At 35.6% G+C, this 57,671-nt stretch carries 55 protein-coding genes, 5 tRNA genes and 1 pseudogene (2 of these 61 running past the window's edge); 27 read left to right on the plus strand and 34 right to left on the minus strand.

Features of this window, described 5'->3' with window-relative positions; translation table 11 throughout:
* The 6 genes from AC5P2S_RS12180 to rny form a co-directional block, all read left to right on the plus strand.
* Window positions 1–23: the 3' portion of a hypothetical protein gene (locus AC5P2S_RS12180; protein ID WP_494555042.1), read on the plus strand. Its footprint begins 550 nt before the window's first position; 23 of the gene's 573 nt are visible here — the last part of the coding sequence; the start codon falls outside the window, past its left edge; it ends in the stop codon at window positions 21–23.
* A gap of 47 nt (window positions 24–70) precedes the next feature.
* A complete protein-coding gene (ubiE, locus tag AC5P2S_RS12185) occupies window positions 71–796 on the plus strand; it encodes a bifunctional demethylmenaquinone methyltransferase/2-methoxy-6-polyprenyl-1,4-benzoquinol methylase UbiE (RefSeq protein WP_494555043.1) in 726 nt (241 codons plus the stop codon).
* A gap of 1 nt (window position 797) precedes the next feature.
* On the plus strand, window positions 798–1,607 hold the full coding sequence (gene porT / locus AC5P2S_RS12190) for a type IX secretion/gliding motility protein PorT/SprT (protein WP_494555044.1): 810 nt from the start codon (window positions 798–800) through the stop codon (window positions 1,605–1,607).
* A gap of 269 nt (window positions 1,608–1,876) precedes the next feature.
* On the plus strand, window positions 1,877–2,179 hold the full coding sequence (locus tag AC5P2S_RS12195) for a hypothetical protein (RefSeq protein ID WP_494555045.1): 303 nt from the start codon (window positions 1,877–1,879) through the stop codon (window positions 2,177–2,179).
* 2 nt (window positions 2,180–2,181) lie between these two features.
* Window positions 2,182–2,469: a cell division protein ZapA gene (locus tag AC5P2S_RS12200; RefSeq protein ID WP_283416796.1), complete on the plus strand. Its 288-nt coding sequence runs from the start codon at window positions 2,182–2,184 to the stop codon at window positions 2,467–2,469.
* Between the two features lie 304 nt (window positions 2,470–2,773).
* The gene (gene rny / locus AC5P2S_RS12205) at window positions 2,774–4,345 is read left to right on the plus strand and encodes a ribonuclease Y (protein WP_283416795.1); all 1,572 of its coding nucleotides are present in this window, start codon (window positions 2,774–2,776) and stop codon (window positions 4,343–4,345) included.
* 72 nt (window positions 4,346–4,417) lie between these two features.
* Here rny and ggt read toward each other — a convergent pair whose 3' ends face one another.
* The 3 genes from ggt to AC5P2S_RS12220 all read right to left on the minus strand — a co-directional run bounded on the left by ggt (window position 4,418) and on the right by AC5P2S_RS12220 (window position 7,316).
* Window positions 4,418–6,103, minus strand: coding sequence for a gamma-glutamyltransferase (gene ggt / locus AC5P2S_RS12210; RefSeq protein ID WP_494555046.1), 1,686 nt, complete (start codon window positions 6,101–6,103; stop codon window positions 4,418–4,420).
* Window positions 6,103–6,669 (minus strand): pentapeptide repeat-containing protein, encoded by a 567-nt coding sequence (locus AC5P2S_RS12215; RefSeq protein ID WP_494555047.1) that lies wholly within the window; start codon window positions 6,667–6,669, stop codon window positions 6,103–6,105. Before AC5P2S_RS12215 ends, ggt begins: the two co-directional genes overlap by 1 nt.
* A 128-nt stretch (window positions 6,670–6,797) precedes the next feature.
* Entirely contained in the window at window positions 6,798–7,316 is a 519-nt protein-coding gene (locus AC5P2S_RS12220) for a hypothetical protein (protein ID WP_283416792.1), read from the minus strand.
* 144 nt (window positions 7,317–7,460) lie between these two features.
* On the opposite strand from AC5P2S_RS12220, the gene AC5P2S_RS12225 reads away from it, so the two are divergent.
* Window positions 7,461–8,843, plus strand: a complete 1,383-nt coding sequence (locus AC5P2S_RS12225; protein ID WP_494555048.1) for a glycosyltransferase family protein — start codon at window positions 7,461–7,463, stop codon at window positions 8,841–8,843.
* Between the two features lie 281 nt (window positions 8,844–9,124).
* Window positions 9,125–9,361 (plus strand): YtxH domain-containing protein, encoded by a 237-nt coding sequence (locus AC5P2S_RS12230; RefSeq protein ID WP_494555049.1) that lies wholly within the window; start codon window positions 9,125–9,127, stop codon window positions 9,359–9,361.
* Between the two features lie 54 nt (window positions 9,362–9,415).
* Here AC5P2S_RS12230 and AC5P2S_RS12235 read toward each other — a convergent pair whose 3' ends face one another.
* The 7 genes and pseudogenes from AC5P2S_RS12235 to mscL form a co-directional block, all read right to left on the minus strand.
* Window positions 9,416–11,260, minus strand: coding sequence for a M36 family metallopeptidase (locus tag AC5P2S_RS12235; protein WP_494557031.1), 1,845 nt, complete (start codon window positions 11,258–11,260; stop codon window positions 9,416–9,418).
* Window positions 11,217–11,753: a hypothetical protein gene (locus tag AC5P2S_RS12240; RefSeq protein ID WP_494555050.1), complete on the minus strand. Its 537-nt coding sequence runs from the start codon at window positions 11,751–11,753 to the stop codon at window positions 11,217–11,219. Before AC5P2S_RS12240 ends, AC5P2S_RS12235 begins: the two co-directional genes overlap by 44 nt.
* Window positions 11,754–11,780: 27 nt before the next feature.
* Window positions 11,781–11,825, minus strand: a pseudogene (locus tag AC5P2S_RS12245) (hypothetical protein); the annotation flags it as partial.
* 36 nt (window positions 11,826–11,861) lie between these two features.
* Entirely contained in the window at window positions 11,862–12,017 is a 156-nt protein-coding gene (locus tag AC5P2S_RS12250; RefSeq protein ID WP_494555051.1) for a hypothetical protein, read from the minus strand.
* A gap of 122 nt (window positions 12,018–12,139) precedes the next feature.
* Window positions 12,140–12,898: a T9SS type A sorting domain-containing protein gene (locus AC5P2S_RS12255; protein ID WP_494555052.1), complete on the minus strand. Its 759-nt coding sequence runs from the start codon at window positions 12,896–12,898 to the stop codon at window positions 12,140–12,142.
* A gap of 86 nt (window positions 12,899–12,984) precedes the next feature.
* Entirely contained in the window at window positions 12,985–14,775 is a 1,791-nt protein-coding gene (rpsA, locus tag AC5P2S_RS12260; protein ID WP_494555053.1) for a 30S ribosomal protein S1, read from the minus strand.
* Window positions 14,776–15,118: 343 nt separating this feature from the next.
* Entirely contained in the window at window positions 15,119–15,493 is a 375-nt protein-coding gene (mscL, locus tag AC5P2S_RS12265; RefSeq protein WP_494555054.1) for a large conductance mechanosensitive channel protein MscL, read from the minus strand.
* Between the two features lie 120 nt (window positions 15,494–15,613).
* Between mscL and AC5P2S_RS12270 the strand changes: the two genes are divergently transcribed.
* Window positions 15,614–17,101, plus strand: coding sequence for an NAD(P)H-hydrate dehydratase (locus AC5P2S_RS12270; RefSeq protein ID WP_494555055.1), 1,488 nt, complete (start codon window positions 15,614–15,616; stop codon window positions 17,099–17,101).
* On the opposite strand, the gene AC5P2S_RS12275 is transcribed toward AC5P2S_RS12270, so the two are convergent.
* Window positions 17,098–18,084 carry a DNA topoisomerase IB gene (locus AC5P2S_RS12275; RefSeq protein WP_283416784.1) on the minus strand — a complete coding sequence of 329 codons (987 nt, stop codon included), beginning with the start codon at window positions 18,082–18,084 and terminating at the stop codon, window positions 17,098–17,100. The genes AC5P2S_RS12270 and AC5P2S_RS12275 overlap by 4 nt on opposite strands.
* A 168-nt stretch (window positions 18,085–18,252) precedes the next feature.
* Between AC5P2S_RS12275 and AC5P2S_RS12280 the strand changes: the two genes are divergently transcribed.
* The 7 genes from AC5P2S_RS12280 (at window position 18,253) to AC5P2S_RS12310 (ending at window position 23,768) form a co-directional block, all read left to right on the plus strand.
* On the plus strand, window positions 18,253–19,152 hold the full coding sequence (locus AC5P2S_RS12280) for a cell division protein FtsX (RefSeq protein ID WP_283416783.1): 900 nt from the start codon (window positions 18,253–18,255) through the stop codon (window positions 19,150–19,152).
* Window positions 19,153–19,154: 2 nt separating this feature from the next.
* Complete coding sequence (locus AC5P2S_RS12285) at window positions 19,155–19,463, plus strand: DUF3098 domain-containing protein (protein ID WP_494555056.1); 309 nt, start codon at window positions 19,155–19,157, stop codon at window positions 19,461–19,463.
* 77 nt (window positions 19,464–19,540) lie between these two features.
* A complete protein-coding gene (locus tag AC5P2S_RS12290; RefSeq protein ID WP_283416781.1) occupies window positions 19,541–20,359 on the plus strand; it encodes an undecaprenyl-diphosphate phosphatase in 819 nt (272 codons plus the stop codon).
* Between the two features lie 66 nt (window positions 20,360–20,425).
* Window positions 20,426–21,124, plus strand: coding sequence for a tRNA pseudouridine(55) synthase TruB (gene truB / locus AC5P2S_RS12295; RefSeq protein ID WP_283416780.1), 699 nt, complete (start codon window positions 20,426–20,428; stop codon window positions 21,122–21,124).
* A 202-nt stretch (window positions 21,125–21,326) separates the two neighbouring features.
* Complete coding sequence (locus tag AC5P2S_RS12300; protein WP_283416772.1) at window positions 21,327–22,193, plus strand: T9SS type A sorting domain-containing protein; 867 nt, start codon at window positions 21,327–21,329, stop codon at window positions 22,191–22,193.
* A gap of 99 nt (window positions 22,194–22,292) precedes the next feature.
* Window positions 22,293–23,015, plus strand: coding sequence for a 23S rRNA pseudouridine(2604) synthase RluF (gene rluF, locus AC5P2S_RS12305; protein ID WP_494555057.1), 723 nt, complete (start codon window positions 22,293–22,295; stop codon window positions 23,013–23,015).
* A gap of 117 nt (window positions 23,016–23,132) precedes the next feature.
* The gene (locus AC5P2S_RS12310; protein ID WP_283416770.1) at window positions 23,133–23,768 is read left to right on the plus strand and encodes an outer membrane beta-barrel protein; all 636 of its coding nucleotides are present in this window, start codon (window positions 23,133–23,135) and stop codon (window positions 23,766–23,768) included.
* Window positions 23,769–23,813: 45 nt separating this feature from the next.
* On the opposite strand, the gene AC5P2S_RS12315 is transcribed toward AC5P2S_RS12310, so the two are convergent.
* Both AC5P2S_RS12315 and AC5P2S_RS12320 read right to left on the minus strand, forming a co-directional pair.
* A complete protein-coding gene (locus AC5P2S_RS12315) occupies window positions 23,814–25,133 on the minus strand; it encodes a ComEA family DNA-binding protein (RefSeq protein ID WP_494555058.1) in 1,320 nt (439 codons plus the stop codon).
* 61 nt (window positions 25,134–25,194) lie between these two features.
* Entirely contained in the window at window positions 25,195–25,527 is a 333-nt protein-coding gene (locus tag AC5P2S_RS12320; protein WP_283416768.1) for a MerR family transcriptional regulator, read from the minus strand.
* Between the two features lie 82 nt (window positions 25,528–25,609).
* Here AC5P2S_RS12320 and AC5P2S_RS12325 point away from each other — a divergent pair, with 82 nt between their 5' ends.
* Window positions 25,610–26,497, plus strand: a complete 888-nt coding sequence (locus AC5P2S_RS12325) for an SMP-30/gluconolactonase/LRE family protein (RefSeq protein ID WP_494555059.1) — start codon at window positions 25,610–25,612, stop codon at window positions 26,495–26,497.
* A gap of 11 nt (window positions 26,498–26,508) precedes the next feature.
* Here the strand turns inward: AC5P2S_RS12325 and AC5P2S_RS12330 are convergent, their stop codons facing one another.
* The 4 genes from AC5P2S_RS12330 to AC5P2S_RS12345 form a co-directional block, all read right to left on the minus strand.
* A complete protein-coding gene (locus AC5P2S_RS12330) occupies window positions 26,509–27,816 on the minus strand; it encodes a DEAD/DEAH box helicase (protein ID WP_494555060.1) in 1,308 nt (435 codons plus the stop codon).
* A gap of 98 nt (window positions 27,817–27,914) precedes the next feature.
* Complete coding sequence (locus AC5P2S_RS12335) at window positions 27,915–28,754, minus strand: GLPGLI family protein (protein ID WP_494555061.1); 840 nt, start codon at window positions 28,752–28,754, stop codon at window positions 27,915–27,917.
* A gap of 56 nt (window positions 28,755–28,810) precedes the next feature.
* On the minus strand, window positions 28,811–30,886 hold the full coding sequence (locus tag AC5P2S_RS12340; protein WP_494555062.1) for a M56 family metallopeptidase: 2,076 nt from the start codon (window positions 30,884–30,886) through the stop codon (window positions 28,811–28,813).
* Window positions 30,886–31,251, minus strand: a complete 366-nt coding sequence (locus tag AC5P2S_RS12345) for a BlaI/MecI/CopY family transcriptional regulator (protein ID WP_120212899.1) — start codon at window positions 31,249–31,251, stop codon at window positions 30,886–30,888. Before AC5P2S_RS12345 ends, AC5P2S_RS12340 begins: the two co-directional genes overlap by 1 nt.
* Window positions 31,252–31,467: 216 nt before the next feature.
* Here AC5P2S_RS12345 and AC5P2S_RS12350 point away from each other — a divergent pair.
* From AC5P2S_RS12350 to AC5P2S_RS12380, 7 genes are all read left to right on the plus strand, one after another.
* A tRNA-Met gene (locus AC5P2S_RS12350) sits at window positions 31,468–31,543 on the plus strand.
* A gap of 39 nt (window positions 31,544–31,582) precedes the next feature.
* Complete coding sequence (locus AC5P2S_RS12355) at window positions 31,583–31,831, plus strand: GIY-YIG nuclease family protein (RefSeq protein ID WP_494555063.1); 249 nt, start codon at window positions 31,583–31,585, stop codon at window positions 31,829–31,831.
* A gap of 169 nt (window positions 31,832–32,000) precedes the next feature.
* Window positions 32,001–32,076: transfer RNA gene (locus tag AC5P2S_RS12360), tRNA-Met, on the plus strand.
* Between the two features lie 62 nt (window positions 32,077–32,138).
* Complete coding sequence (locus AC5P2S_RS12365) at window positions 32,139–32,750, plus strand: L-threonylcarbamoyladenylate synthase (protein ID WP_494555064.1); 612 nt, start codon at window positions 32,139–32,141, stop codon at window positions 32,748–32,750.
* An 81-nt stretch (window positions 32,751–32,831) separates the two neighbouring features.
* The gene (gene yaaA, locus AC5P2S_RS12370; protein ID WP_283416761.1) at window positions 32,832–33,593 is read left to right on the plus strand and encodes a peroxide stress protein YaaA; all 762 of its coding nucleotides are present in this window, start codon (window positions 32,832–32,834) and stop codon (window positions 33,591–33,593) included.
* A 51-nt stretch (window positions 33,594–33,644) separates the two neighbouring features.
* Window positions 33,645–34,493 carry a peptide chain release factor N(5)-glutamine methyltransferase gene (prmC, locus tag AC5P2S_RS12375; RefSeq protein ID WP_494555065.1) on the plus strand — a complete coding sequence of 283 codons (849 nt, stop codon included), beginning with the start codon at window positions 33,645–33,647 and terminating at the stop codon, window positions 34,491–34,493.
* 2 nt (window positions 34,494–34,495) lie between these two features.
* Window positions 34,496–34,855 (plus strand): DUF4180 domain-containing protein, encoded by a 360-nt coding sequence (locus AC5P2S_RS12380; RefSeq protein WP_494555066.1) that lies wholly within the window; start codon window positions 34,496–34,498, stop codon window positions 34,853–34,855.
* A gap of 183 nt (window positions 34,856–35,038) precedes the next feature.
* Here AC5P2S_RS12380 and AC5P2S_RS12385 read toward each other — a convergent pair whose 3' ends face one another.
* The 8 genes from AC5P2S_RS12385 to ychF form a co-directional block, all read right to left on the minus strand.
* Complete coding sequence (locus tag AC5P2S_RS12385; RefSeq protein ID WP_283416758.1) at window positions 35,039–35,680, minus strand: rhomboid family intramembrane serine protease; 642 nt, start codon at window positions 35,678–35,680, stop codon at window positions 35,039–35,041.
* 26 nt (window positions 35,681–35,706) lie between these two features.
* Window positions 35,707–38,280 (minus strand): DNA gyrase/topoisomerase IV subunit A, encoded by a 2,574-nt coding sequence (locus AC5P2S_RS12390; protein WP_494555067.1) that lies wholly within the window; start codon window positions 38,278–38,280, stop codon window positions 35,707–35,709.
* On the minus strand, window positions 38,280–38,786 hold the full coding sequence (locus AC5P2S_RS12395) for a hypothetical protein (protein WP_283416756.1): 507 nt from the start codon (window positions 38,784–38,786) through the stop codon (window positions 38,280–38,282). Before AC5P2S_RS12395 ends, AC5P2S_RS12390 begins: the two co-directional genes overlap by 1 nt.
* A 30-nt stretch (window positions 38,787–38,816) precedes the next feature.
* On the minus strand, window positions 38,817–40,697 hold the full coding sequence (locus tag AC5P2S_RS12400; protein WP_283416755.1) for a DNA topoisomerase IV subunit B: 1,881 nt from the start codon (window positions 40,695–40,697) through the stop codon (window positions 38,817–38,819).
* A gap of 176 nt (window positions 40,698–40,873) precedes the next feature.
* On the minus strand, window positions 40,874–41,650 hold the full coding sequence (locus tag AC5P2S_RS12405; protein ID WP_283416754.1) for a TIGR00266 family protein: 777 nt from the start codon (window positions 41,648–41,650) through the stop codon (window positions 40,874–40,876).
* A 77-nt stretch (window positions 41,651–41,727) separates the two neighbouring features.
* Complete coding sequence (locus AC5P2S_RS12410) at window positions 41,728–42,528, minus strand: choice-of-anchor J domain-containing protein (RefSeq protein ID WP_494555068.1); 801 nt, start codon at window positions 42,526–42,528, stop codon at window positions 41,728–41,730.
* Window positions 42,529–42,613: 85 nt separating this feature from the next.
* Window positions 42,614–43,513 carry a hypothetical protein gene (locus tag AC5P2S_RS12415; RefSeq protein WP_494555069.1) on the minus strand — a complete coding sequence of 300 codons (900 nt, stop codon included), beginning with the start codon at window positions 43,511–43,513 and terminating at the stop codon, window positions 42,614–42,616.
* 135 nt (window positions 43,514–43,648) lie between these two features.
* On the minus strand, window positions 43,649–44,740 hold the full coding sequence (ychF, locus tag AC5P2S_RS12420; RefSeq protein ID WP_283416751.1) for a redox-regulated ATPase YchF: 1,092 nt from the start codon (window positions 44,738–44,740) through the stop codon (window positions 43,649–43,651).
* A gap of 131 nt (window positions 44,741–44,871) precedes the next feature.
* On the opposite strand from ychF, the gene AC5P2S_RS12425 reads away from it, so the two are divergent.
* Window positions 44,872–45,168, plus strand: coding sequence for a hypothetical protein (locus AC5P2S_RS12425; RefSeq protein WP_494555070.1), 297 nt, complete (start codon window positions 44,872–44,874; stop codon window positions 45,166–45,168).
* Here AC5P2S_RS12425 and AC5P2S_RS12430 read toward each other — a convergent pair.
* The 5 genes from AC5P2S_RS12430 to AC5P2S_RS12450 form a co-directional block, all read right to left on the minus strand.
* Window positions 45,146–47,173 carry a transporter-like protein gene (locus AC5P2S_RS12430; protein WP_494555071.1) on the minus strand — a complete coding sequence of 676 codons (2,028 nt, stop codon included), beginning with the start codon at window positions 47,171–47,173 and terminating at the stop codon, window positions 45,146–45,148. The genes AC5P2S_RS12425 and AC5P2S_RS12430 overlap by 23 nt on opposite strands.
* Before the next feature lie 16 nt (window positions 47,174–47,189).
* Window positions 47,190–47,837 carry a monofunctional biosynthetic peptidoglycan transglycosylase gene (gene mtgA / locus AC5P2S_RS12435; protein ID WP_494555072.1) on the minus strand — a complete coding sequence of 216 codons (648 nt, stop codon included), beginning with the start codon at window positions 47,835–47,837 and terminating at the stop codon, window positions 47,190–47,192.
* A 635-nt stretch (window positions 47,838–48,472) separates the two neighbouring features.
* A tRNA-Arg gene (locus tag AC5P2S_RS12440) sits at window positions 48,473–48,546 on the minus strand.
* Window positions 48,547–48,594: 48 nt separating this feature from the next.
* Window positions 48,595–48,669, minus strand: a tRNA-Pro gene (locus AC5P2S_RS12445).
* Between the two features lie 14 nt (window positions 48,670–48,683).
* Window positions 48,684–48,768, minus strand: a tRNA-Ser gene (locus AC5P2S_RS12450).
* 136 nt (window positions 48,769–48,904) lie between these two features.
* On the opposite strand from AC5P2S_RS12450, the gene AC5P2S_RS12455 reads away from it, so the two are divergent.
* The gene (locus AC5P2S_RS12455) at window positions 48,905–49,912 is read left to right on the plus strand and encodes an N-acetylmuramoyl-L-alanine amidase (protein ID WP_494555073.1); all 1,008 of its coding nucleotides are present in this window, start codon (window positions 48,905–48,907) and stop codon (window positions 49,910–49,912) included.
* Window positions 49,913–49,967: 55 nt separating this feature from the next.
* Here the strand turns inward: AC5P2S_RS12455 and prmA are convergent, their stop codons facing one another.
* Both prmA and AC5P2S_RS12465 read right to left on the minus strand, forming a co-directional pair.
* A complete protein-coding gene (gene prmA / locus AC5P2S_RS12460) occupies window positions 49,968–50,795 on the minus strand; it encodes a 50S ribosomal protein L11 methyltransferase (RefSeq protein ID WP_494555074.1) in 828 nt (275 codons plus the stop codon).
* 112 nt (window positions 50,796–50,907) lie between these two features.
* Window positions 50,908–52,707: a TonB-dependent receptor plug domain-containing protein gene (locus tag AC5P2S_RS12465; protein ID WP_494555075.1), complete on the minus strand. Its 1,800-nt coding sequence runs from the start codon at window positions 52,705–52,707 to the stop codon at window positions 50,908–50,910.
* 770 nt (window positions 52,708–53,477) lie between these two features.
* On the opposite strand from AC5P2S_RS12465, the gene uvrA reads away from it, so the two are divergent.
* Window positions 53,478–56,267, plus strand: a complete 2,790-nt coding sequence (gene uvrA, locus AC5P2S_RS12470; RefSeq protein WP_494555076.1) for an excinuclease ABC subunit UvrA — start codon at window positions 53,478–53,480, stop codon at window positions 56,265–56,267.
* Between the two features lie 416 nt (window positions 56,268–56,683).
* Here uvrA and AC5P2S_RS12475 read toward each other — a convergent pair whose 3' ends face one another.
* Window positions 56,684–57,352, minus strand: coding sequence for a YceI family protein (locus tag AC5P2S_RS12475; protein WP_494555077.1), 669 nt, complete (start codon window positions 57,350–57,352; stop codon window positions 56,684–56,686).
* 185 nt (window positions 57,353–57,537) lie between these two features.
* A protein-coding gene (locus tag AC5P2S_RS12480; protein ID WP_494557032.1) for a TIGR02757 family protein crosses the window boundary here: on the minus strand, window positions 57,538–57,671 show its final stretch. The gene runs 631 nt beyond the window's last position; 134 of the gene's 765 nt are visible here — the last part of the coding sequence; its start codon lies beyond the right edge, outside the window — the gene reads right to left on this strand; its stop codon occupies window positions 57,538–57,540.

A 57,671-nucleotide genomic window follows, 5' to 3' on the forward strand; every position in this document is an offset into this window, starting at 1 on the left:
ATAACAATTATTATAAATTCTAACTTCCCTGAATTTATATTCTCATATTAACTTACCATAATTTATAACATTGGAACACAACAAAGTAACACCATATAATTCTGACAACAGCAAGAAAAGCCAGGTTGAAGATATGTTTGACAATATTGCGCCAAAATATGATCTCTTGAATCATGTTTTATCTATGAAGATTGATGTGATCTGGAGAAATAAACTGGTGGAAATGTTGAAACAAGATAAGCCGGAGTTGGTTTTAGATGTTGCGACAGGAACAGGAGATTTGGCGATCACTGTACAAAAAGGAACCGGTGCAAATGTTGTCGGGCTTGACCTTTCACAACAAATGCTGAACGTTGGGATCGAGAAAATCAAGAAACAGAATCTTGACAATAAAATTACGATGCAGAAAGGTGATGCGGAACAACTTCCGTTTGAGGACAATAAATTTGATGGAGTTACCGTTGCATTTGGAGTAAGAAATTTTGAAAACCTGGAAAAAGGATTAGCAGAACTGAGAAGAGTAGTGAAAGAGAACAAAAGTATTTATATATTAGAGTTTTCAAAAGTTGAAGGATTTTTAGGACCTTTCTACATGTTCTATTTCAAGAACATTTTGCCAGCAATCGGGCGTTTGGTTTCTAAAGATAACAGAGCCTACTCTTATCTTCCGGATTCTGTAAACGCTTTTCCTTTTGGAGAAAAAATGAAAACCATTCTTCTGAATACGGGTTTCAAAAAAGTAGAATACAAAAAACTAAGTTTAGGGATAGCCACCATTTATAAAGCTACGAAATAGAATGAAGCAGCGTTTTATCAAAATTTTATCATTTGCAGTACTTTTGAGCAGTAATTTTAATGCTCAGACTTTCAATAATCTTTTCAGGACAAAGGACAGACCAGATAATTTGGAAGACTTTGATCTGCAAAAATTTAGCTGGGGATTTTTCCTGGCTGGTAATAATTTTGATTATAAAATGGTCCTTAATCCTACTTATGGGATGGATGGCAATCAGAGTCTTGTCGAATCCAAATCCACTTACAGTTTTGGAGCAGGATTAATTGGAAAAATGAGACTTAATGAATTCCTTGATCTCAGGATAGAGCCGGGTTTGCATTTTGTACAGAGAGATTTGACCTTTAAGACTTTTGATCACATCAATGAATTATATCCTGGAGGTTTTCCTTTACCTGATGGAAGTTCTACAACAGTCATAACTGAGCCAACCGATGTTGATATTAAGAAAATTGTAAAATCTACTTATGTAGATATTCCTATCATGTTAGAAATTCATGGAGATCGTTGGTATAATTCCCGCCCTTACGCTGCTGCGGGTATCAATTATCTGGTGAATTTACAATCCAACCAAACATCAGAAAACGACAACCAGTTAAATACCTTTCGGTCAACAACGCACAACTTTGGCTGGTCTGCAGAATTGGGAATTCAGTTTTACTTCAGCAGATTTAAGTTGACACCGGCCATCCGTGGAACATTTTTCACAAACAATGAGATCGTCCAGGACAAATCAACAACCTCTCCGTATTGGACACCTGCTATTTCTATGTTGCAATCCAGAGCATTCATGTTTGTCTTGAAATTTGAATAAAAAATAACAGAGCTTTCCAAGGAAGCTCTTTTTTCAGCAATCTACCTAACACCCGCTCTGTTAGGCGACAAACTTTTGTTTACACTATTATAAGAAAAGGTGGTTTCACACTAAAACATAGCCATTATCCTAACGTAAAAAATAATTGGTAAAACTTTAATTCCTTATAAATCAAACAAAAACCGCTAGTTTTTCAGAAAACAATAATATCCTGTTAATTCATCATTAATTTTTCCTATTTTTGTAAAAGTTAGAATTTAACTCTGGTTATGTTAAGTGAATTAGAAAATAATTTTTCTGTTTTGGAAAAAAAGATTCTCAGTCTTTACAAGAAGTACAAGAATCTTTCGGAAAAACACGCAGAATTATCTGATGAACTACAAAAACTGAAGGCAGATTATGATGAGGAAAAACGCAGAAACCAGATTTTAGTAGAAGAAAATAAAGAATTAAAGCTCTATTCAGCAATATCCGGAAACGCAGAACACAACCGGCTGATGAAGAATCACATCAACAGATTGGTAAAAGAAATTGATATGTGCGTGTCCGAACTACAAAACAGCGGTTTATAAAGATGGATTTTAGAAGAATAACAATCAATATTGCCGGGCGAAATTATCCGCTGAATGTACCTGCTGCCGAAGAAGAAACGCTTCGTAAAGTAGGAAAACAGATAGAAAGTATGATCAAGGATTTCGAAGCCAGCTTTGATGTAAGAGACAAACAGGATGCTCTTGCGATGTGCGCTTTGAAACTGGGAACCAATGCAGAGGTATATTCTTTAAACAACGATAAAAATATTAAAAATACAAACGAGCGTATCAATAAGATTAATGCGCTTTTGGAACAGCTGGAAAAGTAATTTTCCGGTTACAAGTTGCCTACAATAGTTCTAACACAAAGAAGTAAACTCAACAATTAAAAATTACCGGACGAAAGTTCATTTGATGGCGTGCTGCCCTGCGCAGATTACAGAAAATGAAAATAAGTTCAAATCGTGTTTTTATGGAGTTTACTCTATAACTGAACTGTTGTAGGTTTTTTTATGCTTTGTAAAAAATAAATGCATAAAGTATTAAGATTAAATTGAAAAGTCATTGTACATATTACATTGTACTTTTTACAACTGAAAGAAGAGACAATTAAAACTCAATATATATAAATTTATGGACACAATTACCATTATTATCGGTGTTGTAGCACTTCTTATAGGAGCTGTTGGCGGACTTTTCTTCGGGAAAAGCTCTATCAATTCAAAAGCGAAGTATATGATCGAAGATGCTAAGAAAAGCGCCGAAAACATTATAGAAAAAGCCAATGTACAGGCAGAAGCCGTTAAAAAAGAAAAGCAACTTCAGGCGAAAGAAAAATTTCTGGAACTGAAATCCCAGCATGATGCAGATATCCAATCTAGAGAGAAAAAAATGCAGGAGGCTGAAAAGCGTACAAAAGATAAGGAAAATAAGCTTAATGATGAGCTTAGCAAAGCCGGAAAATTAGAAAAAGATCTTGAAAAACAGATTAATGATTATAACAAAAAGCTGGAAGTTCTTCAGAAAAAACAACACGATCTGGATGTTGCTACCGCTCAGAAAGTAGAAATGCTTGAAAAAATTTCCAACTACTCTGCGGAAGAAGCCAAGAACGAGCTGGTAGAATCTTTGAAAGCTGAAGCTAAAACCAAAGCGCAGGCCCACGTTCAGAGCATTATGGAAGAAGCACAACTGAATGCGAAGAATGAAGCCAGAAAAATCGTTATCCAGACCATTCAGAGAATTGGAACGGAACAAGCGGTTGAAAACTCTGTATCTGTATTTAATATAGAATCTGACGAGATCAAAGGTAGAATCATCGGACGTGAAGGTAGAAACATCCGTGCGCTGGAAGCTGCAACTGGGGTTGAAATTATTGTTGATGATACGCCGGAAGCTATCCTGCTATCCTGTTTTGATCCTGTAAGAAGAGAGATCGCAAGATTATCTCTTCATAGATTGGTAACCGATGGCAGAATTCACCCGGCGAGAATCGAAGAAGTGGTTGAAAAAACAAGAAAACAAATCGAGGAAGAGATCATAGAAGTTGGTAAGAGAACAATTATTGATCTCGGCATTCACGGTCTGCATCCAGAATTGGTTAAGATTGTTGGTAGAATGAAATTCCGTTCTTCATATGGTCAGAATCTATTGCAACACTCTCGTGAGGTTGCTAACATCGCTGCAACCATGGCTGCAGAATTAGGATTGAATGTTAAACTAGCTAAGAGAGCCGGTTTATTACACGATATCGGTAAAGTTCCTGAACAGGAATCTGAATTGCCACACGCGCTTCTTGGTATGCAATGGGCTGAGAAATATGGTGAAAATGCTGAAGTAATTAACGCCATTGGTGCTCACCACGATGAGATCGAAATGACTTCTCTCCTATCGCCGATTATCCAGGTTGCGGATGCTATTTCCGGAGCAAGACCAGGTGCAAGAAGACAAGTTTTGGAATCTTATATCCAAAGACTAAAAGATCTGGAAGCTGCTGCTTTAAGTTTTGAAGGCGTTTCGAGTGCGTATGCAATCCAAGCCGGCAGAGAATTAAGAGTAATGGTAGAAAGCGGAAAAGTGAATGACGAAAACGCTTATCAATTGTCTTATGATATCTCTGAAAAGATCCAGAATGAATTGACTTACCCTGGTCAGGTTAAAGTAACTGTGATCAGAGAAACTAGAGCTGTGAATATCGCAAGATAACTCATACTTTATAATAAAATATAAAAGGCTTCCAGATTTGGAAGCCTTTTGTCTTGGTCTATATTGGTTATTTTATTCTACCCCAACAGAATCATCGCCTCTTCCGTCTGCAACGGCATGGATATTTTGATTATCATCAACCAAGATTAGTTCCGTTCTTCCAATCTGTTTGATTTTATCAAATTTGTAATTCTTTTTTTCCAAAGCTTTGATTGTGGTCTCAGGGAAATTATTCTCAACTTTCACAACTTCCGGTAACCATTGGTGATGAAACTTTGGTGCATTAACTGAGAAATTAGCATCCAGTTTAAAATCAACGACATCAACAATGGCTTGAAAAACAGATGTTGGAATTGTAGTTCCACCGGGTGTTCCCACAACCATTTTGATTTTGTTATCTTTAAGAACGATTGTAGGCGTCATAGACGACAGCATTCTTTTGCCGGCCTGGATCTTATTCGCTTCACCTCCAACCGCACCAAACATATTGGGCACGCCAGGTTTTATAGAAAAATCATCCATCTCATTGTTCAGGAAAAATCCAGCTCCGGAAACGACCGTTTTACTTCCATATAATCCATTGAGAGTCGTCGTTACAGAGACTGCATTTCCAAATTTATCCAAAACTGAAATGTGGGTAGTTTCCGTACTTTCTTTTTGAGCATTAACGATTTTGCCTACATCTTTACTTGGTGTTGCTAAATTAGGATTATAAGACTTCCAACGATTTTTAAGGTAGTCATCCGAAATCAACATCGTGGTTTTATCTTCAATAAAATCGGGGTCACCCATATATTCTGCTCTATCTGCATAAGCTCTTCTCTCTGCTTCTACCATAATCTGAACCGCTTCTTCGGAATTGAGCTGGTATTTTGAAAGATCCTCATACGAAGCCATTTTCAGCATCTGAGCCAGTAAAGTTCCTCCGCTTGAAGGCATTGGCATGGATACAATCTGATATCCTTTGTAATCAAACACTAGAGGTTTTCTTTCTTTTGCTTTATAATTTTTAAGATCCTGAGACTGGATGATTCCGTTTCCGTTTTTCATTTCAGAAACAATTAACTGAGATGTTCTTCCTTCATAGAATTCCTTCTCTCCCACTTTCTGAATCCTTTTTAGTGTTTCTGCAAGTTCCGGCTGAATCAAAAGCTCTCCCGCTTTCCAATTCTGATCTTTCACAAAAGCAATCTTATTCTTATTATGCTTAAGAAAATCCTGTTTGTGAGAATTGAGTAATCCTGCTTCCTGTTCTGTGATTGCAAAACCTTTTGCCGCTAGATCTATAGCAGGTTCTATCAGTTTTGAAAAAGGAAGTTTCGCGTATTTCATTGTTTCGAACATACCTGATATACTTCCAGGGACGCCAACCGCTAATCTTCCGTTTTGAGATAAATCGGTATTCGCATTTCCGTTCTTGTCCCAATACATATCAAATGATGCTTTGGAAGGTGCGGTTTCGCGGTAATCCAAAGCCAACTTTTTCCCGTCAGAGGTTGTAGCCACAAGAAAACCGCCTCCTCCGATATTACCCGCCTGAGGATAAACCACAGCTAAAGCCAATTGTGTTGCAATTACAGCATCAAAGGAATTTCCACCCTGTTTAAGCATTTTTGCCCCAGCCTCGCTGGCCAATGGATGTGCCGAGACGACAACACCTTTGTTCTTAACTTTTACTTCTTTTAAAATATTGAAGTCGGTATACTGTGCAGAAAGTGTTACTGATAAAAGTAAACTTGCATAAAATATTCTTTTCATTATTCTATTGTAATTTGAAATCCTGATAATAATCCCGAAAGATTGTTTCTGGAGAATTTTGCTTTCTTAAGTTGGTTATGATTTGGATTAATGGAAAAATTACTGGCATTTCTAAAATCCGAGCTTTCTAAAATTGTTCTGTCAAAAACAGCACTTGTCAAATCACAGCCTTGAAAAACCGAATTTGAAAGATCAGTTTCTGTGAAATCGACTTCATTCAGACTGCAATTTTTGAAAACCGTTTTCCTAATATCCAGCTTATAAAATGACGAATGGTTCAGAATGCAATCTTCGAATCTGAATGACAAATTGAATGGATGTGCATCTTCAAAATTAATTCCGATTAACTTACAATTTTTGAATACAATTTCCCGCAAGGCCGCTTTATGGATTTTGACGTTGCTGAGATCACAGTCCTTAAAGTCACAACTGGAAAATCTGTAATCCGAAAAGTTGTACCCGGAAAAATTGATGCCCATGAACATGCAATCTTCATAATCACCATGCTCTATTTGCTCTGGTTTATAATTTTTTGAGGAAAAATTTTTCCCTGTTTCATACATCATTGTAATAGTTTTGAGCATATAAAATTACAGAATAGTTGGAGTATGCAGAAATTATGTATTGGAAATTTTAAAAATAATGATAGATTATTTAAAATCAAAAAACCTCAAAGAAAATTGAGGTTTTTATCTTATTTATGCTTGTTTGGTCCTCCCTTATGATGTTTATTTTGTCTAAAATGGTTTTTCTGATGAAAGCTTTTTTTTGATGGCGGACCAACTTTCGCAAAATTGTAATGCTTATCTTTTATTGGTTTAGATTTGTAGTGATGACCATAGTTACTTACAATCAATCCGTGAGGATTATTCCTATATCTGGCATATTGTTTATAATGAATTTTATGTTTCTTAAAAGGATATCTATCAACCAATACAATTTTGTGAGTCTGATAAAGGTTGATATGGCGATATCTGACTGGTAAAGCTGTTGAGTACAACCATCTATTACCGGAAAAATAATAATACCTGCGTTTTGGGACGTTATAGTAAATATCATATTCTGGTAAATAATAAGACTCAACATAATTATAACCTCTTGGACCCCATTCCGGCTGGCTATTTATATTAATATTTACATTAACCTGTGCCTTAAAAAGATTCGTAGTGAAACTTGTAGTTGTCAATACGAATAAAAATATCAACCTTTTCATACTTTATATTTTAAAAACAATAAGCCTCAACAAAGATAATACCACTAGAGAATCTGACCAGAAATGGATATTTCATTTTAAGTTTAGAATCATTTTGAAATCGCTTTAAAAACAAATAAATTTACAGGACCGTTAAGTTTAAAAATGGAAAAAACAAAGAAAGTTTTAATTGTTACTTATTATTGGCCGCCCGCTGGTGGACCCGGCGTTCAACGCTGGCTGAAGTTTGCCAAATACCTGCCGGAATTTGGATGGGAACCCATTATATATACTCCAGAAAATCCGAGTTATCCTTTAATAGATAAGACACTCAATAATGAAGTTCCGAAGAAACTCAAAGTTGTTAAAACCAATATTTGGGAACCTTATCAGATTGCGGAAAAATTTAGCAAGAGTAATCAAAAATTCAAAGGAGGGCAGTTTGATGTAGGCAAGAATCAATCATTTTTATCTAAACTTTCGATTTTTATCCGGGGGAATTTTTTCATTCCTGATGCAAGGAAATTCTGGATCAAGCCTTCTGTAAAGTTTTTGAAGCAATATCTCAAGGAAAACAATATTAACGTCCTGATTACAACCGGACCACCACACAGCTTACACCTAATTGGATTGGCCTTAAAAAAAGAATTACCAAATCTGAAATGGATTGCTGACTTCCGTGATCCGTGGACAGAAATATCCTATTATAAACATTTGAAATTAACTTCTGCCGCTGATAAAAAACACAGGCAACTGGAGCAATCAGTTTTTCAAACGTCCGATATTACTTTGGCCACGAGTTATACTGATGCAGATAACTTCAAAAAAAATGGCGCGAATTCTTTTTGTATCACGAATGGATTTGACGTGTCAGAAAATTCAAAAGCTGAAGAAGTGGAAGGTTTGAACGCCGGAAGTTCTGAAAGCATAAGAACGCCAGAAGAATACCATCAAACTTTAAAACATTCAAACTCTAAAACCAATAAACTCAAGTTCACATTAAGTTATGTCGGGGTTTTGGAACAATTACGAAATCCTGAAAATCTTTGGAAAGCTTTAACTGAATTGTGTGAAAAGTATCCTGACTTTGCGAAAGAATTTGAGCTAAAATTAGTTGGAAGAATTGATGATAAAATTCTGAATGAGATTGATACCTCGGTTTTAAAAAATAATATTAAAAATCTGGGTTATTTGGCTCACCAAGATTCTGTGAATGAAATGCAGAATTCTCATTTGCTTTTGATTACTAATTTCCCGGAAGAAAGTTCAAAAGGCATTATTCCCGGAAAGCTGTTTGAATACTTGGCGACAGGTAAAAAGATTATTTCATTTGGTCCAAAAGATGCTGATGTTGAGACGATTCTTCGTAAAACCAATGCGGGAAAACATTTTGATTATTTGGAAGTTGTGGGGATCAAAGATTATATACTATCACTTTATGAGGATTGGAAAAGCGGAAAATCTATTGAGAATTCTGCCGATATTAATGAGTTCAGCAGACGAGAACTTACGTATAAGCTTTCTGAGATTTTGGAACAATTGATTTAAGAATAATTATTGTTTCCACTTCTTTAACCGTTTCATGATGAAAACTTATTGGGAATGTCGTCAATTTTCTAATTGGCGCAGCGCGTGAGCGATGGTAGCGGCTATCCTTTTGTCTGGAAAGGAAAGCAATGGTGAGAAAGATAATATTGGACAGCGCGACCCGAGCATTGGAAAAGCTTTGGAAAGGGGCACGTCTTAAAAATAATTTTCATTAAAATTAATCTGTGGCATAAATTTTTCTATTAACTTAGTATTCAAATATTAATATAAAAAATTATATCATGGGAAACAAAACAAATGGCCTGTTGGCTTTGTTAGGATTAGGAGCGCTTGCTTGGTGGAAGTACAAAAAATCTTCTCCTGAAGATCAGCAAAAGGTGAAAGACACGATCAATAACGCCAAAGATAATCTGACGAAATTCGGAAATGATCTGAAGGATAAAGCGACACAAACAGTAGATCAGCTGAAAAATAAAGCTGAAGATTTTAAAAACGAAGCTCAGCAAGCGGCTGAATAAAAACAAAAACCGGAAATTAATTTCCGGTTTTTTTATTTGAATCTGATTTTTTGATTATTTATTGATAATCATTTTAGAACTATAGTTAAGTCCAATTCCAGATGCTTTTACAACATAAGCTCCATTTGGTAACTTCTGTGTATTGATAGCTTCTCTGGCAGACGGATCGATCTGTTGGTTTGAAACTAATTTTCCTGATGCGTCATAGATTTCAACATTTACTTTACCTAAAATATTGTTTTTGAAGTTCAAGTAAAATTCGTTTTTAGCAGGATTAGGATAAATACTGAATCCTTTTGCAGCTGTCACCTCATTTGTTGCTAAAGCACATTCTGCAGGTACTGTGAAATCCTCAACCTGATCGTTAATATTGGTTTTTGATCCTGCACTTGCATTAACTCCAACCCCTCGTTTAGCAAAAGTATTCCAGATAAGGCATTTGTTACTTCCGCCTGTTGAAGCCTGATCAGCCGCAATAATAGCATCTCTTCCCATGATAAAGGTCGGATAGCATCCTTGTAACTTAAGCCCGTCAACAACAGCTTGGAAAACCCTTGCAGATCCGGAATTAGCATCTGCAGTGATATCATTGTTGAAACCATATTTTTCTACGTACTTCCAATGAAGATCCCAAAGAATCGTGGCCCAAACAAAACCAATTGAGTGTACATCCGGAACCAATGCACCACTAGAGTTTGTATATTCCATACCATTGGTATCTCCATAAGTGTAACTGTTGATTGATGTATCAGGAGAATACTTAGCTGGCCTGATACCATCACCGGTTGTTGGCTCATCCGTAGCATAAGTTCCTATACCTCTCGCAACGGAAGCATTATCTGTTGGTTTCATTGTCAGCATTAATGCCAAGAAATCTGACCATCCTTCTCCCATTTGTTCTTTATCTGCACTTGAGCTTAAACAACTAACGGAAGTACCTGTTAATCTTGTCGATAATCCGTGACCATATTCGTGGCTGATAATACCGTTATCAAGACTTCCATCTTTTACCGGAATCTTAAGTGTCACGTTTACATTTTGTCCTCCATTAATTAATGCATTAATCGCTTCGCCTCTAGATTGCGGAAGGAAAACAGAAGGGATAGTAACCGGAGTAGTCCCATCTCCTGACATATTACTGATGGCCTCTCCAGGATTGGTTGCTGCATCTGGTGAATTATAAATAATAGCTCCAATTGCTCCAGCATCCTGAATATTTTTTACTTTTAAAATAAAGTTACAAGTCCCTCTTTGCGCAATACCTATTTTACCCGTAAGCGATCCTGCAGGAAGCGCTGTACAAGCATCCAAAATTGGAGAGATTGCCACATCTCCAGTTACAGACTGCTTCCACAATGGTGTTCCGAAATAACCTAAACCAATAGAAGGAATGCTAGTTCCCGCAACACTGGAAGGCCCATTAAATGAAAAATATGGTTGAGCACCTAACCAAATATACATTTGCATTCTTGGTTTTGATCCATCGGAAGGGGTTGAGAAGTTTGCATTATTATAATATCCCAGAGATAAATCGGCTACACCTGCACCGTCTCTCGCTTCTGCTAAAACATAATCATTTTGAGATCCACCCTTTCCGAAATTATATGCCTGGAAGTTTTTTGATGTTTCCGTAAATCCAAATTTATACAATACATCATGAACCCTGTTATTTACATAGAATAGATTGGTAATAGATGCATTTTTATAACTTTCCAATCCATTTGCCGGATCAAAAGGAAAATCAAAGATATGAGAAGCACCACCATCTGCTGATGATCCAATGGCATTGGTACTGCCTTCATCCAGATAAGTATGTACGTTATTTCCTCTTGTAATATTATATTCTGTAGTATTATCATTTTGCCATCCAAGTGAAGACGCTGATAAATCCCCATGGATTAGTAAGTAATGACCTGTCGCCGAAAGTTGGAGCTTCTACCGGAAAAGGAAAAACTCTGTAAGAAGCATTATTTGCAAATAGAGATATCCCTTTGTTGCTATTATTCTGAGGATATGCAACTGTATGATTTAGAACCTCTCCATTATGATTATGTTCTCTTCCGTAAGCTTCTTCAGCAAAATTACAAGAATTCGTTAAGTTATTCTGATCGTAGATTTTTCCCGTTTTAGCATCTGCAATGATGTGCCAAAGATTACTGGATTTTTGCTCATAAAATTCTATTTCATAAGAAAGAACCAGATCAGAACCATTATCATAATATACTAAAGCAGGCGTTTTTATTTCACCCGTAACAAGAGAAGCATTGTAAACCTGGGCGTTAGGCAACTTAAGATTTTCTACAACTTTTGTAAGAATTGTTGCCGCATCCTGTACATGGGAAATATTTGAGGATCTAGCTACACTAGATGTAAAATCTCCAGTAAAATTCAATACGCTGTTATCTCTGATTAATAGTGTGGAAGAATTATCAAATACTGGAATTCCATTATAAGTCTGCTGTATCTTTACAACAGTAGCATTTAAAGATTTGGAGGGATTCTAGGAAGAGATCAAAAAATCTTTGTTAACGGCATTTTTGCCTACTGATGTTTTCAGGTAGTTTTCTATCACACTTTTATAATTCTGTCCAAAAACAGAATTAACAGTGAGCAAAGAAACAACCGCAACAATAAGAGGTAGTTTTCTTTTCTTCATAATAAATTTCGCATTTAATTAAAAAATCAATCGAATTTATTAAAAATAAACTAAATATCAGCAAAACATAAAAAAACATTCCAAAAATTTGGAATGTTTTTATTAGAAAAGATAATTTATTTTTACCTTTTTACAATCTTATCAGATGTTGATGTTCCGTTCTTGTAAATGATGGAGATTACATAAACACCTGCTTTCAGGTCATTAAGTTTCAATTCTTTCGAAACCTGATTGATTGTTTTTACAGTTCTTCCGGAAATGTCTGCAATCGAAATATTATCCACATCCTCAGAATTATTTAAGAATAAGACATCATTAAACGGATTTGGATAAACCTCAGTCGTTTTTTTAGAAATATCAGAAGCTGATAAAAATGGGGATTGTGTTAATTTAAAATCATCTAAGATTACCCAATAATCACCAGACGTCCATTGGCCGGAAACTCTTAATTTAAAGTTTGCAGAATTTGGCACCGTACCTTGCTGCAAAGAACCAGACCAAGTAGCGCAACCTGCCACAGATGTTAAACTAATAGTTTGTAGAGTCTGATAATTTTGGCCACCATCAATAGAATACTCTACTTTCAAAGTTCCGTTAACAGATCCATTATTATATATAAAAGTTTTGTATTTGAAGGAGATATCCAGCTTTCCACCATTAGATGATGTAGATGAGTAAGTTGTAGAACCTAGCGTACCGCCACTCCAAAAATTTCTTGTCAAGCCATAGCTCCCTGCACATGGTGTTTCTACACTACTACGGAAAAATGAAACATTTGTAAAACCTGGATAAGTCGTAGACTCAAAACTTTCACTCGCATTAATTTGTGCTGATGAAAAAGCTGCTGTGATTAAGCTTAAAGATAATAGAATTTTTTTCATAGGTTATTTTATATAATAAATTATTTCTTTGGCTAAAAAAGCCACCTTTTGTAGGTGGCTTTATATTTCAAAATGGTGAGAGGTGATTATTTACCTTCTTCCATTTTTCTTTTCAATTCTGCTAATGCATCGATATCTCCAAGAGTCGATCTTTCTTCGTTGTTTGAAGAAGATGCTACGTTTCTTGTAGAAGCTTCTTTAGCATTTTTCTTCTCTTCATCTCTGAAGATACCTGTGTGAGAAACTACTACTCTCTTGAATTCTTTGTTGAATTCGATCACTTTGAACTCAGCAGTTTCACCTTTTTTGATTTTAGATCCGTCTTCTTTCTCTAATAATCTTGATGGACAGAATGCTTCAACTTCCTGATCTTCGAACTGGATAGAAGCACCTTTATCATGAACTTCTACTGCAGTTCCTGTGTGTACAGTTCCTTCAGCATATTTAGTTTCGAATTTATCCCACGGATTTTCAGTCAATTGTTTGTGACCTAGAGATAATCTTCTTGCCTGGGTATCTAGTTCCAATACTACAACATCTAATTTATCTCCAACTGCACAGAACTCAGATGGGTGCTTGATTTTCTTAGTCCAAGAAAGATCAGAGATGTAGATCAATCCGTCGATACCTTCTTCTAACTCTACGAATACACCAAAGTTAGTAAAGTTTCTTACAGTTCCTACATGCTTAGATCCAACAGGATATTTAGCTTCGATATTTTCCCAAGGATCTTTGTTCAATTGCTTGATACCTAGAGAGATTTTTCTGTCTTCTCTATCCAAAGTCAATACTTCTGCTTCTACTTCATCACCTACTTTTACAAAGTCACCTGCAGATCTCAAGTGAGTAGACCAAGACATTTCAGAAACGTGGATCAATCCTTCTACACCTGGAGCGATTTCTACGAATGCACCATAGTCAGCAAGAACTACTACTTTTCCTTTTACTTTGTCACCTACTTTCAAGTCAGCAGAAAGAGCATCCCAAGGATGAGCCTCTAATTGCTTCATACCCAATTGGATTCTTGTTTTCTCATCATCAAAGTCAAGGATAACAACTTTTACAGTTTGTCCGTCCTCAAGGATTTCAGATGGGTGGTTCACTCTAGACCAAGAAAGGTCTGTAATGTGGATCAATCCATCAACACCTCCAAGGTCGATGAATACACCGTAAGAAGTAATATTCTTAACAGTACCTTCAAGAACTTGTCCTTTTTCTAATTGAGCAATGATTTCTTTTTTCTGACCTTCGATATCTGCTTCGATCAATGCTTTGTGAGATACTACTACGTTTTTGAACTCTGGGTTGATTTTCACAACTTTGAACTCCATAGTTTTACCTACGAACTGATCGTAATCTTTAATTGGCTTAACATCAATTTGAGAACCTGGTAAGAATGCTTCGATTCCGTGTACGTCAACTATCATACCTCCTTTAGTTCTGGATTTCACAAAACCGTTAACGATTTCTCCAGTTTCGTGTAGCTCATTTACTTTATCCCAAGCTTTAAGCGTTCTCGCTTTTTTGTGAGATAACTGTAACTGACCTGATTTGTCTTCTCTTCTGTCAACCATTACTTCTACAACATCACCTACTTTAAGACCTTGGTTGTAACGGAATTCGTTAAGAGAAATAACACCTTCAGATTTGAAGTTGATGTCTACGATAGCTTCTTTATCAGTTAATCTTACAACTTTACCAGTGATAACATCATTGTCTGTAAGATCATTAAGAGAACCATTGTAGATTTCTTCTAGTTCTTTCTTCTCGTTTCTGTCCTCTGCATTAAGTCCTGATTCGAAAGATTCCCAATCAAATTGTTCTGGTGCTACGTTTTGGTTTAATAAAACCTCTGCTGAATTTGTCTCTTTTGACATTTTCTAAAAAATTTGTATTCCAATTCTTAACGATTCAAAAACTGCGGAATCAAAATATTGGAAGTTGTTAATTATTAATAGTTTACTTTTCTGAATCTGCTCCGCAAAAAGTGGTGCAAAGATATGTTTTTTATTTGAAACTAGCAATAGCTTAACAAACTTCAAAATAAATGATAACTTTCTAAAAATCAACAGTAAAATTAAAATTAACAAGAAAAGAAATTCAAACTTCAGTTATCATACTTTCAAGTTATCATTTAATATCGAAACGATAAAGGTTTAAAACAACAAAAAAAGTTCTACGACAAGGTAGAACTTTTCTTATTAAAAAAATAATCGGATATTATTGTTTTTTCTTCAGCTCATCACGTATTTCCATCAATAATGCATCTGTAGAAGATGGTCCTGCTGGCGCTGCTTCTTCTTTTTTATTAAACTTATTTGCCAGTTTTATCAGCCAAAATAAAACAAAGGCAATAACAAGAAAACTAATAACAGAAGAAAGAAAATTACCGTAGGTTACACCATTCCAGGATAATTCCTTAATGTTTTCTGCACCGGCAGCTTTCAGAGCAGGTGTCAGTAAAAGTGGCGTAATAACATCATCGACTAAGGATTTTACAATAGCACCGAAGGCACCACCGATGATAACACCGACTGCCAGGTCTACCACGTTTCCTTTAAACGCAAATTCTTTAAATTCTTTTACAAATCCCATAGTTGTATTTTTTATAGTTATATAACAAAAATATAATTTTTTCCTTTAAAAGTCTTTATTTTTTCATTTTTCGTAAAAGTTTTATTGATTAAATTTGATGTTAATCTTTAAAATTGTAAAATGAAAATTCTTTCTGCCACACAAATTAAATCCTGTGATGTAGCAACCATTGAAAGTGGAGTCTCATCATTAAATCTGATGGAACGTGCCGCTGCCAAATGCGTGGAATGGATAGAAATGAACTTTAAAACTACAAACAGATTTTTAATATTCTGTGGAACGGGAAATAACGGCGGCGACGGTTTGGCAACAGCAAGAATGCTTTATGAAAAAGGATTTGATGTGGAGGTTTATATCGACAGAGCTAATTTAAATTTCAAGGCAGATGCAGAAATCAATTTCAGAAAAATTAAAAAAATCAGTGGAATTGAAATTAAAGACTTCGGTGATTTCTCAAAAACCATCAAAGAAAAAACCGTTCTTATTGACGCTCTTTTTGGTTATGGATTGAACAGAAAACTATCAGGAAAGGTTAAAAATCTTGTTGAAACGTTAAATCAAACCACACTTCCGAAAGTTTCTATTGATATCCCAACAGGGTTGTTCGCAGATAAAGTAATTGAAAAAGGTTCCGTTGTCTTCAAAGCTGATTTTACACTGACTTTCCAGTTTTATAAAAGAAGTTTTCTTCATCCGGAAACCGGAAGATTCTGTGGAAAAACCAAAGTTTTGGATATTGATTTGGATTCAAAATTTATAGAAGATGCAGAAACAGATTATTTCGTTATTGACAACAGTATAATTCGAAAAATTTACAAACCGAGAGAAGACTTCAGCAACAAAGGCACTTTCGGAAAAAGTATTTTGGTTGGTGGAAGTTATGGTAAAATAGGCGCGGTTTTGATGTCATCATTATCAGCTCTGAAAACAGGTAGCGGATTGACTTTTACAATGGCGCCGGATTGTGGAAATTTGATTTTACAATCTCAAATTCCCGAAGCAATGTTTATTAGCTCCGGCAAAAATTATATTGGTGAAATTGAAATCCAAGATAAAGCGATTTACGGGATTGGTCCTGGATTAGGCAAAGAAAAACAAACCCAAAAAGCTTTATTAGAATTTTTGAAATCATATAAAAATCCTGTAGTTCTTGATGCAGATGCTTTAAATATTTTAGCAGAAAATCAAAATTTAAATTTAATCCCAAAACATTCTGTAATTACCCCGCATCCTTTGGAATTCGAAAGATTGTTTGGTAAAATGGAAAACTCGTTTGACCGAATTGAACTGGCAAAAGAAAAGGCAAAAGAATCACAAATCTTTATCGTACTGAAAGATCATCACACTGCGATTATCACGCCTGATAAAAAAGTGTATTATAATATTACAGGTAATTCCGGAATGGCGAAAGGCGGAAGCGGCGATGTTTTGACAGGAATAATTACATCATTGATTTCTCAAAAATATGAGATCAAAGAAGCCTGCATTTTTAGCGTTTGGCTTCACGGAAAAGCAGGAGATTTTGCTGCTGAAGAATTCTCAAAAGAATCCATGCTACCCACCGATTTAATCAATAAAATAGGAGAAGTTTTCAAGAGTCTGAATTAACGCAATTTAGACTTCAGCATATACAAAACCCCAACTTCGGTTTCGGAAAGATTTTCATTTTTCCGCAAAAGTTTTTTAATTTCTTTTTTAAAATACTGTATGGTATGTCCGTTTTTATAATGTTCAAAAATCCGTGGATCAATGTAAGAATCTCTCGCAACAGAAGGTGTGTTGCCTAATTTTTCAGAAACGGCAACAATCGCATTGCGGATTCTCTTTTTAAGTTCTTTTTGTTGCTGCTTTTCGCATATTCCCAATTCATCCAGGATTCCAGCCGCAATCATCGTTCCTGCCCATGTTCTGAAATCTTTTGCAGAAAATTCTTCACCCATGATCTCTTTGATGTATTGATTAAGATCCTGACTTTCAACCGTAATCAGATTATTATCTTTATCATAATATTTGAAAAGCCGATAACCCGGCAGATCCTCTAAATCAGAAATTACTTTTGTCAATTTCGAATTGATAATATGTTTTTCCTGAAATTTTCCTGATTTTCCTTTGTAGGAAAAAATCATTTCATCACCTTCAATATTGAGATGCTTTTTTCGGATGGTTGTCAATCCGTAACTTTTGTTTTGCTGCGTATATTTCGGACTTCCGGGACGAAAATAAGCTGAATCTAAAAGCCTTACCATTGCTGCCAGAACTTTTTCCCGGCTCATCTTTTTCTTTCTGAGATGCTGACCGGTCACACGCCTCATGTGTTCAAGATTTTCTGCAAAATGAAGGATTCTGTCAAATTTGTCAGCATCTTTTTTCGCACGGAATCTTGGGTTGTAAATATATTGTTTACGACCTTTCTGATCGCGCCCAACTGCAAGGATCTTCGCCCGTTTATTTGTCGTTATTTCAACATTGGTCCAAGCCGGTGGAATCACAAGAGATTTGATGTAATCGATTTTTTCCGGATCTTTTAATTTTTCCTTGTTTTTATCAATATAGACAAAGTTTTTTCCGGACGCTTGGCGTGTGAGTTTCATAAACTGATATTTGATATTGACCTTTACAATAAAAATGCCGATTTTGAAATTTTTAAAATTACCATAACTCAGAAAATACGAAAGAACAGATTATGTTTTATGATTTTATTAACAGTGACTAACAAGGCTTTTTAAGCTAAAATTTCTATTTTAGCAAAAATTTTTTTGATGCCAAAGACCGTTGACGATTTTAATAAAAGCAGATTGAGATCCAGTAATATTACTGTAGTCATCAGTATTTCACTGGTTTTATTCCTTGTAGGATTATTTGGATTAATATTGATTAATGCTCAGAAATATTCGGATTATATCAAAGAGCAACTTGTAGTAGAAGCTTACTTTGATGAGTATCTTGATCCGAGAGATTCTGCAAAGACTCTGAAATTCCAGGAAGAAACTTTCACAAAAATTAAACAGCAGAATTACGTAAAGCAAGCACAATATATTTCCAAACAACAGGCTTCTGTATTAGCAAAAAAACAATTGGGGATCGATTCTGATGCGCTTTTTGAGGAAGATATTTTCCCGGCATCTGTAGAAGTTACACTTAAACCGGAATTTGTAGATCCTGCAAAAATAGATGGTGTCGTTAATCAACTAAAAGCGATTGATGGTGTTAAAGATGTTGTTAATGACAATCAATTAACCATTGATGTTTATAATAATCTGAACAGAATTTTAACCTGGATTTTAGCATTCTCGATTTTATTTTTGATTGTTGCAATGGTTTTGATTAACAACTCGATAAGATTGAAGATTTTCTCTAAGAGATTCATTATCAAAACAATGCAATTGGTAGGTGCGAAAAGAAGATTCATTCTCATGCCATTTATCAGAGAAGCATTGGTTTTGGGACTGATTGGAGCATTCATCGGGATTTTGGCTTTGGGTGGCGTTTGGTATTATTTTACAAGCCAGATCGGGACACCTTTTGTTCAGGACACTGATCAATATGTGATATTGTTGTTTATAATTTTACTGGTAGGTATTATTATAACCGTTGCAAGTACTATCTTTGCAACCTGGAGATTCTTACGCAGCAACGTAGATGACTTATATTACTCATAACAATGGCAAAGAAGGCAAAAAATAAATATTCTGCAGATCAGTTTGGGAAATCTGAAGAATCTGTTGAAAGAAAATCATTCTACTTCGGGAAAAAGAATTTCAAACTAATGCTTATCGGGCTAGGCCTTATTCTATTAGGATTTGTACTGATGATGGGTGCAGATGCCAATACAACTTCCGATGGTAAATTTGACCCCAGTTATTGGAATGAGGATATTTTTTCGTTCCGCAGAATCAGATTAGCCCCGCTTATGGTCATTGCCGGATTTGTAATCCAGATTTTTGCTATACTGAAAAGAAACAAAGATTAAACGCTAAATAAGAAATACAATAACAACTTTGTCTTGGTCAAACTGAGACAAAGTTTTTTTTAATAAACTACAAAACTATGGATTTAGTAAAAGCGATCATCATCGCTATAATAGAAGGTCTTACAGAGTATTTACCTATATCTTCCACTGCTCACATGGGATTTGCAGCAAGTCTTATGGGACTGGAAGAAACTGAGTTTCTAAAGATGTTTCAGGTATCCATTCAGTTTGGGGCAATACTTTCCGTAGTGGTTGCCTATTGGAAAAAGTTCTTTGACTTTAGCAATCTTCAGTTTTATTATAAATTGGCGTTTGCAGTTTTACCAGCCTTGATTATAGGATTTTTCTTAGATGATAAAATCGAAGCCGTTCTTGGAAATCAGATTGCCATCTCATCTGTATTAGTTCTAGGTGGAATTGTTTTGTTATTTGCTGATAATTGGTTCAAGAATCCGGTAGTTCACGATGAAAAGGAAATTACCATTAAAAAAGCGGTAACAATTGGCTTCTGGCAATGTCTGGCAATGATGCCGGGAACAAGCAGAAGTGCAGCTTCTATCATCGGAGGAATGACACAGGGACTATCAAGAAAAGCAGCTGCCGAATTTTCATTTTTTCTGGCAGTTCCAACCATGTTGGCAGTCACAGTTTATTCCGTTTTTGTGAAAACATGGGGAAAAGAAACATCAAATCCGCAAAAAGGCTACGAAATGATCATGGCTTCACAGGATCATATTTTGATTTTTGTAATTGGAAATCTAGTGGCATTTGTTGTTGCTTGGATTGCTATCAAATCCTTTATCGCGTTGCTTAATAAATATGGTTTCAGACCCTGGGGTTGGTACCGTATTTTTGTTGGTGTGGCTTTGTTGATCTATTTTTATTTCTTTAAATAAAATTATTCCGGCAGCTTCCTTTGCTTAAAAAAGCGAGCATAAAATTCAAAACCTCTTATATTTAGAATGACAGCAGAACAATTACAATCCGGGCATATATTTTTACTAGACAAACCTTTGGATTGGACTAGTTTTCAGGCTGTCAATAAGATGAAATATAAACTCAAAAGAGAATTCAAAGAATTACCGAAAAAATTCAAAATTGGACACGCCGGGACTTTAGATCCAAGAGCGACAGGGCTTTTGATTGTTTGCACTGGTAAATTCACAAAGAAAATTCCTGAGATTCAGGATGCTCCAAAAGAATATTGGACAGAGATCAAAATAGGTGTTCAAACCGAATCTTATGACACAGAGAAACCGGAAATCCTACCAACCGATTATTCTCATATTACAGAAAACCGGATTAACCAGGTCTTAGAAAAATTTGTTGGAGAGATCGACCAAAAACCGCCAGTTTTTTCGGCGATAAAAATCGATGGTAATCGCGCCTATGACCTTGCTAGAAAAGGTGAAGAAGTTGAAATGAAATCCAGAAAAACTACCATTCACTATATTAATAATATCGAAATCAATTTGCCATTCGTTTCCTTTACGGTGGGTTGCTCAAAAGGAACTTACATCAGAAGTCTGGCGCACGATATTGGTCAGGAATTGGGCATTGGTGCTTATCTCACACAACTTAGAAGAACCAAAATCGGAGAATATTCTGTTGAGAATGCTACCTCAGATTATCTTGAAAATGAATTTCATTTTAATAATTAAATCTTTTTATTTTATTAAATCCATAGTCATATTTCACAATCAATTAAAACAGCAACCGTTTTATATTAAAAATCGAATTATTACGCTAATCTTAATAATAAGTTAAAGTTTAAATTACTATTTAATTCTATTGTTTATTTAATAAAGATGCCCTACTTTAGCCATCCTTTTTTAAAACGAATGTTTAATTTAAATAAATAATATGAAAAAAATTCTATTATCTTTTTTTGCTACATCAGCAATTTTTTATTCTGTCAATGCACAAACAAAAATTTCTTTCGAAAGTTCCGAAGGTTTTACCAATGGTAATATTGATGGACAGAAAGATTGGGACGCTGCAACTTCTTATTTTAAAGTATCAAATAACAGAGCAACTGACGGCGTTAATTCTTTATATATTCAGGATGATGGCAGCGAAGATTGGAGTAATGCTTACACGACAATTCCAAGTTATAGTAAAACTGAAATCTCTGCGGATGTATATTTTGATGGCTTTGATTCTGATTATGCTATAGGATTATACACAGCGGATGGAGATGTAGTTGCTGATTTCTGGTTGACCTATCAGAGCTGGAATGTAGTTGTTTATGACCCTGCCCAGGAAACTTATGTTGAGACCGACTTAGAATGGGATTCTACGACTTGGTATAGCTTCAAGGCGGTAATCGATAAGGCAAATAATACGCTTGAGTATTATGTTAATGGAGATGTTATCTATTCAACAACATTGGGTGCTACAGATTTTTCTCTTTTAGATGTATCTATAGAAAATTATGGTTCCGATTTCAATGTTGATAATATCCAAGTTAAAGACGCTACACTGGCGGTTTCTGAAGCGGGTAAAAAAGACATTTTCACTATATATCCAAACCCAACTGCAGATGTCGTTAATTTTGATCTTCAAAACAAAGTGACTTCTGTTGAAGTTTATGATGCGGCAGGTAAATTGGTTAAGTCCGTGAAAGATGGTACTAAATCTATAAATATTTCTTCTCTTACAAAAGGAAGCTATATTTTGAAAGTAAACGCTGATAACAAAATTTATACTAAGAAAGTAATCAAAAAATAATTAAATTCTGATTGATTAATAAGCTCTACTGAAAAGTGGAGCTTTTTTTATTGTATTCAATTTTAATAAAACATAGCTTTGCTGAAATATTGGTAAGAATTGGAAAAAACAAGAATCAATAAATATTTATCCGAGGTCGGCTATTGTTCCAGAAGGGCCGCAGATAAGCTTTTGGAAGAAGGCCGCATTACTATCAATGGAAAAATTCCGGAACTGGGAACAAAGGTTTCTGATGAAGACGAAATCTTTGTCGACGGAAAATCTATCAGAAAAACTGAAGAAGAATTTGTGTACATTGCTTTCAATAAACCTGTCGGAATCGTTTGTACTACGGACGTAAAAAGGGAGAAAAACAACATTATAGATTACATCAGTCACCCTAAAAGGATTTTCCCGGTTGGACGTTTGGATAAGCCAAGTGAAGGACTTATTCTTTTAACTTCTGATGGCGATATAGTCAACAAAATCCTGCGTGCTAAGAATAATCATGAGAAAGAATATCTGGTAAGAGTTGACAAGCCGATTACGGAAAAATTTCTTGAAAAAATGAGAAATGGTGTTCCGATTCTTGACACCGTTACAAGAAAATGTGAAGTTGAGAAAATTGATACCATGAACTTCCGGATTGTATTGACACAAGGGCTTAATCGCCAGATCCGCAGAATGTGCGAATACCTGGGTTACGAAGTCAAAAAGCTAAAGAGAATCCGTATAATGAATATCAAGCTTGATGTGCCTGTTGGAAAATGGCGAGATTTGACTTCTGATGAACTGTCGGAACTAAATAAGCTATTATCAGGTTCCACCAAGACATTTGACTGATATTTGCCTTATATTGTAACCACATAATTTTCCTGATATAAATCATTTTTTTAATAGCCTGAATTGTTTCCGGACTTCATAGCTTTGCAGCCTGAAAAATTAAACTATTACAAACAAATGAAAAAATTAATCATTGCCGGTGCAGTTGCTGCCTTCGGATTAGTATCAGCTCAAAAAAACACCTTATTAGTTGGTGGGAATATTTCTTATGATAATACAGTTAAAAAGAATTTCTCTACTGCAGGAGATTTGAAAACTGACAATTTCGAATTTAATCCGATGGTTGGTTATCAGTTTGATGATCACTTTACAGTGGGGGTAAAATTTGGAGTTGGTTCTTCTAAGCAAGATTACAATGATACATATTTCAATGGTATGAATATGGTTACAAGTATTACAAATATCAAAACCAACAGTTTTACATATGGCGTTTTTGGTAGATATACAATGCCATTGAGCGAAACGTTCTCAGTTTTTGGAGATCTTGATGTATTATTTAACAACAGCAAATCAACCGTTTCAGCTCCTGGATATTCTTATTCCAATACTACTAAGTCAACAGGGTTTGGAATTGGTTTTACACCCAATCTTTTCATCAACTTCAAAAATTCTTTCGGGCTTAATTTCAATATCGGAGGAATCAGTTATCAATCAGAAAAAATTAAAGATTCTGACATGAAAACAAATACATTTGGATTTGGATTCGGGAAAGGAATTACAGTTGGGATTTCTAAAAACTTTGGTTTAAAATAATCAACTTATTTAATAAACTTAAACCGCAGATTACTCTGCGGTTTTTTATTTAACATACAATCTCATTTTTTGCTCATATTCCGGCTTCAGTTTTAAGAATTTCCAGATCTTTTTATCATCAGGATTTGTAATTCTGTAATAGATGATCCGGTCAGCGGAATATCGGAAATAGGGATGCGTTTTCAGCCATTCTTCTGGCGCCTCGGAAAGAGAATATTTGGCAACATTAGAATTATTGATTTGAACAGAATAAATTAATTTTTCGCCCATAGTTCTATCAATATCATAAGCCTCTAAAAGTTGTTGCTTGCTGATAAAACCGCCTAATTTTTTCCTGAAAGCTAAAATTCCTGCAGCATCTTTTTCAGAAAAGCCAAATTCACATAATTGTTTGAAATTAATTTGGTTAAGATCTATTTTCGCAAAATCGGTTTTTTCGGAAGCCATTGGTTTTTCTTCTTTCTTTTCAGGATAAGAAAGCTTGATCCATGGTTTCATTTCTCCAAATTTTTCTTCGGAAATAACAAAGCAATTCTGAATGTCTTCCAAAGATCTGAATGAGCCTTTAAGATTTTTATCCCGATAATTGACAATTACATTCGCTTGCTTCTCAGAAAATCCAAGTTGCTGCCATTCTTCTGCATTCAAAGAATTTGGATCGAAATAATGACTGACTTTTATGACCTCTTTTCTACTTGCATTTGCAAAGTTTCTGGCAAAAATCCCTGGGGTTTTGTCTTGTAAAATCAAATAAGGCAACATTTGTGAGAATTGCTCTTCATTGATGATAAAACATTCTTTCAGCTTTTCTTTGCTGATGAAACTTCCGCCGAGGTAATTTTTATATTTTAGAATTGCCACAGCCTGCTTATTGGAGAAACCTAAGCTTTCCCAATCCTTCTGAGAAAAATTATCAGGATTAAATTTTCCTTTGATAGTCAGTTTTTTCTTTTCGTAAGTTTTGAAACCGGAGTTACTTTTCTGATTTTCGGAATTAGTTTCCGGAAGCAGGATATATCTTTCAAGGGAGCGATATTTTTCTGCAGAAATAGCATAACATTTCCCGAATTGTTGCTTTGATTGGAAACTTCCGCCGATAATTTTTTTATACTTTAGAATTGTCTTGATTTGCCTATCTGTGAATCCCAGACTTGACCATTGCTTTTCATCCAGAACATTGGGATCGAATTCGGTTAAAATGATTTCAGATTTGGCCTCCGAAACAAATTGGATATCAGGAATTTTATAAACCTGATTTTTTTTGTAAATTAAAAATGATAATTGTAAAGCAATTATCAAGATTCCAAAAAAGATGAGGCTGTAAAATTGCCTTTTTCTGATTTGAAAAGGTAATTTTGGTTTCATGTTGTGTTTTCGGCAAATATATAAAATGCCTGAAAATCCCTAACCAAATTATTAAAAAAAATTAATCGTTTAAAGAATTTTTTAATTTAAGCAGCTCAGCTTTAACAAACTCCAGACGATCAATAATAGTAATGGTTTCGGATATCCTGGAATTGGTTGTCAATGCGACTCTGGCACCGTCAAGCGTATAACCTTTCTCTTTTACGAGATGGTAGATAATCTTAAGGTTTTTAATGTCTTCCGGGGTAAAATAACGATTTCCCTTTTTATTTTTTTTCGGCTTGATAATAGGAAATTCCTGTTCCCAATAACGAATCAAGGAAGTGTTAACATCAAAAGCTTTGGCAACTTCGCCAATAGAATAATAAAGTTTGTCAGGAAGATTAAGTTTCATTGATTAAAATCGAATTCTCAAAGATAATTATTTTTAATTCGTTTATACAAATTGTAAATTGCGGTATTGGAAATTTTGTGGAATGAAAAGATATTTGAGATTTGGTTTGATAGGATTATTGTTGGTTTTGATGAATTGTCAGATTCACAATCATAAACAATTATTTAATGGCCAGCCAAAGTTAGTATCAAACCATTTTACGTTTACCGAAGGACCGGCAACCGACAAATCGGGAAATGTTTATTTTACAGATCAACCCAATGATAAAATCTTTTTTTGGAATTGGAAAACCAATCAAGTTGAGCTGTTCCTTGATAAAACAGGAAGGGCAAACGGGACTTACTTTGATCAGAATGATAACCTGATCACTTGTTCTGATGAAAACGGCGAAATCTGGAAAATAGCTAAAAGCAAAAATGTCGAAGTTTTGTCCAAAGGCTTTAACAGCAAAAGATTGAATGGTCCAAATGATCTCTGGATAGACAATTTTGGCGGAATATATTTTACGGATCCTTTATACGAAAGAGATTATTGGAAGAGTTTCAAGCAAGAAATCCCTCAGAAAAATCTTTATTACAGAAAAAGCAATGGCGCGATTTCCAAACTCGATACTTTTGTTCAGCCCAACGGAATTATCGGAAGTGAAAGACTGAAAAAGCTTTTTGTTTCTGATATCGATGCCCGTAAAACTTATGTCTATGACATAGTTGGTGAAGGAAAATTATCGGAAAAGAAATTATTCTGTGAAATGGGTTCGGACGGAATGACTCTGGACAGCCAGGGAAATCTTTATCTGACAGGGAAAGGTGTTACGATTTTCAATCAAAAAGGAGAAAAAATTATGAACATCGCAATTCCTGAAGAATGGACATCCAACGTGACTTTCGGTGGGAAAAACAATTCTACTTTATTCATTACAGCTTCCAAATCTATTTATACTTTAGAAATGAATGTTACAGGAATCAAATAAAAAATCGCTTATTAATAAGCGATTTCTATTTTTACTTTTTTACCTTTCAGTTTTTCGTTGGCCAATTGTTTGAGCAGGTCAATGGTTTTTTTCCGGTTTACAGCAACATAAGATGTAGTGTCTTTTACCTCGATCAGTCCAATGTCGTCTTTTTCAAGACCACCTTTTTTAATGAGATAACCAACAATATCCACTTTGTTGACCTTATCTTTTTTTCCGGCGCTGATGTATATCGTTTGATTCGGAGTTCGTTCAGGAACTTTATTAAAACCCGTTACATTTTCCTCTGGCGTATTATTTTTGATAAAAGGAAAATTCTCATCTTCCGTCATTATCAGATAAGCAGAACCTTTGGCGTTCATTCTTGCTGTTCGACCGTTTCTGTGGATGAAAGCGTCTTCTTTTGGCGGTAACTGGTAATGAACAATGGATTCTATCTCAGGAATATCCAAGCCTCGTGAAGCAAGATCTGTCGTAATCAGAATTCTGGCAGAATCATTTCGGAATTTTAAAAGAGCACGTTCTCTTTCGTCCTGCTCCATTCCACCATGGAAAGTTTCTCTGGCTATTCCCTTTTCTCTGAGAAGTTCAGAAATACGATCAACTGCATCTCTGTGATTACAGAAAATCAGAGTTCTTTTATTTCCTATTTTACAGATTAAATTAAATAATATATTCAATTTTTCTTCCGGGATAGTCATTACTTTTTTTAGCTGAATATCTGGTTTGGTATCGCTAATTTTAAGAAAATTAATAACTTTTTCATTCTTTAATCCTGTGAAACCCGGGATCTCGTCCATTGCAGTTGCAGAAGTCAGAATTCTCTGATTAACCTGGCTCAACGAATTAATGATGAAATCCATATCTTCCTGGAAACCTAACTCCAGAGCTTTATCGAACTCATCCAAAACCAAAGTCCGAATTGTTTCCGGATCAAAGTTGTTGTTTCTAAGATGATAAACAACCCGTCCCGGCGTGCCTATCAATACAGCAGGAGCTTCAATCAAATTATTAACTTCAATTTTTTTATCGTGCCCGCCATAACAAACGGATACTTTGAAATCGGTTCCCATCGCTTTGAAGACCTGCTCAATCTGTAACGCTAATTCTCTTGCAGGAACTAGAATGAGTGTTTGGATTCCTTTAACATCAGATTTCAGATTTCTCAGAACCGGGAACAAAAACCCCAATGTTTTTCCGGAGCCTGTTGGTGATAGCAGAATAACATCATTTTGATTTTCAGATGCTTTGTAAATAGACTTCTGCATTTGATTCATATCCTGAATCTGCAGTTTTTTATAGATCGAATCTAATTCCATTCTGCAAAGATAATCATTTAGACAGGAGTTTTTTGTAATCGTTAAAGGCAGATGAAGAGTATAGTAAGTTCTGTAAATAGTTTATTTAGTAAAAAAAATTATTTAATGATATCCAGTTCTATCTTATTATTATCTTTTTTTATCTGGTTTCTAAGACGCTCTCCCTGTTCCTTCGCAACTTTTGCAGAGTTGCCGTCTTTTCCTGTCAGTATAACGGTTGCTCCTCCCATTTGCAATTGTTTGATTCCTTTAGTCGGATCATTTTCATACTCTTTGACAACCTTCTGGAATTGTTTGGAATTAACGGCAATTTCTTTAGCCTCAAAAACATTGATATCAAGCTCTCCGGTTATATTTTTTATCCCTTTTAGTTCCAACTTGTGAGAACCGGTTTTGTCTTCAATCTTTACAATTAATCCCGGCAAACCGTGAAATTTATATGGTCCGTCCTGAATCGGAATCTCAGCGGAAAACCAAGCCGTCCAATGTCTTCCTGCAAAATCAGCTTCCGCTTTCTGAGCATTCCACTCTCCTATTTTTGCCTTTTCCGGTAATATTTTCCAGTTGATTTTTCGTTCATCAGAGATATTATAAGCATCCATAGATAACCTGCGATGCAGATTAATTTTATAATCGGGATAAGTTTTCGTTACTGAATATCTGACATTTCCTTTTCTCATATCTGATTTGACATTAATAGAGCCTGTTGCTTTCAACTGTCTTTCCAAATCAGCTTTCATTAATGAATCTGAATTAAATACCGTATAACTGTAGTATTTGGAACCATCTTTCGTTGTGTCTAGAAACATCATTTCAGTTTTAACATCTTCAATATTAGTTGAATCCGGGATAAACTTGTATTCGTAAATGAATCGTTTATTCTGGGCAATTGTTAAAATTCCTAAAATCAGAAATAAATTAATTAATAGTTTTTTCATAGTTATCAAATATTAAAAAAGCCGGCGAACCGGCTAAAGTGTATGAAAATAAAGTATTATTTTGTGACAACTTCAATTTTTCCAGTTCCGTTTGTTTTGAAAACGTTCATTGATGAAATTGTGCTTGGTTCAAGCTTCTGAAGTTCGGTTCTATCTACCTCTTTCCCATTGACATAAACCCTTATATTATCCATCGATTTATCAAGAACAAGCACTTGGCTTGCTTTATTGATTCTAAGTGATGGAGTAACATTTTTGTTGTAAACCATGGCTTTAGGAGAATCCAGGGTAGAATTAAAACTAATTCTCCAAGGATTGTTCTGCTGCATCTCCTTGTTCAATTCTCTTTGTTTTTCCTGGAGCTTCTTTTGTTCTTCCATCAGATCTTTCTGCTTTTCCTGAAGTTGTTTTCTCTTTTTCTCCATTTTTCTCAATTCTTTTGGAGATAATTTGGATTTTGCTTCATTAAAAAATTTATCATCAGAAAACTTGAAATTAAAATTAGTTGCCAAATCCTTGAACTCCGGAAAGTCACTTGCGTCAAATCCAAAAGCTACAGTTCCATCTGTAAAAGCATCTTTTCCATATTGGTCTTTTATGATTTTCTGAAAATCTTTTTCAGAAAGTTTACCATATTTTTCAGACGCTTCCTGGGCTCTTTTCTGAGCATCCTGAATCATTTTCTGAAATTCAGGCGAATTGACTTTAATCTGCATTTTTTCAGCCTGTTCCTGAGCATTCTTCAAATCTTTCTGGAACTTAGGAGAATTCATCATTCGCTCTGCAATTTTTGCCTGTTTCTCTGCGGTAGCAATTCTCTTTTTGAATTCCGGAGAATTGACCATAGCTTCAGCCTTTTTCGCAACTTTCTCAGCATCCGCGATTCTTTTCTTGAACTCTGGTGAGTCATACATTTTCGCCATCGCTTCCGAATGCTCTTCTAAGCCTTTGATATTTCTCTTGTAATTATCAGAATTTACAACATCATCCATTTGGTTTGCAAGCGATTGCATTTCATCTTCCAAAGCTTTGTATTCTGCGGTTTCTTCTTTTTTAGCTTTTTTCAAAGCTGATAATGCTTTGCTTTTTTCAGCCATTTTTTTGCTGATTGCCGACATTTTCAAATGATCTTCCTGCAAAGCATCAGAATAGGCTTTTGTTTGTCTCTGATGATTGCTTGCCAGACTATCAAATTCCGATTGTTTTGGCTGGATTGTATCCATTTTGATTTGTTCAACAGCGATTTCTATCGCCTTGTTCGTTTCTTTGATTTCTTTGTTTTTAGCATTGACCATATAGGCAAATACCATAAAAAATAAGATTGGTAATGCAAATAACTTGCGTGCATAGCTGTACTTGGTTTGATTTTTTGTAATCATTGTAAGTCTTTTTTTGAGGTTAGATGATAAAAAAGGACTTGTGACAGGCAAAACAGAACCAGAGAAATGACTCTCCAACAGCATCTGCGCAAATGCTTTTGTGTCCGATTTTTTGACTGCTTTTTTGTCCGCCAAGTATTCGTGAATAAGATTGATTTCTTTGTTGATAAAGTAAAACACAGGATTGAACCAGAAAATGGATTTCGCCAATTGCATCAGGAGTTTGTCCCAGCTGTGTTTCTGTTCTATATGGACCATCTCGTGCTTCAGAATCTGCTGACCAACGGGAGAATTGATCTCTATTGATTTTTTCCAGAACAGGTTTCTGAAGAATGAAAACGGTGCATTATTAAGATTAGTCTGATAAAATTTGATTCCTTCGATAGTTTCATTCGGGAACTGATTTTTTATCGAATTGATTTTTAAAATTCCTTGTATTAATCGAATTAAAAGAGCGATTGAAACCACTCCAATAATTGTATAAAGAACTGAATAAATAGTGATATCATAGTTTGTAGTTTGAGGTTGGCTTTGATTGAATCCACTCAACAGCAGATACAAGTTTTTGTTTGTTTCTATCGTAAAATAAGAAACTTTTATCAGAGGCAAAACCAGACTGATGACGACCAAAAATAAAAGATAAAATCTGTTATAATGATGAAAGGTCTTGTCCTTTAAAAACAAAAGATAATAAGCAAACATCACTGCTGAGCAGAGAATCATCTTGCCAAAATAAAGTAATATTGGTTCCATTATTCCTTGTTTTTAAGTTCGTTTAATAAAAGTTCCAAATCTTTCACACTGATTTCGTTTTCTTCTACCAAAAATGAAACAGCATTGGTGTATGAACCTTCGAAATAATTTTTAACCAGACTTCTGATAGACTTTCCACTGTAATTTTCTTTACTAATCAAAGGAAAATATTCGTGTTGTCTTCCAAAAGTTTTGTAATTCACAAATCCTTTCTCCATCAATATTTTAAGAATCGTGGAAATCGTATTGGTATGCGGTTTTGGTTCAGGAAACAATTCTAAAACGTCTTTTAAGAATCCTTTCTCTATCTGCCAAAGGTACTGCATCACCTGTTCTTCTGCTTTGGTTAACTTATTCATATTCATTTACTTTAAAAACAATCAATCTTATATCACTAAAAACTTAGTAATACAAATGTAGGATTAATTTCAATTCATACAACTATTTTTTTAGTTAAAAGAAGTTAAAAAGCATAACTGATTGATTTTCAATTTATAAATTTAACAAAAGTACTGATTTCAAAAATTATTAAAATAATACTTGACATGAAACGAATAAGCCGTATATTTGCAATCCAATATCGCGAGGTAGAGCAGTAGGTAGCTCGTCGGGCTCATAACCCGGAGGTCGCACGTTCGAGTCGTGTCCTCGCAACCAAAAAAAAGAGAATCACAATTGTGGTTCTCTTTTCTATTTATGGAAGAATTTGTTGTTTACATTTTATATTCAGAGAAATTTGACAGAACTTATACCGGTTTTACATCAAATCTTGTGGAAAGATTCAAATCACATAACGAATTAGGAACAAAAGGTTATACAATTAACTTTAGACCTTGGAGTGTAATTCATGTAGAATTTTTCAACGAAAAGAAAAATGCAATAAAAAGAGAAAAATTTTTAAAAACTGGACAAGGAAGATTATTCATTAAATCTTTGATTAAATAAATGGAGGGTTCATATCCGCTATAGGCGGACGCACGTTCGAGTCGTGTCCTCGCAACCAGATCAAGAGAATCACAATTGTGGTTCTCTTTTTTATTTTCAATAATTTCATCAGTAAAATCAAAATTAATTTGACTTGTATCAAAAAAGTCGTATATTTGCAGAACAATATCGCGAGGTAGAGCAGTAGGTAGCTCGTCGGGCTCATAACCCGGAGGTCGCACGTTCGAGTCGTGTCCTCGCAACCAGCTAAGAGAATCAATTATTTTGATTCTCTTTTTTTTATTTGAATCAATTCATACCTTTGACTATGGCAAAAATCTTAAAAATATATCCGCAAAATCCGCAAGAAAATTTAATAGACGAAGCCGTAAAAGTGCTTCAAAACGGTGGTGTTATCATTTATCCTTCGGATACGATTTATACGATTGGTTGTGACATCTATAATCACAAAGCAATGGAAAGACTTGCTCAGATCAAAGGAATCAAGATCGACAAGCAAAAATTTTCAATCATTTGTAATGACCTGAGTCACCTTTCAGAATTCACAAAGCCAATAGAAACTTCAACTTTCCGATTTTTGAAAACGCATCTCCCTGGTGCATTTACGTTTATTTTAGAAGCTAACAGGAATCTTCCGACAGCTTACAAAGGCCACAAAACTGTTGGTATAAGAGTTCCGGATCATATCATTCCCCAAATGATTGTAGAGAAATTGGGACACCCGATCGTCTCCACTTCCATCCACGATGATGATGAGATTTTGGAATATTCTACAGACCCGGAACTGATTGCCGAGAAGTACGACAAATTGGTAGACTTGGTCATTGATTCTGGTTACGGAGACAACGTTGCTTCCACTATTGTGGATTTGACTTCCGGCGAACCGGAGATTATCAGACAAGGGAAAGGAATTCTGTAAAACTTCAAGAATCAAGTGAAAAGAATCAAGTCTGCGATAATCTCAGATTGACAACCAACAACTTTCAACTTATAACAAAAAATGAAATTCATAACATCGCCTGCGAAATTGATGAACATTGAGAATTCGACCGAATTTTTAAAAAACACAACGCCAAAATTCATCAAGGATTCAGAATTTATCCAATCTTTCTTAAAAGAAAAATCTCCAAAATTCTTAGCAGAATTAATGGAAATCTCTCCAAAATTGGCAGACGAAAATTGGGAACGCAACCAAAAGTGGTCATCAAAGCCGACAGCTAAAAACTCAGCGCCGGCAATGTTTGCTTTTACAGGAGAAGTTTATCGTGGTTTGGATGCTAAAACTTTGGATGAAAAAGCGGTAAAATATCTTGAAAAGAATTACAGAATCTTATCCGGACTTTACGGACTTTTAAAGCCTTCTGACAAAGTGATGTTGTATCGTTTGGAAATGGGAAGACCTTTCCAATTCGATTCTTATAAAAACCTGTATGAATTCTGGACTGATAAAATAACAGCGCAAATCAATTCTGAATTAAAAAAAGGCGAACCTTTGATTAACCTTGCGAGTACAGAGTATTTTAAGGTCATTGACAGAAAGCGATTGAAGTCCCAAATCATTGATTTCGAATTCAGGCAAATTCAACCTGACGGGAAGTTGAAAACGATTGTGGTTTATACCAAACACGCACGCGGATTAATGCTTCGTTTTTGTGCTGAAAATAACGTTCAGACTTTGGAGGAATTGAAAGCTTTCAATTATGAGAATTATTTGATTGATGAAAAGCTGTCGACTGAAACTAATTTGGTTTTTACAAGGTAAATAATGAAATATAAATCTCACAGATTTTTGCTGATTAGGCAAATTTAAAATATGAAAATTTCGGATCTTAAATTCCTTTTTCAAAACGAACTTTCAGAACTCTATTCAAAATCAGAAATAGAGGAATTGTTCTCTGTTTTTTGTGAGAATTATCTGGAATTGAATAGAGTTGAATTAAGAATTAATCTTGATAAAGATTTATCAGAAATTAACTCAAAGCAATTTTTAGAAGCTATTTCGGCATTGAAAACGGGAAAACCTTTTCAGCAGATTCTTGGTGAAACTGAGTTTTATGGAATGAAATTCTTTGTCAATGAACACGTTTTAATTCCAAGACCAGAAACGGAGGAATTGCTGGAATTGGTGATTGAAACGATTAAAGATTTAAGGTTGAAGGTTGAAGGTTTAAAAATAATGGATATTGGAACCGGAAGCGGAATAATTCCGATTGTTTTGAAGAAATATTTTCCGGAAACTCAAGTTTCAGCCATTGATATTTCTGAAGATGCTTTGAAAATTGCTAAGAGAAATGCTGATTTTCATAAAACAGAAATCAATTTTATTCAAAAAGATTATTTGAATGAGAAGTTGGATGACATCTATGACATTATCATCAGCAATCCTCCTTATATCGGAATTGATGAAAATATTGAAATTGAAGAATCAGTGAAAGGTTTTGAGCCTAATATTGCACTGTTCTCTCCTACTTCCGATGATTTGATTTTTTACAGAAAAATTGCAAAAGATTCTGAAAATCATCTTTCCGAAAACGGGATGATTTTTCTTGAAATCAATCAGAAACTGGGAAGAGAAACTTTGGAATTGTTTCAGAATTTCTCCGAGTCTATTCTCTTAAAAGATATTTCCGGAAACGACAGGATGATTTTTGCGAGAAAATAATTATGGAAATAAAGATTCACAATATTAACAATACGAAAATTGCCGAAGTAATATCCGACAAAATTATTATCAAATCCATTGATGACGGAACCGATTTAGTTGGGAATTTGTATTATCAAGATTTGGGAAATGTAATTTTATACGAACAAAATATATGTTCTAATTTTTTTGATTTAAAAACTAAAATTGCCGGAGAAATTTTACAAAAATTTTCAAATTACAGAATTCGGCTAGTTATCGTTGGGCATTTTGAGAAATACCATAGTAAAAGTTTGAGAGATTTTGTCTTAGAAAGCAACAAGTCAAGACATATCAACTTTGTAGAAACTCTTTCTGAAGCATTGGAAAAATTGGCATTATAATAAAACTTACACTGGTGATAGAATGACAAACGCCGAACATATCCCCGATGGTAGCGGCATCCTTTTTGTTTTGACGCTCGGTCGGCTCCGCTTCGCTCCGCCGCCTCACGTCAAAACAAAAAGATATAGCGAACAGCGGGTGAGAAATATCTGAAACTATGCCGAATGTTGTTGCTCTAAAAATTATCCAATTCTTTTATTAATAAAAATCTGATAAGCCAAATAAATCAACGGCAAGGCCATAACGCCTAAATAAACCGCATTTTGCATTGCAAACTCAGGGTAAATAGCAACAGCATAAACCAATCCGAAAAATGCACCACCGAGATGTGCCGCATGACCAATGTTGTCGTTCATTCTTGGATTCAGCATCATATAGACAGAATATCCAAAGTATAAAGCGCCAAATAAATATCCCGGAAGAAAATTGACTTCTATCTCTTTTGGAGCTAAAGCCACAGCAGCAAACAAAACACCGGAAACTCCCCCACTCGCGCCAATGGCTGAATAAAACGGAACGTTTCTGTAATGATACAAACAGAACAGATTTCCTAGAATAATAGAGCCTAAATAAATAATCAAAAATCCGCCAACACCGAATCCTTCTAAAGCAATCGGTGCAAAGAAATACAGCGTCAACATATTGAAAAACAAATGCATAAAATCCGCGTGTAGAAAACCCGCAGAAAATAATCTGATGTATTCTTTACGTCTTTGAATGGCACCTACCTCAAATTTATACTTCTGAAATAACTCCGGTTTTTGAAATCCAATATAACTTGTGATGCAGGTTATTACGATTATGATTAATAAAACGATGTTCATTTTTTTTGCTGAATTAAATTGTGTTCTTAATTTTCTTCCTCGTCAAAAAGACTTCCGATAGTTCCGCCTTCGTCATCCAGATCTACTTCCTGTTTTTCTTCAATTTCCGGTTCTTCTATCACTTCTGGTGGTTCGGGAATTGTGATATTGATGGATTTGACTTTATCTTTTGTCAGTTGATTTCCAATGGCTTTGATTCCTTTAACTGTAATGAATTCATCCAGATCAACCGTTTCAGGCTCTTTTTGCTTGTCTTTGATTTTCGGGAATACGATCTCTGCAATGGCTCCAACTTCTGTCGTCACAAACTCGATAAAAGATTTTGGGTTTTCGTTGGCGAAGAAAGATTGAACATTAGGCGTGGCCTCCAAAAGGAACCGTTTTACAAAATATTTGTCCTTTTCACCATCAAAATAGATACAGGTAATTGGCTGTTCCGGTTTCCACTTTTCCAAAATCAGATAATCATCATCGAATCGATTCATCAGATCGAAAGATACCAATTTGGCCTCGCCTTGGGAAGTTATCGTCAAAATCTTATCATCTCCTTTGAAACTGCCCAACAAAGTTCCTCTTCCATCCGCATTAAGACGGCGTACAGAATCATCAAACCAAATTTTCCTCGGCGCTAAAGTCGATACGCCTTCTTCTTTCATATCCACTTTTTTCACGGCATATTTGGTAACCAAATTTCCTTTGGAGTCCCGACCTTTGATGGCCAGTTCAGAAAAATCAATATCGATTTTGTTCTTTCGGACTCTTGCATTAGGTTTTAGTAAAACAGAAACTACCTCGGCTTCACCATTCGGATTAGCTGAAAAATAAAGCATTTCTGATCCTTTTTTATCCGAAGCTAGTTTATAATCCGTATTTCTGGTAACACCGGTTACGGAGAAACGTTTCATATAATAAGGGCCTTCTCGCCCTTCGCGATAGATCATATTATAAACCGTACGTTTGTCGTTCTTTTTCCAGACCGCGACGTGCGTTATATTTTTCCCGATAAAAGTTTTTGGTTCTACTTTTACAACCTTCATTGTTCCGTCTTTTTGGAATGTGATAATATCGTCTATATCGGAACAATCAAAAAGATATTCGTCTTTTTTAAGTGATGTACCAATGAAACCTTCTTCTCTGTTGACATAAAATTTTTCATTAGCAACCGCTACTTTACTCGCATCGATTGTATCGAAAATCCTAAGCTCGGTTTTTCTTTCTTTTCCTTTTCCGTACTTCTTTTGGATATTGGTATAATAATCAATGGCATAAGTAATCAGGTTTTCCAAATGATGTTTTACCTGCTCAATCTTGCCTTCTAATGCCAGAATATTTTCTTTAAATTTATCCAGGTCAAAGCGGGAAATCCTCTTGATTCGGATCTCTGTTAGTTTTACAATATCTTCTTCTGTAACAGCTCTCAAAAGATGCTTTGTATGAGGTTTTAAGCCTTCATCAATCGTTTTGATAACATCTTCCCAGGATTTCACTTCTTCGATATCGTGATAGATTCTATTCTCTATAAAAATTCTTTCTAACGATGAAAAATGCCAGTTTTCCTGCAACTCGTGAAGTTCGATTTCCAATTCTTTTTTAAGAAGGGAAACCGTGTGATCTGTGTTATGCTTCAGAATATCAGAAACTGATAAAAACATAGGTTTGTCACCAACAATCACACAGGCATTCGGAGAGATCGGGACTTCACAATCCGTAAAAGCATAAAGTGCATCAATCGTTTTATCAGGCGAGACATCCGGATGCAGATGAATATTAATCTCCACATTATCCGATGTATTGTCCTCTATTTTCTTGATTTTGATTTTTCCTCTTTCATTGGCTTTCAAAATACTGTCGATAAGATCACCGGTATTTTTTGAAAAAGGAAGCTCAGTAATCGTCAATGTATGTTTATCCTTTTGGGAAATTCTTGCTCTTGCCCTGATTTTTCCACCTCTGTGTCCATCGTTATAATTGGAAACATCCAGCATCCCTGCAGTCAAAAAATCCGGAAATAATTCAAATTTTTTCCCTTTAAGATAAAGAACAGAAGCGTTAATTAATTCATTGAAATTATGAGGCATTATTTTCGTAGAAAGCCCAACTCCAATCCCTTCAACGCCTTGTGCTAAAAGCAATGGAAACTTGACAGGAAGGTCAATCGGCTCATTATTTCTACCGTCGTAAGATTTGGTCCAATGAGTTGTTTTGGGGTTGAAGACAACATCCAGAGCAAATGGCGTCAATCTGGCTTCAATGTATCTCGCAGCTGCAGCAGAATCACCTGTATAGATATTCCCCCAGTTTCCCTGAGTATCAATCAATAATTCTTTCTGTCCAATCTGAACCATCGCATCCGTAATAGAAGCGTCACCATGCGGGTGATATTTCATCGTGTTGCCGACTATATTCGCAACTTTGTTATAACGCCCATCTTCGAGCTCCCGCATAGAGTGCATAATCCTACGCTGAACCGGCTTGAATCCGTCAAAAATAGAGGGAATTGCCCTGTCGAGGATTACATAAGATGCATAATCTAAAAACCAATCTTTATACAGCCCCGATACTTTTTTCAGGCTTTCTTCGTGATGTGTACTTTCTTCCATTAATCTGTAACTGTATTATCTTCGTGTTCGTGGCGAATTTCTTTATTGGTTTTAACGACTTTGTTTAAAGAAAACTTTAAATCCTTTACTTGTCTTGTATTGAGATAAGAAACATCATATTTCAGTATAATGATATGATTTTTTTTGCTGGTAATATAAACATACAATCTTTTGAAAATCAAACCATTAACAACATTATACTTTATTAATTTATATTTTGGAAACTCATCTTTGAGATTCTTTTTTGAAAGTAAATACAAAATGTGGCTGTTCCTAAAATTAAGTGCTTCTCCATCACTGTCATATTCAAAAACGGGTCTTCCTAATAAATAGAGTAGCAAAAATAATAACGAAGGAATTGCCAATAAAATCCACGCTTTTTTTCCAAAAATATCAAATTTACTGATTTCAAGTATGTAAGCAATAACACCCAAAATAAAAACTATCCCTACGAGAGAGTATATAAAGCTATATAACGGTGTATTATTTCTGTTGCTTAATCTCATTTGTGTTTCGGTTTGGTTATGTTTTTTCTTTTATGCCTCTATCATTGTTTTTTTCTTATCTATATTGGAATCATCCTCAACAACCAGATTATCCAGAATGAACAGTTGTCTGTCCGGTGTATTTTTACCCATGTAAAATTCCAGTATCTGATCAATTGTCTGATCTTTTCCTACAACAACAGGCTCCAACCTGATATCCTTTCCGATAAAATGCTTGAATTCATCAGGAGAAATCTCACCCAAACCTTTGAATCGGGTAATCTCAGGATTTTTACCGAGTTCGTCTAAAGCTTTCAATCTTTCGGCATCGGAATAGCAATATCTAGTTTCTTTTTTATTTCTAACCCGGAAAAGTGGCGTCTGCAAAATATACAAATGTCCATTCTTTATCAAATCAGGAAAAAACTGAAGAAAAAATGTAATCATCAACAAACGGATGTGCATCCCGTCCACATCGGCATCGGTTGCAATAATCACGTGATTGTAACGCAGATCTTCCAAGCTTTCTTCGATGTTAAGAGCAGCTTGAAGAAGATTGAACTCTTCGTTTTCATAAACTACTTTTTTCGTCAATCCATAACAATTAAGCGGCTTTCCTTTCAAAGAAAAAACAGCCTGTGTTTCTACATCTCTAGACTTGGTAATAGAACCCGAAGCCGAATCTCCCTCGGTAATGAAAATCATTGTTTCTGATTTTCTTGCTGCTTTCTGATCATTATAATGATGACGGCAATCTCTCAGTTTTTTATTATGAAGCGATACTTTTTTTGCTCTTTCCCTAGCCAATTTCTGGATTCCTGATAATTCTTTTCTTTCTCTTTCCGAGATCATAATTTTTCTGAGAATCGCTTCTGCAACTTCAGGATTTTTATGTAGAAAATTATCCAGTTTATTTTTCAGGAAATCGATAACGAAAGTTCTCACCGTAACTCCGCCAGGCTCGATTTCATTTGATCCTAATTTAGTTTTAGTCTGAGATTCGAAAACCGGTTCTATAACTTTAACCGAAACCGCTGCAATAATCGATTTTCTGATATCAGCTGCTTCAAAGTTTTTATTATAGAATTCTCTTATCGTTTTTACAAAAGCCTCTCGAAACGCGTTAAGGTGCGTCCCGCCTTGCGTTGTATTCTGTCCATTAACAAAAGAGAAATAAGTTTCGGTTTGTGATTTGTCAGAGTGCGTGATTGCAACTTCGATATCCTCATCTTTCAGGTGGATAATCGGATAAAGAATTTCACTTTCCAATTCTTCTTCCAAAAGGTCTCTCAATCCATTTTCTGAATAGAACTTTTCACCATTGAAAACAATCGTTAATCCGGGATTAAGATATGCATAATTACGCAACATCCGCTCCACATATTCTTTCCGGAATTTGAAATTAAGAAAAATGTCACCGTCCGGTATGAAGCTGATTTCGGTTCCGTTCCTGTCAGAAGAATCGGTTTCCGGATAATCGGTTTTGATCACACCTCTGGAGAACTCCGCCATTTTCATACGTCCTTCCCGCACGGACTTTACCCGGAAAAAATCAGACAACGCATTAACAGCTTTTGTACCGACACCATTAAGTCCGACAGATTTTTTAAAAGCCTTGCTGTCGTATTTACCACCGGTATTCATTTTAGAAACAGCATCCACCACTTTTCCCAAAGGAATTCCACGTCCGAAATCTCTAATGGAAACCTTACCGTCATCCATTTTGATTTCGATACGTTTCCCGGCTTTCATGACAAATTCGTCGATAGAATTATCAATAATTTCTTTGAGAAGAATATAAATCCCATCATCTGCAGAAGAACCATCGCCTAGTTTTCCGATATACATCCCGGGACGCAATCTGATATGTTCTTGCCAATCGAGCGTACGGATATTATCTTCGGAATAATTTACAGGATTAATTTCACTCATAGTTTTTGAATTTCTGGAAACATTGAACCGTTAAAAATCGGTAACTCACAAATTTAACGAAATCGATTTTAATCTGAAAACTTTGTTGGTAATTTTTTAATAACATTTTTTCGAAAATACCATAAAAAAGCTGGACTTTTATCCAACTTTTATGCTCTATATTTTAAAGGTTAATTTCAATTTCCGTCAATCAAATCACCCAGTTTTCCCAAAATACTTCCTTCTTCTTTTCTTGTCCCACTGCCATATTGAAGAATTTTTCCTGCTAACCGGCTGATCGGTAAAGTTTGGATCCAGACTTTTCCAGGCCCACGAAGCTGAGCAAAGAACAATCCCTCTCCTCCGAAAAGCGTGTTCTTGATCCCACCAACAAACTGGATATCATAGGAAACAGATTGCGTGAAAGCTACGATGCATCCTGTATCGATCTTCAAAATCTCTCCAGGCTGGAGTTCTTTTTCCATCACATAACCGCCGCTATGAACGAAACACATCCCGTCACCTTCCAGTTTTTGCATGATAAAACCTTCACCGCCAAAAAGCCCTGTTCCAAGTTTTCTTTGAAATTCGATTCCGATCGATACACCTTTAGCAGCACAAAGAAAACTGTCTTTCTGGCAAATGATTTTCTCCGCGTAGTCTGACAAATTGAGCGGAATAATTTTCCCGGTATAAGGTGCAGCAAAGGAAACTTGTCTTTTCTGCCCGGAAGTGTTGGTAAAAACCGTCATAAAGAGACTTTCTCCGGTCAGCATCCTTCTCCCGGCCGTAAACAATTTGTTCATCAATCCGGAATTACTTCCGTCCCCAAAAAGCGTTTCCATTTTGATACCGTCATTCATCATCATAAAACTTCCTGGTTCTGCAATGACAGCTTCATTCGGATCCAATTCAATTTCTACACATTGTAATTCTTCTCCGTAGATTTTATAGTCGATTTCGTGATTTTTCATTGTTCTTATTTTTAGAGAATTAGTTCTGAGAGAATAAAAAATGTTACAAAAAAAGCTTCCTTTTCGGAAGCTTAGAATTATTTTTTAATTAGTTTTCTAGAAATAATATTGTTACTTGAATAGACATTGATGATATATTGACCTTCAGAAAGATTTCTAACATCAATTTCTGATGCTTTTACTTCTTTTACAATCTTACCAGTTATATCGAAAATCCTTATGTTATCAATGGTATCGATTCCTGAAATCCTGATCAAATCACTGGCAGGATTAGGAAATACTTTAAGAGCCAAAGCAGGAGATTCCGAAACAGCCATTCCTGCATTATCCATTATTTCGACATCATCTATTCCCATATAGAAAATGTCTTCGCAGTCATAATGCCTGAAAATTATTTTAACAGCTTGCCCGGCAAAAGATGAAATATCGATATGAACAGCTTTAGCCACATCTACATATCCGGCATCAAAAGTTTCTTCAAAAACCGGAGTTTCTGTTCCTGTAAAGGTAGAATTTGCAGGAATCACATATACTGCGTAGTGTTCTTCAAACAGTTCAGAATCACCTGCAGCCGCTTTAAATGACAACGATAAAGAGTTAGAGTTCGGAAGAGTAATAACCGGACTTTCCAAAACATTATCCGGAGTAAAAGCTTCCAGATACCAGGAAAAAGATACTGCAAGATTACCGCTGAAATTCGGTAACTCATTGAGTTCAGCATTCAGTATTTCCCAGTTTTCACCATCACCATCTCTGTCATACAACTTCCATAATGCTACAGATTCTTCATTTTCAAAATCTTCTTTAAAAACAGTAGTTTGAGCATAACTATAAAAAACTGAAGTGAAAGTTGAAGCAAGTAGTAATTTTTTTACCATAATTATTTTATTAAAAATTTTGCTAAAGCTACTAACAAAAACACTTCCAATATTGGAAGTGTTTGATATTTTATAAAAAAAGTTTTTATTGAATCATCACTTTTCCCTTCCAGGATTTGCCCTGGCTTGTAATTGTGTAAAAGAGGATTTTATTCTTGATAATATTTTTAAGGGAAAAACTCTGTTTTCCTTTGGCATTAACTTCTTCAATCAACCTTCCTGTAGATTCGTAAAAAGTGACTTTATAATCCTGTGATAGATTTCCTAAAACCTTAAAATCATTATTTAATTTGGAGTAATACAAGGTTAAATTTTTGTCAATAGAATTCTCAGAAGTTCCAAGTAATACGAATTGGCTATCACAAGATTTCCCCACAGTATCTTCGAAGCAGTCTAACCAATAAGCTCCGATTTCAAATGGATGACCGGCAGGCCTTGAAAACAATCCTGATTGTGAACCAATTCCTTCATAAATATTATTATTATAATCTGACTTAAAAGTCTTCACATTATCTTTACCAAACACAGAACCCGACACGACATCATCGATAGTAACAGGATAATTATAAAAACCCCATCTAAAGTTGCTATCAATAACATCTCCTTTTTGCGCAGAAAAATCATACAATAATTTATCTGTATTTGTAACGGGATCTAAAATATATACTTTTTTGGTAGCGGTATCTTCACGCATCAGGCATTCAAATACATCCGGATTATTTGTATTCGACTCACCATTCCCAAATGGACCATAAGGATTGATATGATATAAATTAGAATAAATTTTTTTATAAGTAACACCAGAAATAGTTATCTCACCATTTATAAAAATATAATATGCTCTAAACTGAGCATTACAAATATCACAATATCCCTCACGATAGTAAACCCACCATTTATTTCCTTCTTTTAATAGAGGCGTATAGGTTTGTGAAAACACATTAAAGAATGCGAATAAAAATAAAATTAGTAGATTTTTTTTCATAATTAATAGTTTTAAAGTTATTTCTTATAAAGATAAGATTTTATAATTCAATTTCATTATTAATTTTACAAATGATTTTTATCAAAAAAAAACGCTTCCATTTCTGAAAGCGTTTTAATATTGTCAATATTTGTTTTACACATTAAATCTGAAATGCATAATATCACCATCCTGAACAATGTATTCTTTCCCTTCTACAGACAATTTCCCCGCTTCTTTCACTTTTGCTTCTGAGCCGTAAGTCATATAATCGTTGTACTTAATCACTTCTGCACGGATAAATCCTTTCTCAAAATCTGTGTGGATCACACCGGCTGCTTGCGGCGCTGTCCAACCCTGTCCAATGGTCCAGGCTCTGACTTCCTTAACTCCGGCTGTAAAATACGTTTGTAATTTCAAAAGATCATAAGCCTTTCTGATCAGTCTGTTCACACCCGGCTCTTCCAGACCAAGCTCTTCCAGGAACATCTGTCTTTCTTCGAAGGTTTCCAGCTCGTTGATATCGGCTTCAATTTGCGCAGCTAAAACCACAACTTCGGCTCCTTCATTTTTGGTCATTTCTTCAATCTTAGCAACCCATTCGTTTCCGTTTTTGATAGAATTTTCGTCCACATTACAAACATACAGAACCGGTTTTTTTGTTAACAATTGAACATCATCGATTATTGATTTTGTAAAATCATCCATCGGGAATTCTCTGGCATTTTTTCCGTCTTCAACAAATTTTTGGAGATTTTGTAATGTTTCATAAGTCAGGATATCTTCCTTTTTTCCTGATTTGATGAATTTTTTAGCCTTCTCAACAGCCTTCCCGATTGTTTCCAAATCTTTTAGCTGAAGTTCTATATCGATAATTTCCTTATCTCTCAAAGGATCTACAGAACCTTCCACGTGAACGATATTTCCATTATCAAAACATCTCAGAACATGGATTATCGCTTCACACTCGCGGATATTGGCAAGGAATTGATTTCCCAAACCTTCACCTTTGCTTGCCCCTTTTACGAGACCGGCAATATCAACAATCTCTACAACTGCAGGAAGAACTCTTTCCGGATTAACGATTTTTTCCAATTCGAAAAGTCTTGGATCAGGAACAGAAACAGTTCCCAGATTAGGTTCAATCGTACAGAACGGATAGTTAGCAGATTGCGCTTTGGCGTTGCTAAGGCAATTAAAAAGGGTTGATTTTCCTACGTTTGGAAGACCTACGATTCCACATTTCATAATAACAGATTTAAAATTTTGAGTTGTTAGGTTTGAAATCCAATGCATTAATCAGATCGTTTGAAACCAAAACTTTCAGCGCGCAAATATACTATTTTGAATTTTAAATTTATACTTTTACAATCTTAATTATGAGCAGGAAAAAACGTGAATTCGAGTCTTCGGAATTATTAAATTCTTTTGCAAAAATCTATGGTTTTGAAGATAAACTAAAAGCTTTCGAGATCAATGATTTTTTGAAGGATTATCTTTCTAATGATCTTTTTGAAGAAATAGTCAGCGTGAATCTCAAAGAAAAAGTTCTGGTTATCCGCATCAAGTCACCGCTTCTGAAAAACGACTTCCGAATGAGAAAATCTTTTTTCCTAAAAAAATTCCAGGAAGTTCTGAAGGACGAATCGCTGATTAATGATCTGTTGATTTTGTAGATATCTCCTGGATCATCTTTTTGCTTTTCTCATCCAGCCTTGATCTTAACGGAAAGAAAAATCTAAATGGATTTTTGATAAAATATCTGAATATTTCTTTGAAAATTTCTCTTGCTTCGCTCAATTCCACTTTTCTGGAACGGAACGCCAGCAACATGGACAATCCGAAACTGACCGCAAAATTGAAAAATCCGATCACAAAAACCGTCACAAAAGAAATCCAAAAAGTATAGGAACTAACGACAAAGTCTTTACCATAAAGCCCTAACGCAAAATTACCTGCAGCAAAAGTAATGTGACGGATATCAAGATCTAAGCCTAAGAAAAGTCCAATCGGCGCTGTTGCTCCTAAAAAAACACCAAACCAAAAATTGGAAATGATTCCCGCCCAGTTTTTGGAATAATAAATTGACAGCCTCTTGGCAACACTCTGCCCGAAAAAATAATTAATCAAAGGATTTTTAGCAATTCTTCTAGGAATCTGATAAAACACAGAATTATTACTGATATTCCCGGAAATAACCCCAGAAATAAAAAGAAAGACACCTGCAATACAAGCATGCAAGATTGCTTTGGATTGAAACGGATCCAAATCATGAAGAAGTTTCCCCGATTTCTCAAAAGCAAAATTCTGTTTGAAAAGAATCTCTAATCCATAAATAATGATTAATGAAACCGGAAACGATAACAGAACATTTCCTACAAATGCAATAAACTGTGATCTGAATAACTGCGAAACAACATGCGCAAATTCTATATAAGTATTTCGGTTATCACCCTCCGACAGTACTTTTGCCATGGTTGCGGCAGTCATTGCAGGCTGTTTTGTCGCTAGTGTAAAATGCATCAGATAGATCATTACAAATCCCATCGCATAATTCATAGAAAACAAAAATGCATGTGCAAAATCACTTGTCGGTATATAGCTGTAAAGCATTTTCAAAACACAAAGCGCACCTACGATAACACCACCACCCGAAGCCTTCCAAAACATTTTCATATAAGCTTTGAAAGTTGATGTGATATAATGGGTTCCCGTTTCAGCAGTGTGATTAGTAATAAGATGCGACATGAGTCTTGTACTGTCGGAAACAAGATCCCTGAGATTATTCTTATGCGACTTATATTTCAGAATATTGAAAAATAACTGCTTAGAATTGATTAAATAATCTTTTTCTTCATCGATTACGAATAGTTTGATAATATCCGACATCCTTTGCAGCTGTTGCCTGATCTTAAGTAATGCCTGATTGGTCTTACTGGAGATTCCGTACTTCGAAGAATTTTTGAAAGCTATATTCACAAACTCCTGACATTGATCCAGGTAGATTTTGGTTTGTTTATAAATCTCATCTGTTGACGAGAGATGGAAGTCAGGATTATCTTTGTATTGGGCATTCAGAATATCGAATTCATTTTGTAATGCCAGAAATGGATTATCGAAGTTCCTGTATTCCGGAACCATTTTCATCACTTCTACATCCAGCGCATTACCTATAACACGCCAGGCCAGAATATTAATCGAAAAAAGCAACTCCTTTTTAACATGCGGATGATCAATAAACCTGTCAATTCTCAACAGCCGAAATAATTCATCAACTTTATCTTCGGGAGAATTCTGAAAAAACTGAAGATCTTTTTTTGGCGTTACCAAAACATTATCGACAAGATACCAAATGGTTTTCTCGTTTTCTATTGGCGGCAAAACCTTGTTAAGAATTCTCTTTTTGAATTCCGGATAGAAAGCGTTCTCAGAAAGAATATCAGCTTCCGTTAAAGATAAATTAAAAGGCCTGTCTTTGAAAACATTGAAAATATAATAGATCAGATTTTCTTTTATCAGCTCATTATCTTTAAGATAGGCAGTGAAAACACCCAAATCCTCTTCCTTAAGACTTGTGATGATTTCTGATAAAGGTTGTAAAGACAAGGTTTCATTCCTTTCACTGAAGTAATTTTTTAAAATTACACTGAAACTGTCTTTTCTGAATAATCTGATCGCCATATTACTACAAAAGTAATTATTTCAAAACAATATTGTTCATTTGGCGCATGATCCAATTATGTTTTTTGTTAAGATAGGCACTTGGATTTTTGGGATCGTATTTTTTAGGGTTTGGCAAAACAGCTGCAATCCATGCTGCTTCGCTTTTCGTGAGATCTTTTGCAGGCTTGTTGTAATAATACTGAGCCGCAGCTTCTATCCCAAAAACACCTTGCCCCATCTCTATAGAGTTAAGATATCTTTCCAGAATAATATCCTTTCCCCAGACTTTTTCTATGATAAATGTGTAAACTGCCTCCAGGCCTTTTCTGAACCAGCTTCTACCCTGCCAAAGAAAAATGTTTTTTGCAGTTTGTTGAGAAATAGTGCTACCACCTCTTACAACTTTTCCTTTTTTGTCGTTTTTCTTAATTGCTTTTTCAATTTGCTTATAATCGAAACCATTGTGATTAAAAAATAATTGATCTTCTGAAGCGATAACTGCTCTTTTAATATTATTTCCCATATCGTCATAGGAAACATAATCACGTTTCAATTTCCCATACTTGACGAGTCCGCCAATTTGGGTAATTGTGATAGGAGGATTAAAAAATATACCGAAAATAATGAAAAGTATATTGGCTATAACCAGAATAAAAAACAGTTTCTTGATGAACTTCCACATTTTAAAAAAAGAAATTTTTAGCGAAAATAAAACAAAAATATATTTATCCTGTCAAAATTACCTCAAGAAGACAATCAGAAATCACTGTTTAATTTAGAAAACTTTTATTGGAAGCTGAGATCCAGAATTTTACAAAGAAGCGAAATAATCATTATAATAAAGAAAAACAAGAAATCATAAAAACCGAAACTCTTAAACTTATTAACGTCATTATTTTTTTGATTTTCTTTGTAACGACGGGTTAATTCTTGCCGATCATCCCATCTTGTTTTGAAGGAATTTCTATGATTCATCATTTATCCGAACTAGTATTTTTGGTTGTTATTTTTATAATTCCGGTTTGGGGACTGCAAATATTTAAAAAAATATTGAAATAAAAATAATTTTCATAGAAAAATATAAAAATTTAACACTATCCTTCAAGTGAATAAAAAAGTATTAAAATATAATTATCATATATTTAATACAATCTTTGACAAATAGATAAAGAATAATTTATATTTGAATTATAAAAAAGAGATAAGAATCAGGCTGATTTTGAATACTTTGAAAAACTTTAATTATTAAACAGAATCTATGATCCTGAAATAATGAAACAAAAAAAACTCACAACCAATAAATGATTGTGAGTTCTGTGAGCGCGAAAGGATTCGAACCTTTGACCGTCTGCTTAGAAGGCAGATGCTCTATCCAGCTGAGCTACGCACCCTTAAGTTTTGTAAATTAAAAAATTCCCGAAGGAATTCTTTAATTAATGTCGGGGCGGCAGGATTCGAACCTGCGACCTCCTGGTCCCAAACCAGGCGCGATGACCGGACTACGCTACGCCCCGAAGATTTTCTAATGCGGAGGGTAAGGGATTCGAACCCTTGCGACCCTTTCGGGTCGACAGTTTAGCAAACTGCTCCATTAACCACTCTGGCAACCCTCCTTTTAGAAATATTTTGATGATCGTTATCTGCTCAATTGCGAGTGCAAATATAGAACAGTTTTCGTTATCTCCCAAATTTTTTTCTTCATTTTTTTTCATATTTTTGAATCAAAATAAACTGTAAACACCCATCAATATGCGTAATTCACTATATCTCACAGCCTTAGGAATGATAATTATTTCCTGCGGTTCTCAGCAAAAAACCGTAAAAAATAAAATTACAACAATACCAAACGCTCCAAAACCTGTGGTGACTGAAAAAAAACCACAGATAAAGGAAGATGAAGGAGAATATTACAAAGTCAATATTGCGGATATTACGAAGAATGATAATACCATAAGTTACGGTTCCATTGTAAGTGCAAACCCGGCCGGATACAAAGTCACTAAAACTTATTTCCCTGCCATCGGTCAAAACTTTCGTCAACGGTATGTGATTTTGCATTACACGGTTCTTAATGATGAAAAATCTATCTCTACGCTGACTCAGCAATCTGTAAGTGCACATTATCTGGTCAGCACACTTCCTGATAAAGAAATCTATCAGATCGTGGACGAAAATAAAAGAGCTTACCATGCCGGAATAAGCTTCTGGAGAAAAGATCAGCAACTGAATGACACTTCAATTGGAATCGAAATTGTTAATCTTGGTTACACCACAGATTCGCTAAATAACCGTGTTTTCTATCCTTATCCGGAAGAGCAGTTCAGAAAAGTAGCTGCCCTGGTAAAAGACATTGTCACGAGATACAATATCCCGGCAACTAATATCTTAGCTCATTCGGATATTGCGCCGACAAGAAAACAAGATCCCGGCCCGCTTTTCCCATGGAAAAGACTCTATGATGAATATCAAATCGGAATGTGGTATGATGAAACGGCAAAACAGAATTTTTTAACTCAAATTGCTTCCACAACTGACCTCACAACACAGTACAACAATCCTGAATTCGTTTCTAAAATCCAGCAGCAACTGGTTCAGTTTGGTTACGCACTGACAGTGAATGGTGTCTGGGATAAATCCACGAAACAAACGATTGAGGCTTTCCAATTTCATTTCCGACCTTCTAACTACAGCGGAATTATGGATGCGGAAACCTGGGCGATTTTGCAGGCTTTGATTCAGAAATATCCGCAAAAATAAAAATAGTAAAGCCTCGAAAAATAATTTTCGAGGCTTTACTTTATATTATAAAATCTTACTTACTCAACAACAGAGAAACCCATTCTTCCCTTTGTAATTTCTTCTCTAGTTTCAGATTTTTCTCTGTGCAAACTTCCAAAATATCATCCACATCAAAGAAACAAAGTCCGGACAATAACAATTTTCCGCCATCTTCCAAAACGGAAACATAAGTAGGAATATCGGAAATCAGAATATTTCTGTTGATGTTCGCCAGAATAATATCAAATTTTTCCTTACCAAGATTATCAGCAGTTCCCAATTCGATATCCAATTCCACATTGTTGCGTTCTGCATTTTCTTTAGAATTTTCTACAGACCATTCGTCGATATCAATGGCAACAGTTCTTCCCGCACCTTTTTGTTTCGCAAAAATGGCTAAAACCGAAGTTCCGCAACCCATATCCAAAACTCTCTTGTTCCCCAAATCCATATCCAGCATCTGTTGAATCATCAAATGCGTCGTTGGATGATGGCCAGTCCCAAAAGACATTTTTGGCTGGATCACAATCTCATGCATATTCGGATTCGGCTCATGAAATTCTGCCCGGATGAGGACTTTGTCTTCCACATTAATGGGCGAAAAATTCTTTTCCCATTCCTCGTTCCAGTTGATATTCGGCATTTCCTCGTAAGAATAAGTGATGGTCACATCTTCATTCTGTAACAGCGGAATAGACTTTAAATCATCTTCATTAAAAATATCTTTCTGAATATATCCCAGAACGCCGTCATACTCTTCCGTGAAGCTATCAAAACCGATTTCGATCAGTTCCGCCATCAATATTTCGTTCCACGGTTGTAGAGGTTTTATTTTGAAATTGAATTCTAAGTACGCTGCCATTATATAATTTTTTACAAATTTAGGTTAAAACCACAAAGGCACAAAGTTTTCACAAGCACACATAAAACTTTGTGAACCTTGTGTAGCGCTTAGTGTCTTTGTGGTTAATATTCTAGTTCATTTTAATCTGATAAGTCACTCCAACGTGGAACCAACGTCCAGGCATCGGAACCAGATTGGTCTCTATGTATTTTGTATTCGTCAAATTGTTGATGAGCACATAAAAATTAAAATCTTTGTATCGGAAATTGAGCTGTTCATCCAGCGTATTGTAACTTCCGAGATTCACTCGCTCCGTGTATCTGTAAATCAACTGGTTGCTAAAAAATTTCAAAAACTTCACATTGATTTCGCCAATCAATTGATGTCTTAGATTCTGCAACGCATACCGGGACAGTTCTTTATTTTTATATTGATTGTCAAGATAAGTATAATTCAATCTATAATTTAAAAAGTCAAATAATTGATGTCTGAATTCCGTCTCAAAACCTTTCAGATTGATTTTCCCAACATTTTCCGCAGTCCAGATACTTTCAGGAGTTGGTTTCAGCCAGTCGATTCCATTATGTGTGTTTCTGATAAAACCACTGACTTTCGCTAATATTTTCTGATTCTGGAATCGGTAACCTAATTCTGAGGATAGTGCACTTTCAGGAATCAGATTTGGATTTCCTTTTTCAGTCGGGCTCACATAATACAAATCCGTGAAAGTCGGGATTCTGAAACCTTTTGAAACTGCACCGAAAATCTTATGATTTGGACTAAAAATATAACCAACATCCACCCCTGGATAAAAGAAATTATCGCCCGAATAATTGGCCCAACTTGCTCCAGGATTAATTTCTAACTTCTGATTAAAAAATTTGAATTGATGATCAAAAAACACCTGCGTTACATCTCTTTTTCTCTCCCCAAGGTTACTGCTGGTCAAAAATTCTTTTCTATAATCAACACCAAAATTCGTAATCCCAAGTGAAGATTCGTAAGACAAATTGACGGTTCCACCAGCATTGTTGCCAATGTGCATATTCCTGTAAAACGCCGGATTATCACGCTTCAGCAGATACATATCCTGACCTCTGCGCCAGTAAAGACTGGAGTTGAGTGACAGTTTACCAAATTGCTGCTGATACTGCAGACTCACCACAGACGCCTGAGTTTCCTCATATTGGTTGGTATAAGTTGGCGACGCATAGAAACCGTTGGCGCCAAATTTCTTCTCAGAAAAACCAGCCTGCAAGCTTAAACTTCCCTCGTTCAGTTTTAATTTGTTCTGATAAAAAACATTCCTGATTTGATAATCTGTATTATACCGATAACCATCCGAAGCGCCATTGCTCACCGTCAGAAGATTGGTAAATTTCTCCGAACCAAACGTTGCAGAAGCTGATAAATCATAAGTCTTGAAATCGCCACCTTGGGCTTTGATCGTCACTTTTTCTTCAGCAGAAGATTTCGTAACAATATTGATGACACCTGCGAAAACATTCTGACCGTAGAGTTTTGCCGATGAACCTTTCATAATTTCAATCCTTTCAACCGCCGAAATATCAAACGGAATATTGAATGTGTTATGACCCGTCTGAGAATCATTCATTCTGATGCCGTTTATCAAAATTAAAACCTGCTCAAAAGAACTTCCCCGAATCGAAATATCGCTCTGGACACCATTAGAACCTCGTCTTCTGATATCCAATCCAGAATGGAATTGCAGCAATTCATCAATACTCGTTGCTGGACTGTTCTCGATTTGTTGCCTGGTAATGACCGTCACATTCTCATTCACATCATTATACGGAATCGATAAAAACCGACCTTGTAAATTCACTTCATCTATAGCTTTTTCCTGATTTTGTCCAAATCCGTTAATCGACAAAACAATGACGGATAAAGCCATTACAGTTTTTTTCATAGTTTAAAATTTCCTTTCAGATAATCGGGCGCAAATATAGAGATTAGCCAAATTCTCCACCTATAATTCTACTGAAAATTGAATTATAACCAACCTCAACTAGTTCTGACGTACCTGTAACAGGTTCAACAAATATCATTTTGTGGTTCTCTAAGTGCCTCCGACCAGCTACTTAAGTACCCAGGGACACTTATACCAATCGCTAAAGCCGGTTCTGAAATGGTTTCAACCACTTACCTAAGTGGTCATAGCCACTCGCACAACCACCTACAACCATTTCGGAACCGGTTACAACCACTTGAGTAACCACCTTTTGCCATTTCGGAACCGCCCTTTACCTGGATGATAACCGGCTATAACCACTTAAGAACCGGTCTCAACCATTTATATAACCACCCACAACCATTTCGGAACCGGCTATACCCTGGTTAGGAACCACCCTTACCCCCCTTCCGAACCACCCCTTCCGAACATATAAACAACACAATATCAAATCATTAAAAACAAATCAAATCCCATAAGGGATGACCTGTTAGTAGACAACACATACGCACTAATCAGAGCTCCGTAGGAGCGACCTATTGGATACATTTAACAGGTCGCTCCGATGGCGCTTGTCTGTGAAAATCCTATTGCTTCTATTAACAGAACGTTCCTACGGAACTATAAAAACAGTTCCGATTTTTGTGATTTTATTGTGATTATTTTAATCCAAAAACTTACCCGAAAACGATTAAATTTTGCGTAATTTTGTGGGTCTTATTTTTACTATGGCTACAACAACCGACATCGATATCAAGAAATTTCTTTTCGTTAAAAACGCACACCTTAACAATCTGAAAAACATCGACGTTCTGATTCCAAAGAACAAATTGATCGTGATTACAGGTGTCTCCGGAAGTGGAAAATCATCTCTGGCTTTCGACACGATCTATGCGGAAGGGCAAAGGCGTTATGTGGAAAGTTTGAGCTCCTACGCACGTCAGTTTTTAGGTAAATTGGAGAAACCAAAGATTGATGATATCAAAGGTTTGGCGCCATCAATTGCAATTCAGCAAAAGGTGATTTCGTCCAATCCGCGTTCTACGGTGGGGACTTCTACGGAGATTTACGATTATATGAAATTGCTGTACGCCAGAGTCGGAAGAACTTATTCACCTGTTTCCGGAGAGGAAGTAAAGAAAGACAGCGTAACGGATGTGATTGATTTCATCAAGGCTTCCAAAAAAGATTCCACCTTTTTATTGTTGACGCCATTGACATTTGAAGTGAAAGATTTTGCTGAATTGCTAAAAACTCTTAAAGTTTCGGGATTCACAAGGTTGGAAGTGAACGGCAATATTGCAGGGATTGAGGATTTGGAAAGTTTCGGTTTCAAGCCGGAAAAGGATATGACTATTAATCTTGTGATTGACAGATTTAGCTATGAGGAAGATGAGAATTTCTTACAAAGATTAGCAGATTCTATCCAAATGGCTTTTTACGAAGGGCACGGCTATTGTTCACTTAAAAATACAGACACCGGAAAAATCCGTGAATTTTCCAATAAATTTGAACTGGACGGCATCGTTTTCAACGAACCAAATGTTCATTATTTCAGCTTCAACAATCCTTACGGCGCTTGCCCGGCTTGCGAAGGTTATGGAAAAGTGATTGGGATTGATGAAGATTTAGTCATTCCGAATAAAAATCTTTCGGTTTATGAAGATGCAGTCGCTTCCTGGAAAGGTGAAAGTATGAGCGAATGGAAAAAGGATTTCATCAAAAAAGCTAAAGATTTCCCGATACATAAGCCTTATTATCAATTAACCAAAGAGCAGAAACAATATCTTTGGAAGGGCGACAAAACGAGAAATTTCCCTAGCATTGATAATTTCTTCAAAATGCTGGAGGAAAATCTATATAAAATCCAGTATAGAGTAATGCTTTCGCGTTACCGTGGAAAAACCATTTGTCCAACCTGTGAAGGATTACGGTTGAGGGAAGAAACAAGCTGGGTAAAAATCGACGGACATAATATTCAGTCTTTGATTGAGTTGCCTTTGGACGAATTGCTTCCTTTAATAAAAAGCTTAAAACTCAACGACCACGACGGAGAAATAGCAAAACGATTGACTTACGAAATCGAAACAAGACTGGAATTTTTGACTAAAGTTGGTTTGGGTTATCTGACCTTAAACAGGACATCGAACACGCTTTCCGGAGGAGAAAGTCAGAGAATTAATCTGGCGACAAGTTTAGGAAGTTCTTTGGTTGGTTCGATTTATATTTTGGATGAGCCAAGCATCGGTCTGCACTCTCGAGATACGGAAAACCTGATCGGTGTTTTGAAACAATTGCGAGATTTAGGAAATACCGTGATCGTTGTTGAACACGATGAAGATGTGATGCGAGAAGCGGATTACATTATTGATATTGGTCCGGAAGCGGGTTATCTCGGTGGAGATTTGGTTTTCAGTGGTGATTATAAAGAAATGCTAAAAGCAGATACTTTGACCGCAAAATATCTGAATGGGGATTTGGAAATCGAAGTTCCTGCAAAACGAAGAAAAACAAAAGAATACATCGCAATAAAAGGTGCTCGTCAAAACAACCTGAAGAATGTTGACGTCAATGTTCCATTGGAATGTCTGACAGTTATCACTGGCGTTTCCGGAAGCGGAAAATCGACTTTGATGAAAGAAGTGATGACGAATGCGATTCAGATTCAACTCGGAATGGGTGGAAAAAAAGCAGATTATGATTCGGTGGAATTTCCTTCAAAATTGATTCAGAATATCGAATTGATTGACCAAAATCCAATCGGAAAATCGTCACGTTCCAATCCTGTAACGTATCTGAAAGCCTATGATGACATCCGTGACCTTTTTGCAAAACAGAAATCTGCAAAAGTTCAAGGTCTGAAACCGAAGCATTTTTCTTTCAACGTAGATGGCGGAAGGTGTGACGAATGTAAAGGCGATGGTGTAATCACAGTATCAATGCAGTTTATGGCCGACATCGAATTGGAGTGTGAACATTGCCACGGCACACGTTTCAAAAAAGAAATTCTTGAAATCAAATACGACGAGAAAAACATTTCCGATATTCTTCATATGACGGTTGACGAAGCTCTTGAGTTCTTCAAGGAAAACCACGAAGAAAAAATCGCAACCAAACTAAAACCACTTCAGGATGTTGGTTTGGGTTATCTGCAATTAGGTCAGTCCTCTTCTACTCTTTCCGGAGGTGAAGCTCAGAGAGTGAAGCTGGCATCGTTCCTTGTGAAAGGTGTAACGACAGAAAAAACCTTGTTTGTTTTTGACGAACCTTCAACCGGTTTGCATTTCCACGATATTAAAAAGTTACTAAAATCGCTTCAGGCATTGATAGAATTAGGACATTCAGTGGTGGTAATTGAGCATCAGCCGGATATTATCAAATGTGCCGACCATATCATTGACGTTGGTCCAAATGCCGGAAAATACGGCGGCGAGATTGTTTTCACAGGAACACCGGAAGATTTGATTAAAGAGAAAAAGTCTTTTACGGCGAAGTATATCAAAGAAAGACTCGATTAAAAGAGTTATCCACAAAAAAATGTGGATAAGTATGAAATTTTAACATTTAGTTTACAAATGGTATGGTTTTTATTTCTAAATTTACAATAGAGATTTAGGAAATGATTACAAAATTTGCTTTTGACCCAATCGGAATTACTCAAATTAAATTTGATATAAAAATTTAAAGGATAGCATTGTCGGCTGTCCTTTTTTGTTGTTGTCTAACTAAAAAAATGAGATGTTTTATCTACTGAACCGGCTTCTAAAGAGTCGGTTCTTTCATTTCGTAAAGGCTTCGACTCTGCTCCACCTGACAATTCTTATTATACATTTAATACTAAAAGTGTCACACTGAGCGAAGTCGAAGTGCTTTGAATTACAAAAAAAGACTGCCTCTTTCGAAACAGTCCTTCTTTTCATTTTTTACGATTTATTTATTTAGCAGCATTCACATTGATCCCAATTTCGATGTCTTTGCTGATCATCCATTCAGCAGGATCCGTTTCATCCGTCCCGAATTTGATTCCCCAATCTGCTCTGTTGACTGTAAATTTAGCTTCGATAGCCGCTTTACCTTCGGCAACAGTCACTTTTGCAGGGAAAGAAACATTAAGCGTTTTTCCTAACAATGTCAAGTTTCCGCTCACCGTTTTGTTAGCACCCGCGACTGCATCTTTTGGAAGTTCGCCAGCCAAATCCGCAACAGAAGTGATTTTGAAATCAGAAGTTGGATTCTTACTAACGTTGAAGAAATCTTCATTTTTCAAGTGCGCTTCCAGGTCAGCCGGCTTTTTGTCAGCCTCCGTTACAGATGCAGGGTCAACTTTCAATGTGGTCATATCAATAACGAAATCACCTGAAGTTACCGCATCATTTTCAACTGTAATTTCTCCAGATTTCAGGTTAAGTGTTCCCCATCTTGGTGCAAAACCTCCCTTGTGGAAAGCTTTCCAATCCACTTTTGATGTAGCCAAATCTACTTTGTAAGCTTCACCGGTTTTTGCTGCAACTTCCTGTGCATCTTTCACCGTTTCTTTTTTGTCGTTACAAGCTGTGAACATCAAAGCAGCGCCTGCCAATGCCAATACTGTTAATTTTTTCATAGATAATATTTTAAATTAATATTGATTTTTCTTTCAGCAAAAATAAGACCTTAAATATTGACACAACATTGATGTACATCAAGAAACGTTTTTTCTAAACCACAAAGGCACAACGTTTTTTCACAAGGTTCACAAGTTAAATAGTTGTGTTCTTAGTGAGACCTTTGTGTCTTTGCGGTTAAATTCTATTCAAATTCTTTTGAAACACCCAATCCAAACAACGCAAAATCGTAGACTGCAGGGTCATCTGCATTATATTTTCTGAGAATCGAATCCAATTCTTCAACTGCTTTCCAATCGTTTTGTTTTCTGGTTAATA

This window comes from Epilithonimonas sp. 33E (assembly GCF_059372615.1).

Excerpts from the sequence above, each read along its gene's own strand:
- AC5P2S_RS12330 (WP_494555060.1), bottom strand. The coding sequence starts at position 27,816 with ATGGAATTAGATTCGATCTATAAAAAACTGCAGATTCAGGATATGAAT.
- AC5P2S_RS12465 (WP_494555075.1), bottom strand. The coding sequence starts at position 52,707 with ATGAAAAAAACTGTAATGGCTTTATCCGTCATTGTTTTGTCGATTAAC.
- AC5P2S_RS12400 (WP_283416755.1), bottom strand. The coding sequence starts at position 40,697 with ATGAGTGAAATTAATCCTGTAAATTATTCCGAAGATAATATCCGTACG.
- AC5P2S_RS12300 (WP_283416772.1), top strand. The coding sequence starts at position 21,327 with ATGAAAAAAATTCTATTATCTTTTTTTGCTACATCAGCAATTTTTTAT.
- AC5P2S_RS12220 (WP_283416792.1), bottom strand. The coding sequence starts at position 7,316 with ATGAAAAGGTTGATATTTTTATTCGTATTGACAACTACAAGTTTCACT.
- AC5P2S_RS12410 (WP_494555068.1), bottom strand. The coding sequence starts at position 42,528 with ATGGTAAAAAAATTACTACTTGCTTCAACTTTCACTTCAGTTTTTTAT.
- AC5P2S_RS12320 (WP_283416768.1), bottom strand. The coding sequence starts at position 25,527 with ATGAAACTTAATCTTCCTGACAAACTTTATTATTCTATTGGCGAAGTT.
- uvrA (WP_494555076.1), top strand. The coding sequence starts at position 53,478 with ATGGCTACAACAACCGACATCGATATCAAGAAATTTCTTTTCGTTAAA.
- AC5P2S_RS12195 (WP_494555045.1), top strand. The coding sequence starts at position 1,877 with ATGTTAAGTGAATTAGAAAATAATTTTTCTGTTTTGGAAAAAAAGATT.
- AC5P2S_RS12425 (WP_494555070.1), top strand. The coding sequence starts at position 44,872 with ATGAGCAGGAAAAAACGTGAATTCGAGTCTTCGGAATTATTAAATTCT.
- AC5P2S_RS12200 (WP_283416796.1), top strand. The coding sequence starts at position 2,182 with ATGGATTTTAGAAGAATAACAATCAATATTGCCGGGCGAAATTATCCG.
- AC5P2S_RS12285 (WP_494555056.1), top strand. The coding sequence starts at position 19,155 with ATGGCAAAGAAGGCAAAAAATAAATATTCTGCAGATCAGTTTGGGAAA.
- AC5P2S_RS12475 (WP_494555077.1), bottom strand. The coding sequence starts at position 57,352 with ATGAAAAAATTAACAGTATTGGCATTGGCAGGCGCTGCTTTGATGTTC.
- AC5P2S_RS12365 (WP_494555064.1), top strand. The coding sequence starts at position 32,139 with ATGGCAAAAATCTTAAAAATATATCCGCAAAATCCGCAAGAAAATTTA.
- AC5P2S_RS12310 (WP_283416770.1), top strand. The coding sequence starts at position 23,133 with ATGAAAAAATTAATCATTGCCGGTGCAGTTGCTGCCTTCGGATTAGTA.
- AC5P2S_RS12255 (WP_494555052.1), bottom strand. The coding sequence starts at position 12,898 with ATGAAAAAAATTCTATTATCTTTAAGCTTAATCACAGCAGCTTTTTCA.
- AC5P2S_RS12395 (WP_283416756.1), bottom strand. The coding sequence starts at position 38,786 with ATGAGATTAAGCAACAGAAATAATACACCGTTATATAGCTTTATATAC.
- AC5P2S_RS12455 (WP_494555073.1), top strand. The coding sequence starts at position 48,905 with ATGCGTAATTCACTATATCTCACAGCCTTAGGAATGATAATTATTTCC.
- AC5P2S_RS12355 (WP_494555063.1), top strand. The coding sequence starts at position 31,583 with ATGGAAGAATTTGTTGTTTACATTTTATATTCAGAGAAATTTGACAGA.
- AC5P2S_RS12325 (WP_494555059.1), top strand. The coding sequence starts at position 25,610 with ATGAAAAGATATTTGAGATTTGGTTTGATAGGATTATTGTTGGTTTTG.
- AC5P2S_RS12280 (WP_283416783.1), top strand. The coding sequence starts at position 18,253 with ATGCCAAAGACCGTTGACGATTTTAATAAAAGCAGATTGAGATCCAGT.
- AC5P2S_RS12385 (WP_283416758.1), bottom strand. The coding sequence starts at position 35,680 with ATGAACATCGTTTTATTAATCATAATCGTAATAACCTGCATCACAAGT.
- AC5P2S_RS12415 (WP_494555069.1), bottom strand. The coding sequence starts at position 43,513 with ATGAAAAAAAATCTACTAATTTTATTTTTATTCGCATTCTTTAATGTG.
- ggt (WP_494555046.1), bottom strand. The coding sequence starts at position 6,103 with ATGAAAAGAATATTTTATGCAAGTTTACTTTTATCAGTAACACTTTCT.
- AC5P2S_RS12430 (WP_494555071.1), bottom strand. The coding sequence starts at position 47,173 with ATGGCGATCAGATTATTCAGAAAAGACAGTTTCAGTGTAATTTTAAAA.
- AC5P2S_RS12270 (WP_494555055.1), top strand. The coding sequence starts at position 15,614 with ATGAAAATTCTTTCTGCCACACAAATTAAATCCTGTGATGTAGCAACC.
- AC5P2S_RS12345 (WP_120212899.1), bottom strand. The coding sequence starts at position 31,251 with ATGAATATGAATAAGTTAACCAAAGCAGAAGAACAGGTGATGCAGTAC.
- mtgA (WP_494555072.1), bottom strand. The coding sequence starts at position 47,837 with ATGTGGAAGTTCATCAAGAAACTGTTTTTTATTCTGGTTATAGCCAAT.
- AC5P2S_RS12290 (WP_283416781.1), top strand. The coding sequence starts at position 19,541 with ATGGATTTAGTAAAAGCGATCATCATCGCTATAATAGAAGGTCTTACA.
- AC5P2S_RS12315 (WP_494555058.1), bottom strand. The coding sequence starts at position 25,133 with ATGAAACCAAAATTACCTTTTCAAATCAGAAAAAGGCAATTTTACAGC.
- AC5P2S_RS12405 (WP_283416754.1), bottom strand. The coding sequence starts at position 41,650 with ATGAAAAATCACGAAATCGACTATAAAATCTACGGAGAAGAATTACAA.
- truB (WP_283416780.1), top strand. The coding sequence starts at position 20,426 with ATGACAGCAGAACAATTACAATCCGGGCATATATTTTTACTAGACAAA.
- AC5P2S_RS12335 (WP_494555061.1), bottom strand. The coding sequence starts at position 28,754 with ATGAAAAAACTATTAATTAATTTATTTCTGATTTTAGGAATTTTAACA.
- AC5P2S_RS12340 (WP_494555062.1), bottom strand. The coding sequence starts at position 30,886 with ATGGAACCAATATTACTTTATTTTGGCAAGATGATTCTCTGCTCAGCA.
- AC5P2S_RS12380 (WP_494555066.1), top strand. The coding sequence starts at position 34,496 with ATGGAAATAAAGATTCACAATATTAACAATACGAAAATTGCCGAAGTA.
- rny (WP_283416795.1), top strand. The coding sequence starts at position 2,774 with ATGGACACAATTACCATTATTATCGGTGTTGTAGCACTTCTTATAGGA.
- prmC (WP_494555065.1), top strand. The coding sequence starts at position 33,645 with ATGAAAATTTCGGATCTTAAATTCCTTTTTCAAAACGAACTTTCAGAA.
- AC5P2S_RS12250 (WP_494555051.1), bottom strand. The coding sequence starts at position 12,017 with ATGAAGAAAAGAAAACTACCTCTTATTGTTGCGGTTGTTTCTTTGCTC.
- AC5P2S_RS12225 (WP_494555048.1), top strand. The coding sequence starts at position 7,461 with ATGGAAAAAACAAAGAAAGTTTTAATTGTTACTTATTATTGGCCGCCC.
- AC5P2S_RS12275 (WP_283416784.1), bottom strand. The coding sequence starts at position 18,084 with ATGAAACTCACACGCCAAGCGTCCGGAAAAAACTTTGTCTATATTGAT.
- AC5P2S_RS12215 (WP_494555047.1), bottom strand. The coding sequence starts at position 6,669 with ATGATGTATGAAACAGGGAAAAATTTTTCCTCAAAAAATTATAAACCA.
- ychF (WP_283416751.1), bottom strand. The coding sequence starts at position 44,740 with ATGAAATGTGGAATCGTAGGTCTTCCAAACGTAGGAAAATCAACCCTT.
- rpsA (WP_494555053.1), bottom strand. The coding sequence starts at position 14,775 with ATGTCAAAAGAGACAAATTCAGCAGAGGTTTTATTAAACCAAAACGTA.
- prmA (WP_494555074.1), bottom strand. The coding sequence starts at position 50,795 with ATGGCAGCGTACTTAGAATTCAATTTCAAAATAAAACCTCTACAACCG.
- porT (WP_494555044.1), top strand. The coding sequence starts at position 798 with ATGAAGCAGCGTTTTATCAAAATTTTATCATTTGCAGTACTTTTGAGC.
- AC5P2S_RS12230 (WP_494555049.1), top strand. The coding sequence starts at position 9,125 with ATGGGAAACAAAACAAATGGCCTGTTGGCTTTGTTAGGATTAGGAGCG.
- AC5P2S_RS12390 (WP_494555067.1), bottom strand. The coding sequence starts at position 38,280 with ATGGAAGAAAGTACACATCACGAAGAAAGCCTGAAAAAAGTATCGGGG.
- mscL (WP_494555054.1), bottom strand. The coding sequence starts at position 15,493 with ATGGGATTTGTAAAAGAATTTAAAGAATTTGCGTTTAAAGGAAACGTG.
- yaaA (WP_283416761.1), top strand. The coding sequence starts at position 32,832 with ATGAAATTCATAACATCGCCTGCGAAATTGATGAACATTGAGAATTCG.